Origin of the sequence: Paenibacillus mendelii, from assembly GCF_024498075.1 — a bacterium.
Lineage (GTDB): Bacteria > Bacillota > Bacilli > Paenibacillales > Paenibacillaceae > Paenibacillus_Z > Paenibacillus_Z mendelii.
Genome location: NZ_JANHOF010000002.1, coordinates 1 through 57,671 on the forward strand (window position 1 = coordinate 1; position 57,671 = coordinate 57,671).

Here is a 57,671-nt window from a genome sequence, read left to right on the forward strand (position 1 = left end):
ATGCGCCGCAGGTCCATCTACAAGTGGCAGATTGCTCCGCCTTTCCCAATTCCCTCATGCGAGGAAATTGCGTATCCGGTATTAGCATTCGTTTCCGAATGTTATCCCAGTCTTGTAGGCAGGTTACCTACGTGTTACTCACCCGTCCGCCGCTAACTCCATTGAAAGCAAGCTTTCAATGAAATTCGCTCGACTTGCATGTATTAGGCACGCCGCCAGCGTTCGTCCTGAGCCAGGATCAAACTCTCCATAAAAGTGTTTGAAATGCTCATTTAAAACAAATGGCTAATTCACTCGTTGTTCAGTTTTCAAAGAGCAATTAATTAATCAACAACGCCAATCATCATAACATATTTGAAATCATGATTGCAACTGTTTCTTTATTCCAACCTGCATGCTTGAATGGGTGAACCTACGATAAATTCATGTTCGTTTCAGACCATCTCTGCGACAGGAATTAGAATATACCATAGACTTCGACACGAATGCAACTACTTTCTTAATAAAACTTTTCATTTTTCACTTCTCACCTACCCATGAATTATCGCGCTTCTAATTAATATCATGATTAACTGCAGGTATAAACAACCAATAAGAGGACATCCACTAAAAAAACGTAATGTGTATATTCAAAGTCGCCATTCCAAAGATGAATAAATTGTGTTAAAATGAAAGCGCTAACAATTTCATCTTTCAAGGAGGCCTGTCAAATGATGAATGTTGCACCGGACAACCGGAACGTGTATGAAACCATGGAGATCGAGAAAGATATTCTCTATTTTAAAATCGGCAAACTGGGGCTGGTTAGTTTTCACGGCAGAAATTACAATATAAAAAAGAAGCTCTCCAAGGAGCAGCTGTATCATTATATCGCAGGTGGCCAATTCGCTAAAGTAAGCAGCAACTGCTACGTCAATGTGAGCAAGATCATCTCAGTGAAGGAAGGTCTGGTCCGCTTCGATTGCGGCCGGCCTGAAACCAAGTATGTGCACGTATCCAAATGGCGCCAATCTCATGTAAAACATCTTCTGTCCGGACGCAACCCCGCCGCCATGTAATTCAACGATACTCATTTAATTTAAAGAGCCTCGCTTAAAGCTTCTAGCGCGGCTCTTTTTTTGTTATGGACCTAGCAAGGGACCAAGACGAAGAATCTTGTTAATCATGTAGTCGTTCCAAATAAAAGCGTGTGAAAAACTTCCACTCTTCACGTTTCATAACCAGTCCCAATCGGAAGCACAATACCGTGCAGAACCTTATGAAAGGAGGTAACAGCGATGGCAAAGCAGCAAGGGCATGCCCGGCAAAATACGACCACCCGCACAAAGGATAAAAAAGGGAACGGCGGTAAGAGCTAGCTGTCAGGATTCAATTATGGGCCCCTCTGAATGCATGTCAAATCGAGGGGTCTTTTCGATATGAAGAGGACCATTCGATAAACTCGAGCCGGTTTCCGAATGGATCATCAATGTAGAAGCGCTCGGCACCATCTCTTGCATCATCATCCCGTACTTCAACCCCCCGCTGAAGCAGCATGGAGCGAAGCTCCGATATACGTTCAACCTGAAAAGCAGGATGTGCCTTCACCGCCGCCACAAAATTATCCTGCACACCGATATGCACCTGATGAATACCACATTGAAACCAAACGCCTCCACGGCTTATCAGCTTCTCTGGCTTCTTGATCTCGGGCATACCAAGAATGCCCGAATAGAAGCTACGCGCTTGCTCTTCTACCTGTGCCGGAGCAGCTAGCTGAACATGATCCAAACCTAGAAATTGATAAGTCATCCACCACACCTCTTGAGTTTCATTATACGAAACTTGGTTTCATTAATATTGTATCATACCCACAACTAATTACCATATTTTCAACAATAAATATCGGATTACCATCCTTCCCCTTTACTTCCTCCAAGGGTGCTTACCTGACACATAACCATTTCACTCCCCCATTGCCGCCCTGATCCGGGCATGCTATGCTCAGATTCATAAGCAGGAGTGATTGAAACTCCAATGGATAAATTGCGGCCCATCTAGGAGGATGACCGAATGCATCATATCAACGGCAGACCTTCGAGTCATTACGGGACATTGGACATAGATACCTATGTTGCCGGCCATTTTAACGAAGCGGACAGCTATTCCACACTTCGCCCAGAGGGCAGAGCAGACTGGCTGATTACATATACCTTGTCAGGCGAGGGTTACTTTAAGCCGGGAAATACAATCTATCGAACGCAAGCCGGTGATGTTGCCCTGTTGAAACCGGGAACTCCGCAGCACTATGGAACTAACCCCGGTCATAGGTGGAACTTCATTTGGACCCATTTTACACCGAGTCCTCAGGATGCTCATCTGTGGCAATTCCCTGATCAGGAGCCGGGTTTCTATCACGTGACGATAGAAAACTCACATAGCAGGGAACGTATTGCCGGCGCCCTGTCCCGGATTATTATGGATGTGCGGCAGCGTCGTCCTTTCTGGAAAATGCTCTGTGCGGGCGCTATCCAGGAATTGCTGCTATTATTATCCCAGACCGCTTCGCGCCGTATCGATCCTCGCGTCGAAGAAGCACATGATTTGCTGACGAAGCGTATGAAGGAACAGGTGCGAATTGAGGAAATCGCCAAAGCTGTCGGTATTTCCGAATCACGGCTGTCACACTTATTCAAATCGGAGACAGGCCAATCTGTCATCGATGCTCTTAACCGGATGCGCTTGAGAGAAGCGGCCGCTCTTCTGCTGCATACACACCGAAGTGCGGTTGAAATTAGCGAGGACGTCGGATTTAGTAATTACAATCATTTTTTAAATCAATTCAAGAGACGGTACGGAGAAAGTCCGAGGACGTATCGCAAGCGTAATTTGCCGAGTGGTTCACCTGATCTCCACGGGCAATAGCGTCAAGCAAGAATAAGCGGGTAGCCCGCAGTGTCTATGGTTGTGATGATCACATTCCTTAGACTTTCGATTAAAGTAAAAGAAGCCCGAGAGTGCTTGTCCAGAAGACAAGCGTTCTCGGGCTTCTTTATTACCGCTATCATTCTTCATGTTCTTGTGCGTTCGCCGCATCCATGTTTTGATTGATTTTGTCGAAGAGACGTGTCAATTCGCGGACATCCTCGGACGATAACCCCGAAAACATCTTCTCGGAAACAGCCCTTCGCTTCTCTCTTAGCTTCTGGGCCAGCTCCCCTCCCGCTTCCGTTGCAGACAGGATCACGACACGCCGGTCATCCTCCGCGCGGTCGCGTTCGATGAGCTCCATCTCTAATAATTTATCAGCAATTCCGGTCACCGCACCCGGTGTTATATAAAGCTGCTCCGCAAGTGCGGATGCTTTCTGCGGCCCATCCTCAAACAAGCGGAAAAGTATGCGGCCCTGCAGCGCGTTCAAGCCATAATTGCCTTTGGACCATTCCGAGTCCATTCTTCGTTTCATCTGGATAAACGACCGTTCGAGCTGCGCCAAATCATGCTGATCCATCTCCGACATGCGCCGTTCCACCCTCTCTATATCGGTAATGCATCTTTCATAAACTTAGAACAAACTGTTGGGGTTGTAAAGGGTTACAGCATACCTCGATGCAAAAAAGTCCTTATTCACTTATAATGAGCCGATCATTGCCTATTTATGATATCAAGCGCGCCGGTGCATGAAGTTCGACTAATGAGCCTAATCAGCGCTAGTAAAAAGAAGCGTCCAGCGGCTCCATTCCTATCATTGTATTCTAGCCATTCAGCGTCCATTGTGGTAGACTGTTCTGTATTGAATTAACCTTGGGAGGGACAAGTATGGCGGCAAAAAAGATGCGTTCAGACATGATCAAGAGAGGTTTCGACCGCGCTCCGCACCGCAGCTTGCTGCGCGCTGCCGGCGTAAAAGAAGAAGACTTCGACAAACCGTTTATCGCGGTTTGCAACTCGTATATTGATATTATTCCTGGTCACGTCCATCTGCAGGAATTCGGCAAGCTGGTTAAAGAAGCGATCCGCGAAGCTGGCGGCGTTCCCTTTGAATTTAACACGATCGGCGTAGACGACGGCATCGCAATGGGCCATATCGGCATGCGTTACTCGCTCGCTAGCCGTGAAATTATTGCTGACTCCGTCGAGACAGTCGTGAATGCGCACTGGTTCGATGGCATGGTCTGTATTCCGAACTGCGATAAGATCACCCCGGGCATGATGATGGGTGCGCTCCGCGTCAACATTCCGACGATTATGGTATCGGGCGGACCGATGAAAGCAGGCAAAACTTCCGATGGCCGATCCATCTCGCTCTCCAGCGTATTTGAAGGTGTCGGTGCTTATCAAGCAGGCAAGATCGACGATGCTGGACTGCAAGAGCTTGAGCAATACGGCTGCCCTACTTGCGGATCCTGTTCCGGCATGTTCACGGCCAACTCGATGAACTGCCTCGCTGAAGGACTTGGACTTGCATTGCCGGGCAACGGTACGATTCTAGCCGTATCGCCAGAGCGCAAAGAATTTGTCAAAAAATCGGCTCGCCAACTGATGAAAATCATCGAGCTGGGCATCAAACCTCGTGATATCGTGACTAAAGAAGCGATTGACAATGCGTTCGCGCTTGACATGGCTTTGGGCGGATCCACGAACACGGTTCTTCATACGCTTGCTCTTGCACATGAAGCCGAAATCGACTACCCAATCGAAAGAATCAACGAAATTGCGACGCGCGTGCCGCATTTGGCTAAGATCGCACCCGCTTCCGACTGGCACATTGAGGACGTTCATGAGGCCGGCGGCGTAAGTGCCGTTCTTAATGAGCTGTTCAAGAAGGAAGGCGCACTGAACGGGGAAGTCATCACGGTAACCGGCAAGACGCTTCGCGAGAACGTTGCAGGCTGTGAAATTCAGAATACCGATGTGCTTCGCACGATTGACAACCCGCATAGCGAGCAAGGAGGCCTGGCAGTTCTGTTCGGCAATCTTGCCCCAGGCGGAGCCATCATTAAAGTAGGCGCAGTGGACAAGTCCGTGGGCGGCTACCTGAAAGGTCCTGCTATCTGCTACGATTCTCAGGATGCCGTTCTTGCAGGCATCGCAGCCGGTCAGATCAAAGAAGGACATGTCGTTGTTATCCGTTACGAAGGACCTAAGGGCGGACCTGGTATGCCTGAGATGCTCGCTCCAACCTCCCAGATCGTTGGGATGGGTCTTGGCGCCAAAGTCGGCCTGGTTACCGACGGACGCTTCTCCGGCGCTTCCCGCGGAATCAGCATCGGACATGTTTCACCTGAAGCAGCAGAAGGCGGTCCACTCGCTTTCGTTAATGATGGTGACCTGATCGAGCTTGATTTGAATAACCGCACGATGAACCTGCTCATCAGCGATGAAGAATTCGACCGTCGCAGAGCGAACTGGACAGGCTTCGAACTGAAGGTGAAGAAGGGCTATCTTGCCCGTTATGCTCACCTCGTTACGAATGCAAGCACAGGCGGCGTAATGAAAATATAATCGGCAGCAACAAACAAAACCGTCAGGATTATAATCCTGACGGTTTTGTTTGTGTAGTCGTTGTACGCAGCAGGAATCCTAGATGCTCAGGCTGCCAATGAAAAATGCCGTTAGGGCGTAAACTCCCTCGCGGCATTGGCGTTATCGTACGTAGACTGTGATATCGTCGTCCGACTGGATGACGTAAGATTGTCTTCATATCCGGCTACCGAATTCCACAGCGGCTTTAATGAATCAGCCGTCCCATAGCGGCGGTGGAATTCTTCCATTGACATGGCAATAATTCGAGGCGATAACCGTCCGCCCTGATCCTTCACCCGCTTCTTACCGGATGGATGAAGCACACGAAGCAGGAATTTTAAATACAGACGCGTCATTTTGTCGAATAGACCTTTGGGGAGCTCCAGCACACTGAAGCCAAACTGCTCCGCGCCTTTGTTAATCATACTGATGCCATACAGCCCCCGGACACGTTCATAATCTTTCCGCCCCGCTATTGTGGCTGCAAGCTTCGGAAGGGCCTGCTCCACTTCACGTATAAGGCGAATCGCCACATGCATGAGTGAACGTGATTCCGTCATCAGATGATATAACTTGTTGTTGTCAAAGTGAAGCTCGATGACTTCATCCTTGTCTTCGATTGTTTGCCCATCCGAGAGATGCAGCGTTTTGCCGTGATACGGAACCACCCGAATATGAAACACGGAATCCGTCCCGCCTGATTCGATACGAAACAGAACGTGAAACAGACGCTCCCATGCCATCCAGCCTGCTACGATTGTTCGTTTATACCAGCTGATTGACGGCTTTATGGATTTATTCCGGTCTGTAATACCAATCATCTCTGGGACGGTTATAAACTCGTATCCACGTTGCTTACCTGCATCTAGAAAAGGCTCAAGCGCTGCCAACATGTTGGCGGGCGCGTCACGATCAGCACCTAAGGTTGCTCCGCAATCATGCAGCAGCAGCACCTCACCCGGGCGGAGCTTCTTCATCATACGCTTGTGCAATCGGTCAGATCCAACCCGACTGCGCCAGTCTCCGAACAGCGCCGACCATAAAATAATTTGCAAATAACCTAGATTGGAGAAGTCGAATAAATTGACGATCCCCCATGGCGGACGGTAATATACGGTGCGCTCGCCTGTCGCCTTCTTAATGATTTCTGAAGTGCGATGAATCTGTTTCTTGACTGTTCCTGGCCGCATGAACCAATTGCTCTTATGCACGTAGTTATGAATTCCGATGACATGTCCTTCCTCGTGCATGCGGCGCAACAGCTCAGGATTTCTCTCCGCATGAATACCGACTACAAAAAATGTCGCTTTTGCATTATATTTCTTTAATAAATCAAGCAATTGCGACGTATAGACCGGATCAGGACCATCATCAAACGTAAGCGCGATTTCGTTCTTCGCACGTCCCTTCTTGAAAACCCGAAAGCCGAACGTTCGGCTGACCAGTCCCGGGAGAAAAGCGTAAAACGTCAAGATGTAAAAACCCCAAAGCAGTAAATTCTCCATGTCCGTTTCCCCACCATCCTAGTTTCAATCCCCTGTCCAACCCTGGAAGGCGGTGCTACTTCAGATGCCTACCTTATTGTAACATACACCTGATAAAAACGGCTATGGTTGATGTCATATGAGTGGATGATGAATTGATGGAATCCACACCTTTTTTGAACAATATTAATTAGGCAACACTTGGAATATATAGTACAATCGTGATGATTACATCTATTCTACACTGAAAATAAGGAGTTATAATCATGCTTTCCTTTTACCGGAAATATTGGCGTACCGCTTTCGACATCGCACTCATCGCCTTAACCGTCTACCTAATTATGTTTGCCTTCAGTTACTTGTATCGAATCGCGACACCAATATTCCTATCCTTCCTGATCTTCATGTTCATTGACCCGCCTGCCCGCTGGCTCACTCGGATCGGATTGAAGAAGTCGATCGCTGCAGCCATTTCAATACTTATATTTACGCTCGTAATCGTCGGCGCATTCGTTGGGGCTGGCATCATTGTGGCGAACCAAGTGACTGGACTGGCTGAGAAGCTGCCGGTGTATCAGCAAATTCTCTCGGAACAGTTTGCTAAGAATGCCTCCGTCTGGGTGGATAAGTATCAGGCGCTGCCGCCGGGAGTCATTGAGAGAGCGCAGGATGCCATTGCATCTATAACGGAATGGGGACAGCGGATCGCCACAGGCTTTCTCATCTCGCTTGGGGGCTATTTATCCTCATTCTCGACCTTTATATTCAATTTCGCGATTGGGATTATTCTCGCTTACTTTCTCAGCCTTGAGATTAATGATTGGAAGAAAACAGCCCGCGATAAAACACCTAGAACATTCAAGACCGCTTTCTTCTTTCTTAAAGATAATGTGTTCTCAGGCATCGGTATTTATTTAAAGGCACAGATGAAGCTTATTTCTATCACCTTCATCGTCATCTTTATCTCCCTGCTGCTTCTGGGGGTTGATAATGCGCTGTCGATTTCTTTACTCTCGGCTATATTCGATGTTCTCCCGCTCCTCGGTGTCGGAACCGTGTTCATGCCCTGGATTATCTATTTAGTCATTGTAGGTAAAACGACACTAGCGATCTGGCTGACAGTGCTGTTCCTCGTCGTCGTCTTGACTCGTCAAATTCTGGAGCCGAAGATTACAGGAGATACGCTCGGGGTATCCGCATTCACGATGCTTGCATTCATGATCATCTCCCTGTCGCTGTTTGGGATAGCCGGCGTCATTCTATCGCCAATCTTAATGATTCTTATCAAAGCCTTGTATGACCAGCGCTACTTCCATCGTTGGATCAGACCGCCCAAAGGCGAGTTCGACAATACTCCAGAACCTCCGGCGGCATCTAACTAATACACCCTTCATTTACATTCCGGAAATTCAAACCCTTGATTCTGCTCATTGGAGGATCAAGGGTTTTTATTATGGAAAGGCTCGAGAAATGCATGGAATTGATACGAAACAATATCTCTAAACCTGGAATGTTGATTCTTGTGTTTTTATCTTGTTTCTCATTGTTTCTGATTGACAATTTCCGATTTATACGATTATGATGAGGATAGAATCCTGCATTTATTGCCTTCATTTTGAAAGGGGAGCTTCACTATGTCCAATGATAAACAGCTGCGGTTTCGCCCGGATGGTACGTTTAAAATCGTTCAATTTACCGATGTGCATCATAACAGCGATGGAAACAACAGCATCCCGACATTCGAATTAATGGAAGAAGTATTGGCGAAGGAAACACCCGATCTTGTGGTATTTACCGGTGATTTGATTTCAAGTCATGGAGACCCAAGACCGAAGGATGCCATTCGTGAAGTGACGGCAGTAGCCGAGAGGGCCGGCATTCCATTCGCAGTCGTGCTCGGCAATCACGATGCAGAGGGGATCGTGCCGCGTGAGGAGATGATTTCAGTCTTTGACGGAAATCCATATAGCTTAACCGAATCGGGTCCTGCCGATATCAGCGGATTCGGCAACTATGTGCTGACCCTGCAAGGATCGGGTTCTGAGCAGCCCGGAGCAGCCCTATACTTCGTCGACTCGGGTGATTACGCGCCATCCCATATTGGCGGTTATGATTGGATTAAACGCGACCAAATCGAATGGTACGTTCAACAGTCGACCGCATTGACCGAGCAGAATGGCGGTAAGCCGCTGCCGTCTCTCGCGTTCTTTCATATTCCGGTTCCCGAATACGAGGAAGTGTGGAATTCCCATACCTGCTCCGGGGCAAGATACGAGGACGTTTGTTCTCCAAAAATCAACTCCGGTTTCTTCACTGCCTTAGTTGAAATGGGCGACGTGATGGGTACCTTCGTCGGACATGACCACGTGAATGATTATTACGGCGAATTGCACGGAATCCGTCTCTGCTACGGACGGGCTACCGGGTACAATACATACGGACGAGAAGGGTTCCCTCGCGGCGCACGCATTATACAGCTGCAAGAAGGACAACGGGCGTTCGACTCCTGGCTGCGTTTAGCCGACGGCACTGTAGTCAAGGAACAAACGCAGCACTTGCCTGCAGGCCGCGTGCTTAGCGAAGCTTAGTCATTCCTATTGACTATGGAGCATAACCTCCGATGCGTGTCCAACCCAAAAACCTGACGATTCGAAGAGAATCGTCAGGTTTTTCTACAAACTCCCAGCTTGTTAAGTTGACTTAACTATAAAGGAAACAGGGAATTCGCTGCCAGACCGATCAAGAGGAATAGATATGGACAAATGTAGTTTAGTGGGCTACTCTTAAAGGGACTTTTACAGCCACCTATCCCTTTCTTTTCCTGGAGGAATTCGCATGCATCTGCATCATTCTTTCTACACGCTGGGCGTCAATTCCCTGCCAAGTCACGGTGAGCTGTCGGTGCTCTTCAGCGGCCATGCCAAGCCCCGGCCTTCCCATCAAGTAGGACCGGCGGTACGTAATTATTACCTCCTGCACACCGTGATGTCGGGAAGAGGTACTTTTGAAATCGAAGGCAAGCAATATGATTGCGAGCGAGGGGATACCTTCATTATTTTCCCGGAGGTTCTCTTTACCTACACCTCGGATGCGGTGACACCATGGTATTATCGATGGGTAGCCTTCAAAGGCCCGCTCTCCCAGCCCTTGCTGGACAGCTTGGGCATGACACCTGCTCAGCCCATTGTACATCTTCATGATCTGCGCGATGTCATACGAATTTACCGAAGGTTAGAGTATACGCTCAAGCACTCCGCTTACCCGGAATTAGCTGATTTAGAGGCGAACGGACTGCTTCGGTTGATGTTGAAGGAATTCGGTGTTGAGAATGCCGGGAGGCTGGCCTTCCACACGCAGTCTGCCATACCGGATATCGACCGGCAAATTAAACAGGCGGTGCGATGGCTCTCCCTCCAGTACGCCCAACAGATTTCAATCGAGGATCTATCCCGTACACTCGGGTACCACAGAACGCATCTATCCAAGATGTTCAAACAAGCAACGGGTCTCTCGCCCATGAAGTTCCTTCTGAAGGTGCGTATGGAACGGGCGAGAGAGCTGCTTGACGGGCAGAAACACTTGACAATCGATCATGTGGCTTCTTCGGTAGGCTTTACCGATGCCCTATACTTCTCAAAACAGTTCCGCAAATGGTACGGCAGCTCGCCGACGGAATACCGTGCAGGCAGACGAACGAATGCTTAAGCCTGCTCATACGGGCTGTGGAAAGTTCTCAGCCTAGAGCCGTTTGTGTAATTTGCTGATCATAAACTCGTATTGTTCATCTTCCGTATTTCATGATCAGAAGCCTTCTCGTGTACAGCCAACACGTCCATAATGCCGCGGAATAGCTGCGTTGCCTTATTAGCCGTGTCCGGCCGGCGGTTCTCCACGAGGACGGCAACCGCATAACGGGGGGCGGAGACGGGACCATAACCAACAAACCATTGATTGTTGCGAGCCTTACCGCCCTTTAGCGTCTCGGCCGTCCCGGATTTGCCGGCTACGGTCCATATCCCATCTTGAATCGACCGCCCCGTCCCGCTTGTTACGACTGCTTGCATCCCGTGCAGAAGGGCATGCGCGGTTGCCGGTGCGATACGGCCATAGTCAGCTGCTGCATACTGCACAGGCAGCTTTGCCATGAGCTGTCCATTCGCATAACGAAGCTCGCTCACGAGCCTCGGCTCCAATACCCGCCCTTCATGCAGCAGCGTCACGACCAAATTGGCCGCCTGCAGAGGCGTTATCCTCACGTCCCGCTGTCCAATGCCGGTCTGCGCAAGCTGTCCTCCATCATAGGCAGCCGGAGCTTTCGCAAATAAGCCTCCCGCTTCCTCCTCCGGCAGCAGACGCAGCGGTTCTCCCAGCGGCTTGAACGGTTTAGGATCACTCCATCCGATGCGCCTTCCCATTCCTAATTGATTCGCCGTTACCAGGAACTGCTCGGCCGATAACCGTTCGGCTACGGTCGCAAATGCAATATTGCAGGACTGGGCTAACGCCTCCCTCAGCGTAATCCGTCCATGTCCCCCCCTCTTCCAGCAATGAAGACCATATCGTCCGTAATCCCCTGAGCATTCGAATACTTCCCGCTCCGTCGCCACATTTGCTTCTAAAGCAGCCGCTTCTGTAACAAGCTTAAATATCGATCCCGGCGTTACCGCGCGAATAGCATGGTTTGCTTCATCTGTGCCCGCTAGCCCGATCGATCCAGGCGCAAGCTGTGGACGGGATACCATCGTTACGATGTCGCCATTGTCTGCATCAAGCACGACGACAGCTCCTTCAGCTAAACCGCTGCGGTCGACATATTGCTCGACCGCCCGCTGAATATCCACATCGATCGTTGTCCCGACCTTGAGCGGATAATACGGATTATTGGATCCGGTGAACCGCATATCCAGGCCGTTCAACGGGTTGTTCGCTCCATCCGTGAAATACGACACGCTGGTCGGGCCGCTCCCACGCAGCAGACGATCCAATGCCCGCTCCAAGCCGGCGCCGCCGACCTGATCACTCAGCTTCATCTTCTTCCTCAACAATTCGGAAGCGTAGCTTTCATGAATAAACTCCGGATGCTGACTAGTATAGCCTATGGCATGTCTGGCCACGAAAGAGGCTGGATACCGATTGCGGTACGGCAGTACACGTACCCCGTTAACCCGCAGCCTCTGAATTACCTGCAGCTGAGCATCGGACAGATGAAGAGGCCTCATCTCCCCCTGCACTGTCCAGAAGGCTGGCTCCCTCAGCCCGTTCATCCATTCCGTTAATATCGCATGATTAACGCCCAGCACGCCTGCAAGGGCTTTCTGGTCACTAATAGTGCCTCTTGCATCCGCATGAAGCGGAAACACAGCCAACGCTTTGTAGGTCTCGCCCGTAATAGGCCGTCCGCTCCGGTCGAGGAAATCGCCTCGGCCCGAATCCAGTACTAGCGATCTCTCCCGCTGCAAAACCGACTCCCTCGTCAAGTTAGCACGGCTGCTCGTAACCGGTGCGGCCGGCATCGCCTGCAGCCATGCCAGCCGCAGCAGGAAGCCTCCCATCAAGGCGCTCATCGCCAGCAAGATGCCAAAGATGCGGCGGTTCATTCTTCGCCGCCGGCCATGTTCGATCATACACGCGTCCCTCCACGAAACATTCCGTTTCCTTCCATTATCGCCTTTCCTTCTTCATTTCATCCGAATGAAGTTAAATATCCGCAACAAAAAAACCAAGCGAAATCATTCGCTTGGCATGTGGAATTCTTGCTTGATGGCATTATTATGGTTGCGCATCTTTTCCTTCTTCAGCAGCATCTTGCTCTCGAAGAATTCCAACAAAAACCGTTGAAACACTCTTGCAACGAGCGGCAGCTTTTCATTCGAACGGTAGATGAGCCCGATGGTTCGCGTTACTTGCGGCGACCGCACCCGGACCTTCGCCGGCTGCAGCGGTCCGCTCGGATATAAGGCCATCTCCGGCAGCAGGCTCACGCCCATTCCAGCCGCCACCAAGCCGCGGATCGTCTCCGTTTCCTCTCCTTCAAAGCCGATGCTCGGTGTGAAGCCGGCCTTCTTGCATGCATCCCATACAATCGGCCGCAGCGAGTATCCTTCGCTGAATAGAACGAATGTCTCATCCTTTAACTGCGCCAGCTCAATCGACTGTTCGCCAGCAAGCGGATGATTCGGCGGCAGGATCGCAAACAGCTCCTCAGTGAGAATCGTTTGTCCGGTTACGTGCTCGTGCTCCTCCGGGCAAGGCGAAACGAACGAGAGATCCACTTCGCCTCTCATCACGTCCCGGATCAAAGAAGGATACATCCCCTGTTTGAATCGGAATCTAACATTCGGATGCTTCTTCCGGAATTCGGAGACGACCTCTGGTATGAGAGAAATCCCCAGACTATGCGGGAAACCGAGCCGGATTTCACCCTTCTCAGGATCAAGGAATTCATGGACCTCCATAACCGCCCGTTCCAGATCGGTTAGGATGACCTCCGCCCGTTTCATAAACAGCTGTCCGACCGGGGTCAGCTGAAGATTTCTTCCCTTCTGCAAAAACAGCTTGGCACCAAGCTCCTCCTCCAATTGGTGGATTTGCCGGCTAACCGCCGATTGCGCCACATGCAGCTCCTCCGCCGCTTGCGTCACATGCTCTTTCTTGGCCACCTTCACAAAATAATACAACTGTCGAAGCTCCATGACGTCCCCTCTTCTCTTCATACCAACCCAAGGCGCCGCATTCAGCACGCCATAAATCCAGCCGGCCGGACATGCGCCGGCTAATTACGTCTTGCGCTTAGTGACCGATCATAAATATAAGCAAACAGGAAGCCCGCGATCCCACCGCCAACATGAGCCCATAAATTAATGCCCTGCGCTACAACCGAGTAGATAATCCCGAACACCAGAATCGTGTAGACCGTTTTTCGTGATGCCTCATCCAATGTTTTCTTCATTGTGGCCAAGTACAGATAAGCGCCATAAACGCCGTATATGGCCCCTGAGGCTCCTACGCTGGCGAGATAGTCTGTATGGATGACCGCACTGAATGCATTAGCTGCAATGCCGCACAGAAGGTAGAACAACGCGTATCGTCCTGACTTCAGCATTCGCTCTAACGGAGGAGCGAATACGAGGATGGCGAACAGATTGAAGAACAGATGCTCGTAGCCGCCATGCAGAAAGATGGATGTCACATACCGCCAAGGCTCCTTCAAGCCATACGGGTCGTCCACCGGATTCTCAAAAAACGCCCCGCGCTCGATCAGCGCGCCGCCGCCGATCCATTTATCATAGAAGAAGACAACCAGGTTGATGGCGATGATGACCGATGTCACCGGGAACATGCGCAAGTAACCACGGAAGCTTTCGTACCTTAGAAAAATCATCATTTCGCCTCTTTCATTGAAGTTGGACAAGCGCAATTCATAACGATTATAATAAATATGGTAGTTAGTACACAATTTGAAGGAGGCTGTTCGTAAACAATGGCACAACAACGTACAGGCGTTGCAACGCTCAAAGGCAATCCAATCACGCTGGTCGGACCGGAACTCAAGCAAGGCGATCAAGCACCGGATTTTCAATTAAACAAATCGCTCGTCGAAACCGTCTCGCTTAAAGACTTCGCTGGTAAAGTAAAATTGATCAGCGTAGTTCCTTCCATCGATACCGGTGTATGCGATGCGCAAACTCGCCGTTTCAACGAAGAAGCTGGCAAGCTGGGCGACAATGTCGTCGTCTTGACGGTCAGCGTTGACCTTCCGTTCGCTCAAGCCCGTTGGTGCGGCGCTGCAGGCGTCGACAAAGTCGTTATGCTGTCCGACTACAAAGACAACAGCTTCGGCCAAGCCTACGGCGTTCTCATTCATGAGCTTAAACTGGATATGCGCTCCATCTTCGTCATCGATGCGAACGACACGATTCAATACGTTGAAGTTCTTGGCGAAATGACGGAACATCCGAACTACGAAGACGCTCTGGCTGCGGTTAAAGCACTCGTATAACAATACATACGTGCTAACCGCCGTTTGGTAGCAGACATAAAGAAAAAGCGAGTGGGGGCTTGCCCTCCTCGCTTTTCTTTTTAAGCGCCGCTTGTCTTGTAGGATGCCAGCTTCTTGTCCAGCGTCCGGTAAAGATCGATAATGACGCGGTAGTTCGAACCGAGATCGCCGAAGGATCCGCGTGAAGCAGAATAGATATCAACAGCCGAGGTAACAGGATTGACCGATATGACAGAAACGGTTATATCCATTGTCCGGCCGGTCATCGTCCGCTTCTCCAGCACGATCTCTCCAACCGACTGCACTTCGTGCAGCACTTTATAACCTTGAATCTTCTTTAGGGTAGAAACGACTTCCTCCCATGCCCTGTCCTTGGACAACTTATAATAATGGGATTTAAGTAACGGATCTTTCGCTTTATCGCCAGTCGATTCATGACTGCGCAGCAACCCAATTAGGGTTCGCTTCAAAGGTGATCTCCCCCTCCGACGTCTATGTAAGCTATATATCATGATAGCATAGATATGACCATAAAAAAAAGGGGGCTGCCCCCCTTGATCATTTCTAATAAAAACCCGCCATGCCGTCCGACTGCCTTGTTTCTGAACCCGCTCTCGCAGGTGGGTGTCCGCAGAAACGGTTTTGAGATCCCTGAGTTAGGGCGTGTCAGCCGCGTTCCGATGTTGGTCTCCCGTGAAACAGCCATTGGTTCAAAACACGTATGAGCCGTAACGCACATCGCAGGATGTATTGCTATTATAGACCGATTTGAAGGAAAAGTAAACGAAAGCGCATCATCAATTTATTTCCTGATGTTGCTTTCCTTGTCCGCTTCCAGCTTCTCGATTCCGACCGCATCATCGTTGGCCAGTTGTGCAGCCTCTTCAGCCTCTGCAGCAGCCGCAGCATTCTTCTCGGCCTGCATCTGCAGCTTCGTGTAAATCCCGTAGAAGTTCCAGAATGCAATTGCCGCTACGATACTGCCCGTAAAGAAAGGAATGAGGAACATTAATTTCGGGCTGCTTACACTTATGAAAATGACTAATCCGCACATGATCGCAGTCGACATGGAGCGGAACGGCCGGCCAATCGTAAGGAGAACCGAGTTTTTGAGCAATTGAAACGTCTTCATATGGTAATGTACAACCATCGAGAAGAAATTAAACAGCGATACGGCCAGAAGGACCATCAGCGCGATGAACAGATACGACACAAGCTTAAGCGTAGTTAATTCCTTCACATACACTTGAAAGTCCACGATCATGATCGCAAACAAGAGAACGTATATGATGCCGCCGATCATGCTTTGCAGATAGCTCTCTTTGTAGTTGCGGAAGAACGTACGCAGTAGCGGTGCATCCACCTCTCCCATCACCCATTTGCGAGCAACGGCGAACATGGCGGAAGTCGCAGGAAACAGCGTAAACGGCGCAATGATACTGGACAGGATGATACCGCTTAAAAACTGGTCCGTCGTCTGTGACATCAACGTTGGCAGAAGCAAAAAGATATACGGTATCGAGCAGACAATCCATAGTAAGTTCGTTACCGAGAGCCGCATAATCCATTCGGATATTTTGTACAGCCCGCCCATTAAACCTCTCATTTCCATAATGCCTGATCCTCCTAAGCTTTGACTCCATTCACCATGCCGCAAGCGATTACACAAAAATTGCTGTCGATCTTTATTGTTCTACTATAATATAGGTTGTCCCTTTATGCCAGCGAACATTTCTTATGATTTGAAATCCGCGGCATAAGGAACTTCCTTGCTTCAATTCAGAAAAAAACCGGGGCATCCATTCCGATCGCTCGGCAGCACGGATAACCCCGGTCCCCTAGTTACGAGTTAACAAAATCGTCGGAGGATGGACGTGGACGACGTGTGTCGCTGCGGCCTTCTCCTCTTCCTTTGTTCTGATTGTCACGGTCGCGGTTATACCCGCTGCTTCCGCTGCTCGAATTGCTGCGTCCGCCGCCATATCCGCCGCGGCTGTCTGAACGGCCGCGTGAAGAGCTGCTTCCGCCACTGCGGTTGCCGCCGCCGAACGAGCTGCCGGAGAACTTGCGTCCGCTGGTGCGGATATCCGGTCTGCGCTTCTTCGCACGAATTGGATCTTCCGGTGTCAATTCAACATTGACATCCTTCTTCTCGCCTGTGATCAGCTTAATCGCAGATGCAAGCAGGTTGACGGAATCGTACTGCTCCAGCATTTGAATGGCAATGCCTTTGTACTCGTTAATCGATTCATCCGATACCAATTCAAGAATCCGCTCGGCAGTCAAACGCTGTTTGCCTTCGATTGCTTCCGCCATGCTTGGCAGAGGCTTCTTCGGAATGCGATGACGCGTCACTTTTTCAATGAAATGAAGATGATCAAGTTCACGAGGGGTTACAAACGACCATGCCGTTCCTTCTTTTCCTGCGCGGCCCGTACGGCCGATACGGTGAACATAGCTCTCCGGATCCTGCGGGAGGTCGAAGTTAATAACATGCGATACGCCTGATACGTCAAGACCGCGTGCCGCAACGTCCGTTGCAACCAGCACGTCAATGCTGCCGTCACGGAACTTACGCATTACCGCGTCGCGCTGGTTCTGAGACAAGTCGCCATGCAGGCCGTCCGCAGAGTAACCACGCTTCTGAAGCGCTTCGCTCAGCTCGTCTACACGGCGTTTGGTACGTCCGAAGATAATGGCAAGGTCTGGCGATTCCATATCGATCAAACGGCTAAGCGCATCGAACTTCTGGCGTTCATGAACTTCGATGTACGCTTGGTCGATCAACGGTACACTAACTTGCTTCGGAATGACCGAGACATGCTCCGGATTCTTGAGGAACTGCTGCGCCAGCTTCTGGATGTTCGGAGGCATTGTAGCCGAGAACAACATCGTTTGGCGGTTTTCCGGAATAAGCGACAGGATGGAAGTAATATCTTCCATGAAGCCCATGTCCAGCATTTCGTCCGCTTCGTCAAGAACGACCGTTTGGACGTCGTCTAGGCGGATTGTCTTACGGTTGATATGGTCAAGCAGACGACCCGGCGTACCGATGATGATTTGGGGTCTTTTTTTCAGGGCCCGAATTTGACGGCCGATTTCTTGTCCGCCGTAAATTGGCAGCGAACGAAGACCTTTGAAACGAGTTAGCTTCCCGATTTCTTCCGATACCTGGATGGCAAGTTCACGGGTCGGTGTCATAATCAAAGCAACGATCCGGTCTTCACTAGTCGGGATTTTGTTAATCAACGGAATGCCGAAGGCAGCCGTTTTGCCCGTTCCCGTCTGAGCTTGACCGATCAAATCGCTACCGGTGAGCGCAATAGGAATGGACTTCGATTGGATTGGGGTCGATTCTTCGAACCCGAGTTCCGTGATGGCCTGCAACACTTTTGGTTCCAAGCCGAATTCAGCAAATGTTTTCAAACTTCTTCAAACTCCTTCTATCTGCATCCTACAGAAAATATACAGTTCATTATAGCACAGTTACCTTTGTGAATACCAGTGAACGGAAAGAACGCATAATAATAGGGTTCGATTCCGCTCGTTCTTCTATTCAACGGGGCGAGCGGCGAGTGACATTACATTTCATTTCCAGAGGTGACGATTTCTGTTGAAAACGACCCGGAACGCATTCGTGATCACGATTAGCGCAGTACTTATCGCCTTTGGTTTTAATCAGCTCATTATCCCCCATCAGATGATCAGCGGAGGAATATCCGGCATCACTATGATTGCCTCTTATGCCACCGGATTAAACATCGCATGGTTATTTTTCGTGCTGAATGTTCCGATTCTGGTTTGGGGATGGATGGTGCTCGGCACCCGGTTCATCGGCTTGAGCGTGTTATCCGTCGTTGCGACTTCGCTGGCTTTGAACCTCATTCCGGTAAACCCCGTTGTTACGGACCCTATTCTGGGAGCTGTATTTGGAGGCGTCATTGTTGGTCTCGGCAGCGGTCTGTCGCTTCGCGAGGGCGGTTCAACCGGCGGGTTCGACATTATTGCCTCGATCTTGTCACGCAAGCGGGACGTATCCGTCGGCATGCTGCTGTTCTTCCTGAATGCCAGTATTATTGCTGCGCTCGGCTTGATGAACCAGAATTGGGACATTGCCCTGTTCTCTCTGCTCTCCATCTTTACGACGGCCAAGGTCATCGATGTGGTATATATCAGACATGTCAAAATAACGGCTTTCATCGTATCGAACGATACCGAAGCTCTTCTCTCGGCCCTGCTGACCCTGCATCGGGGTGTAACGGTGATTCGAACGCGCGGAGGATATACCCAGACCGAACGGGACATGCTGATGACCGTAACGACACGCTACGAGCTCGCAGAGCTTCGTAATCGGATCGCTAAAGCCGACCCGCGCGCATTCGTGAATTTCGTGGAAACCGTCGGCATAATGGGCGACTTCCGCAGATCCGATCCATAACCAAGGAAAGCGCAGTGCCGGCTGTTCTACATATTAGGCCAACCCTGGCATTCATGGAATTTACGGCCTGACACTAGGTTTTTCAATTTTCTACTGTTATAATGGAGCTATCCCGTAGTTCAAAGTTTCATGCCATACGTTTTTGCCCTCCATCATGATGAAAGGGTGATGCTCCATGGATATGGAAACGGTAAAACTGTCGCGGATCGTCGAGAAGCTAGTCCCGGAACTGGTACCCTTTCTCACGGAAAGAGAGCTCAATTTAAACATTGTGCTGCGTGACGGAATGGCACTGCTGGAACCGGAAGACGCGATGGAGATTGTTCATCACAGTATTTGTGAGTACCAAAGAGAAGTGCTGTTGCAATAAGCGATTTTTAAGCAGAGTGGGAGCGGATAACGTTTCCGCTCTTTTTTGTTATTTCCGGTTCGAAAGCTATCCTAGAGGTTTAATTATCCTACAAAATACCTCTGTGCCTCCTTCACAAAGTGATTTATAATTTGGTTGAACAGAGCTTGCGAGGAGAGAACAGAATGGATGTCGTATTTTCCGTCATTATGTTGTTGTACCAATTAGTATCAGGGGGCGGTACGGGAGATGAGACCGCTTCAAAGAGCCATCTGCTCACATCCCTTCTAACATCCGCTACCGCGCAGCAGCCTTCAACCGGTACTACCGGCGAGGCAGTTCCCGGGCAGAACGCATCTGCCCAGAAGAAGGACCCTCAGCCGGATGCTCCGAAAGTTAAGGGCATCTACCTGACCGCGCATAGCGCAGGCGGTTCAAGGCTGGACACGCTGCTTAAGCTGCTGGATGACACTGATTTAAACAGCATGGTTATCGATGTTAAGGACGATGTCGGTTATATTACATACCCGACCACCAATCCCGAGCTATTGAAGTATGGGACGCCCAAGAAGTATATCCGCGACATCGGCGCGTTGATGACCAAGTTAAAGGAGCATGACGTCTACCCCATCGCTCGAGTCGTTGTTTTCAAGGATACGGTACTTGCCCGCAGCCATCCGAACCTTTCCTTCCGTCACAAAGACGGATCCGTCTGGCAGAACGGCAAGAAAGACAGCTTCGTTAACCCCTATATCAAGGAAGTATGGGATTATAACATTGCGGTCGCTAAGGAATCGGTGAAGCTCGGCTTCAAAGAAATCCAATTCGATTATGTGCGCTTTCCCGAAGGGTTCGAGAACAAGGCGGATTCGCTTGTGTTCGACAAGACGAAGGAAAGCCGGGTCGATGCTGTTGCGGGGTTCGTCAAGTATGCGAAGCAGCAGCTGGAGCCCCTCGGAGTAAGAGTCTCGGTCGATATTTTCGGATACGCGGCTTCGGTACCGGCGGCGGAAGGGATTGGACAGGATTTCGTGAAGATTTCCAAGTATGTGGATGTCATCAGTCCCATGGTTTATCCCAGCCATTACAGCACCGGTTGGTATAATGTGAAGGATCCGGATAAAGATCCGTACACGATCATCAAGGGCTCCATGATTGACACCCATAAGAAGCTCGATCCCATCGGATCGTTCAAGCCCATCATCCGGCCATGGATCCAAGACTTTACGGCTAGCTGGCTGGGCAAAGGCCATTATATCAAATACGGCAAAGCTGAGTTGGATGCACAGATCAAGGCATTGAAGGATACAGGCGTTGATGAGTACTTACTATGGAATGCAGGCAATAAGTATACACCGGGCGTTATCTATTAATCTTATATGAGCATGTGAAAAGCGCCCTGCTTCGGGAACGGTCGATATCGTTATCCGAGCAGGGCGCTTTTCATTGCATTTACAGAGCAATCACATATCCGGAACCAGCCTCTGTCCGCTTCTTCTCGACAATCGCAGCGGATATGATTTCGGGCGACTTTATGAAATGACGCGCCACGTGGCTGTCGACATGATCGAATGCCTTCTCGTCCGTAGGCGCGAGTATAATGAGGTATGCGGTTTGGTCCTTTAACTCAATTTCAATCTTATATAGAAACATGATGGCCTCTCTTTCCCTATCGATCACGATAAGCGAATCCGCAGCCCTAGAGCCAAGTCTTACGCCTTATTGGGATAAGCGGCTTGCCAAGTTGTACATTTCCATGTTGAATGGCTTCTTTGTGTTGACCACCAGATCGATATCTGTGACAACAAGCTCTCCATTTATGATGCCGCAGCCTTTGCCGGAATCGCCTTCCATGAGCCTGCGAACAGCAAAATCGCCTAGTCTGCTTGCAAGGATACGGTCATTGTGGGTCGGGCATCCCCCCCGCTGAATATGGCCAAGCACCGTAACCCGCGCCTCGATTCCGTTGCGCTGCGTAATGCCTGCGGCAATATCTTCGCCGCTTCCAGCGCCTTCAGCGACGATAATAATACTATGACGTTTGCCGGACTGGAAATTCTCCTTCATTCTTCTTGAGACAACATCGAGATCGAATGCCACTTCCGGCACCAGAATCGTCTCCGCACCGCTAGCCAATCCAGCGTACAAAGCGATATCGCCGCAATACCGGCCCATGACTTCCACGACCGATGAACGTTCATGGGAAGTCATCGTATCGCGCAATTTATTGATTGCATCCACGACAATGCTTACCGCCGTATCAAACCCGATCGTATAGTCTGTAAACGGAATATCGTTATCGATCGTGCCGGGCAGACCCATCGTCTTAATCCCAAGCTTGCTCAGTTTGTTCGCGCCTTGATAAGAACCGTCTCCACCGATAACGACAAGTCCATCGATGCCGCGCTCACGCAGCACATCGGCCCCTTTCTGCTGGCCTTCCGGGGTCACGAATTCCTTGCAGCGGGCGGTCTGCAGGATCGTTCCTCCGCGCTGAATAATATCGCCCACACTGCGCAAATCCATCGGACGCAGGTCGTTATTCAACAGACCTTGATATCCGCGCTGCACGCCATATACTTCAATCCCATGAAACAAAGCGCTTCTTACAACCGAACGAACGGCAGCATTCATCCCTTGCGAGTCTCCGCCGCTCGTTAGAACAGCGATTGATTTTACAGCTGTCATTACACTCCACTCCTCGACTAACTTTATGTTTGAGCTTCTATGTTTGTTGCTTGCGAATCCAAACGCTGTTTCCCCAGAAAAACAACCGGGTCAACGGACTATTGCGCATCAGCCGTTTGGAGATGCGTCGGACATCGGCCTGCTGCCGGACTTTCGGATCCGACAAATACAAGGCAAGCAGTCCTTCGATAATCATGCGGTGAAAACGCCATGCGGGCAACCGTCGGACATCCTCCCGGGCATGTTGGACAATTTCTCCAATGCGCTCGATAAGGGTAACTTGATCATTGTAATAATTACAGAAATTCAAATCGCCGCCAATCCGGTCTTCCTCCTGATCGATCAAATAATCGAGCAAGATATGAAGACTGCATACATGCGGGAAGTAAGCATCTCGAATGAATCGCGCCTCGCCCTCCGACAGATTCTCGTCGGCGGCCGCCAGGAACAGCATGAACATGCCCAGAGTCGAGCCCGTCGCTGCAGCAAATTCATTCCACTGCAGGTGTGCGTAGCTGCTCCGGTGCTCGTTCCACCACGCCAGGAGCCGAGGCTCCCTCAGATCCTTACGAATATGCTTGTACACCTGCAGGTCGCTGTATAAGGTTACCAGCTCCGTCACGAATGGCCGGGCATGCCGGTAACCCGGCAGTCGGCTGACGCAGCCTTGACAGGTACGAACCAATTCATGCAGGTAGCCTTCATCCAGACGTTCCTCCCGGTGCGCATAGTAATCACGCAGAGGGGCGTCCGGATTAACCGCGTCCAGCATGGACTGATGCAGCAGACGGAAGTCATCCGGATCGAGGGAGGTGCTTCGATCACACAAGTTATCCAGATAGTCGCTAATGGTCTGCAAAGCGACGATAAGCGGGATAAGAATATGCCGCTGTTCTATATTCGCAGCAGCATAGACCGCACCTCCCTCGCAATGAAATTGCTTGCTCGCCATACTGGCCAGCGCCTGCGTGCGCAATTCCGGATCTGGAATGCTCTCTGCGAGGCTGCGAAGGCGATGAAGCTCCCTCCGCACCTCGGGCAGCACATATTTGTATACCCGGTACATTAGTTTGAACGGTGTCCGCGGCACACGGCCGCTTAGAACCAATAACTTCATGTTGGCGCCCTCCTTGACCATTCCGCCTAAGAATGGCGCCGCGGCTCAATCTCTTGATTGATGCGGTACCAAATATGCAAATCGTTGATCCGGCTTGCTAGATCGGCAATGTCCCAATTCAACGTGCAGGATGCCTCGAAGTCTTCTTCTTCGAACAGCATGGCCTGCTTCTCATTAATGATCCGCTCAAACCGAATAACCTGATCCGGTATCGTTCCCCGTATAATTTCCCATCGACCGACTATGGAAGCACGTTCATCTTCGGTGTAACACGCCCATTCCCGGGTAAGCTCCGGAATCGCGATACCAAGCCGTTCATTATAAACGAATAAAGAGTTCACGCGATAAACCTCCACCGAATTAATGTACCATTTCAGACCGTACAAATCTAGTTCGAAAACATGTTCGCGCCGCTCTAATAGCCTCGTAATGATTGGAAAAACTTTAGCCACTCACGAAAAGATCATCCGTACTCCGTGCTTTTCCATGCTATACTGATGTACATACCATTAAAGGAGTATCAGCAAATGATTCAACAGCCCAATACGGTGACGATGAGACGGCTGTGGTCGTTCTTTCTTCCGCTTGGCATATCGGCAACTCTCGTTACCATCTCCCATGTCATCATTAACAGCACCTTGTCCCGCGGGGAAGATCCGGAGCGAATCATTGCCAGCTATGCGATTGCGATGAGTCTTCTCGTAATTACGGAGAAGCCAGCCGTTCTGCTCCGGCAAACCTGCTCCGCCCTCGTTCGGGATAAACGTTCGTTTCGCGCGATGCTGCGAGTGGGACAACTCGTGTTCACCGCAATCATGGCGCTTGGCTTATTCATATGCTACACCCCGCTTGGCGAGTGGATCTTCTCCGGGCCATTCGGTGTAAGCCTGCCGCTCGTACCGGATGTGATCGACGTCTATCAAGTTCTGATGTTCGTCAGCTTCTTCTCCGGTATCCGCTGTCTATACCAAGGCGTCATCATCTATAATTTGCGCACAAAATGGCTCACCATCGGCATGGCCGTAAGGCTTATCGGGATGTATCTGCTCTCTCGATACTTCATACATACAGGAGTCGATAGCGGTACGGTTGGCGCGTACATCTTTCTCTTCGGTATGATCATCGAAGCGGCGATTAGCTTCACGGAGGGCCGGCTGCTTGTGAAGCGGATGCCCGATAAGGAACCTGCTCACCAGATCGAGACGGGTAAGCAGGTGTTCTCCTTCTACCGTCCCATGCTGCTGTCGACGCTCATTGCCGTCTGGATCGGGCCTTCCATTAATGCGCTGCTGGGCAAAACAACCGATGCCTCTCTATCGATCGCATCCTTCGCCCTCGCAGCCAGTCTCGTTGGTCTGGTCGTTAGTTTCTTCAGCTACTTCCACCAAATCGTGCTCAATTTCTATAAGATCGACCGCGCGGCCGTCAAGCGCTTCACGCTCGCATTCGGCTTCATACCGTCTATCCTTATTGGTCTTCTCGCATTCACGCCTGTCGGAGGCTTCATTCTCGAAGATATCATGGGAGTGCAAGGACGCCTGAAGAGCGAGAGCTTAAGCGCGCTGAGAGCGTTCTTCTTATTCGCTCTGGCAACGCCTTGGCTGGATGCGTTCAATGGCATTATTATGGTGCGGGGCCATACACGCGTTATGCTTGGTTCGCAGAGCGCCAATCTTTTCTTCACCGTTTCGACGATGCTGCTGCTCGTATTCCTCTCCCCCGGCTGGAACGGTACGATTGGTGCCTGGGCCCAATCCATTGGGGTTGCCGCGGAATGTGCTTTCGTGGCTTTTGCAATCAAGCGCGGCAGCCGAATCAACCGGGCAATCGCCGGAAAAGTAACAGATATGGAGTGATTCATCAGCATGGAAGCATCAACAGCGGCGAATTCTTCCGCTTCAACAACTGCCGGGAAAGAGACGACCGTTCTTCGAACGTTTACCTTCAGCTCTTATATGACGATGGCAATGGTCGTTTCCTATTTCCCGCTCTACTTTCTCGATCAAGGCTACACGGAATCGCAAATCGGCATTCTATACTCAACAGGACCCTTCATCTCAATCTTTGCCAATTTGATACTCGGTATAGCCAGTGACAGGTATCGCACCATCAAAAAAATAATGATCCTGCTGTTGTTCGGACAGCTCGTCATGGTATCGTTCCTATTTACGACGGATTCGTTTATTGCGGTATGCTTCATTATGACCGCGTTCTACTTCTTTCAACAGCCCATGAACCCGCTAACCGATAGTCTCATTCTGCTATCCAGCCAATACACGGGAACCCCATATGCGCTTGTTCGCATATTCGGCTCTCTCGGATTCGCCTCAGCCGCTTTCGTATTCGGACAGCTGCTTAGGCAAACCGGTTCATCGGCAACATTGATTATATGCGCATTCACTATTTTGGTTACGCTTTTGTTATCCTTCAAGCTCAGGGATTATCAAGGCTCCTTGCGCAAAATGGAATTCGGCGGGTTCTTCAAGCTGATCCGCAAGCCGGAAATCGTCACCTTCTTCGTATTCGTGCTGATTATCTCCATCGCACACCGGATGTACGAAGGCTTCCTTGCGGTAACTCTCCGTCAGATGGGCGCCAGCGATTCACTAGTCGGCATTGCATGGCTGATATCGGCAACAAGCGAAATCCCGATACTATTCCTGCTCGGCAAATACGGGCATAAATTTAAGGAACTGCCGCTGCTTGCGATCGCCAGTCTGATGTATGCCGTCCGCTTCTGGCTTATCGGCCATATTACATCGCCGATGTGGGTAATCCCTATCCAATTGATGCATAGCGTAACGTTCGCTATTTATTTCGCAACGGCCCTCCGGTATATTTCAACTGTCATTCCGGATGAATACCGTGCTTCCGGACAAGCCGTATATGCCGTCGTATGGTCCGGATTTGCCGGAATCGTAAGCGGAACGGTCGGCGGAAGCATCTACGAGCATTTTGGCAGGGGCGCATTCTTTCAGTTAGCCATGGTATTGGCTCTCGTCGCTTCGGCTGGATTTATGGCCAAGCATTTTCTCAGCCGTCCCCCCAAAGACACGCTGCTATAAACAGGTCCTGCCAGCGCCTTCCTGCTGCGGTCCTCATTCTACAAACAAAGACACCCGTTCGCATCCGGGTGTCTTTGTTGTTTCTGGCAGTATAGCTCGTCTATTCTTCGACAATCTCGAAATTAACATATACGTCTTGAACATCGTCATTATCGTCGAATGCGTCCATCATCTTGCTTAGCTTATCCGCATTCTCCCCTTCAGCCGTCACTGAAGTTTGCGGCAGCCACCGCACGCCTGCAGTCGTGAATGCGAACCCTTCCTTCTCCAGCGCATTCTTGACCTGCTCGAATTCATGCGGATGGGTAATAATCTCGAAGCTGTCTTCGTTGACAATGACATCTTCCGCTCCGGATTCCAATGCCTGCATGATCATCGTATCCTCGTCAGTCTCGTTATCCTCGCGGTCGATGACGAGCAGCCCCTTCTCATCGAACATATAGGATACACAGCCGCTCTCTCCCATATTGCCGCTACGTTTATTGAATATCGAACGTACGTCCGCAGCCGTCCGGTTACGGTTATCCGTCAGGCATTTCACCATAATGGCCACACCGCCCGGTCCGTAGCCCTCATACATGATCTCTTCATACTCCACATTATCCGCGTTTCCGACCGCCTTCTTAATGGCACGCTCGATATTGTCGACTGGCATCTGCTCTGCGCGCGCAGCTGTGATCGCCGTCTTCAGCGCAAAGTTGGCTTCCGGATTCGGGCCGCCTCTCTTCGCATGGACATAAATTTCGCGTGCAAGCTTCACGAATTTATTATTTTTAGCCTGGTCGGCTTTACCTTTGCGATCTTTAAATAACTTAAACTTCATCTTCGTATCGCTCCCCTGACATGTCATTTGCACCTTATATTTTAACATTATCGGCAAGGACGGGTCAAAGCATAAAAAGGATTGCCGCATATACGGCAACCCTTGTACGAATCATTCACTGCCCGATAACCTTGAAACGGGATCAATCGCTTGTCGGACCTGTATCCATCATTCTTATGCATGTAGAATCATTCCGTGCAGCACTCCTTTAATACGGGATTCAACATCGGATGCAAAGGGGGCCGGATACCCGAACACATAACCGGAGCTGACGCTTTCATAGCCGCCTTCCTCGATCTGCGCCGCTGTAGGAACATAACCAATCATTCCGTTGCTGTAGCCAAGCGGCAGTATCTTTCCGGCAGCCATACGCTTGACCCATAGTCCGTATTCCACCACCATCTCTCCATTCATTCCCAGGAAAGAGAGCCCGTCAGCAAGCTTGAGCAGCTGTACCTTCAGAGCGGCACTGTCCTTATGCGGGAGTGAATCGGCTAGAAGCATGGCTTTCCATGCATCCACGAGCTCGCCTTCCTCTGTACCGTATCCTCCGAAGGGCAGTGGCCGGAACGGCAGCTCCACTTGTGCAACCCATCCTTCAATGATGGCCGGTTCCAGCCGCGTCATCGGGCTGTTCAAGATGCTCTGGACCGCCTCAGCGAGTAAGGCTCCGGATCTGGCGATGTCTTCTTCGTCTCCGCGATAGAACGCTCCGTCCTTGCTCAAGGCAGGGCGAATATCCCCGCAGAAGCCCTGAAGAAAACAGCTCACCCCCTCGCCCCATTCACGGTCCAGCAGCTCCATAGTCGCTCCGCAGAATTCCGATGTGACCCGGTTAGCGCCTGTAGTGGTCGGGTGGCAGGTGAAGTGGAACAACAGACCTTTCATTCTGCCGTCCTCCGTCAAGCATCGGATTACCGTAACCTCGTCATCGCTCGCGCCCTCCGGGTTGGGCGCAAACTCAACAGTACCATGCGCAATCCTGCGGCGGTTAATCCCAATCCCTTCGCAAATACCGGTTCCCTTCTCCAGCGTTACAGCCTCCAGATTGGCATGCGCAGCTGCAATCGCCTGTTCTACCGCGCGTTCCAAGAAGGGGATATACTCAGCGGACATTACACCAACAAGCGGACTGAATTCATCCGTCGTTTGAGGCCCGCCATGCGTATGGGAAGCGTGAAAGAATACATGCTCCGGAGCAATTCCCCACTGCGCTTGAATGCTGCTTTTCAACACGTCTACATGCCTGGAGCCCCAAGTAATAAGATCGGCTTGAACAACCAGCGCTTGACGCTTCTGCCTTCCATCGCTTGCTTGCTGTTCAAATAGCCATACCCGTACATACAAGGGCCTTGCTACCTCCTCATATACATCCCTGCGATCCGAAAAGCCCGCAAGCGGAACAGAAAAAGGCGGTGTAATATCCAGTTTGGCGGTACCGAGCATCAACTTCATCAGATAAGATCCCTCCTGTCATCATTTAGTGGCGATTCGAAATGACAGCGGAGGATAAGTTCCATTTCCCCATCTGCTGCGGATTGCCTGGATCCATCTCCAGGAGCTCCTGATAGTGACCGATCACCTTGCGAAACGCCTGTACATATTCATCGATAATGCTCGCTTTGTCATGCTTGAACCAAGGAATCGCGAATACGCGGACATTCACATGCTCGGTTACATCCAGACTTCCCGCTTCGAATCTGACATCTCTGGCAGAATTCGCGATCCGCGTCGGTTTGCCGTGTCCGTATAGATCGGCATCATGGAATATAGGGTGCTGATGAAGAGGGAGATTGCATCCCGGATAGCAGCCGGCCGCCCCTTCTGCTTGAAGCGCTTCGCAGAAGCGTGTGATGGACAAGCCTCCTAATTCATCGCTGACGTAGAAACCATGCGGGCTGTACCAGCCTCCCATGCTGCTGCCCGAGCCGCTTGACGGCCGATGTGCGCGAATGCCCGGCAAGTCCTCCAGCTGATCCCAGAAATAATTCATCGCCTTATCAATCTGCGCAATACGCTGTTCATAATGCTTCAGCTGCACCCTTCCTACCGCGGAGCTCATCTGATGCATCCTGAACTTGTACCCCCCTAGCGGCAATCCCGCAAAGGGCTTCAGCTCCTCCGAAACGATATGGGCGCCATATCTTTCATAGTGGCCGAAGGCAATTGCCCGTTCATAGATCTCGCGATCATTGGTGACCAGAATCCCTCCTTCGCCAATCGCAAACGACTTGCCGGTCATGAGTGACATCGCGCCGACATCGCCGATTGTCCCAAGCTTGCGCCCCTTATACAATCCGCCCTGAGCATGAGAAACATCCTCGATAACTTTCAGGTTATGCCTCCGCGCTATTTCCATAATCCGATCCATATCGGCCGGATAGCCCATATAATGAACCACGACGATCGCTTTCGTTCGTTCCGTAATGCGATGCTCGATATCATCGGGATCCAAGCCCAGTGAATCCGCTTCCACATCGGCAAATACGGGTGTGCCTCCCAGGGAAAATACCTGCAGTGCGGTTGCCCAGTAGGTCAGGCTTGGACATATAATTTCATCCCCGACGCCGATCTTGCAGGCATACATGGCTGCATGGATCGAAGCCGTACCCGTATTGAAGGCCAGCGCAAAATCCATCTTGAGCCAATCTGCAAACTCTTGCTCAAACTGCAGCGTTACATCGGTACCCGACATGTTTCCGCTGCGGAGTACAGCGAGAACAGCGGCTTCATCCTCCTCGGTCACGATCGGCCATTTGAACATCTCATAATGGTCTGACCTGACGGCCGGATGGCCTCCGAATAGAGCTAATTTATCATGTGCACTCATGTCTACGTCTCCTCGCAATCCGATTTGATACGTAGATTGTAAGGGATAACCGGCTTCCGATCAGGTCAAATGTTATCGGTATCGTCTCAATATTTAGTCTGCTCCTGCTATAGTCCGGCCGTAGAATCAGACTCGTGTTGTTTGCTGCGATATTTGGACGGCGACATCCCCTTCTTCCGGAGAAATACACGGGAAAAGGTTTTAAAGGAGCTGTATCCGGCTTCCCCGGAAACCTCCAGAATGTTCATCCGGGTGGAAACCAGTAAGCTGCATGCCATTTCAATCCTTAGCTCATGCAAATAATCCGTAAACGTCATGCCGGTTATTTTTTTGATCATTTTGCTTAGGTAGGGAGTGCTGACATCGAACTGCTGCGATAATCCGCCCAAGGACATATCCATTAGAAAATGGCTGTTTATATAATGAAGCACCTGCGTTATCTTGCTTCCTAGCAATCCTATATTCGAGTAGTTTAGAGGCTCCGCCCTGGAGTCCTTCCCTCGATCGCGGCCTTGGCTTCTTGCCAGTTCGATAAGAATCTCAACCAGCTTCGAGCGGATATAAGCGTGTCTGAACAGCCGGTCCGATTCAAAGTCCTTGAGTATTTCATGAAACAACCGTTCCACCAGATCGGTCTCGGTCTTATTTAATTGAAAGCTGGTATGTTGCTCCCGGCCGGAACCAAAGTAAAAATAACGCTTCAGTTCATATTCCATCCCGGATTCCAATAAGATGTCCATATCAAACATCAGACTGAATTTGGTGTAGGGCTGCCTTTCTACGATCCTTGTTTCGTGAATCCGGTGAGGCAGCTTGCAGATGACCGTTCCCCGCGAAGCCTTAATTATCTGCCCATCGACCACATCTAACGCGCTGCCCTGAACATAGAAGGATATTTCATAAAATTGATGGTGATGCGGAAGAACGGCGGTTAACTGTCCCGTTGTCAAATGCATAACAATAGGAAAGGGGACCGTCTCCTGCGTAAGACTGATTTCATTCGTCGGATATTTGGTCAAAGGAGCCCACCTCCTTAGCGAATGCACGATTTGTCCATCATCTTATCACAACCCTGGGAATGCGAAAATATCGAGATATGGGCATAAAAAAAATCCCCGACATGTCGGGGATTTTATATGCGCTACTACACTTGTTTATAAGATTGATCGGTCTAACCGTGCTCTTACAACTTCGTGACGTTAGCTGCTTGTGCTCCGCGGTTACCTTGAGTAATATCAAATTCAACCGCTTGACCTTCATCCAAGGACTTGAAACCATCGCCTTGAATAGCAGAGTAATGAACGAATACGTCTTCTCCGTTCTCTACTTGGATAAAGCCGTAGCCTTTCTCTGCATTAAACCACTTAACTGTTCCTTTCAAATGAACAACCTCCTAAAATAACCGCCGTTGAACGACGAGTATCCCAATTATACAACTACTGGGTATTAATTGCAATTAAAGCTTTATTTTCAATCCGTGTATGGAACCTGGAATAAAGGGCAGCCGGCTTTGGAATAACTCCGGTCGGCCGCCATGCTTGCGGATCTCCTCCATTATATGTTCCATCTGCGGATATGGATCCAGCCTAAGTGAAATTAATGGGTAGATAAGGACGGTTCCGCGGCTCACCCGCATCATCTCGCGCACGGAATCCAAATGGAATTGTTCATTGAATTGATCGGCATATAGAAATAGAAAATGGCTGCAGAGCACAAGATCGAACCGGCCGTCTTCGAACGGAAGCTTGGGTAAACCGCCCGGGATATAACATTCACGCCCTCTTATGTCAGCAGCATGCGAGGCGAATCGCTGGAGCGAAGCCTCTCTGCCGGCGCGGTGCCGCTCTAAATCACCGTAATACGTCCAGTCGTAATGCTCTGTAAGACCGGCCAGCTTCCTAGTTGACGTCTCGATCTCCGCTTCAGCTTCTGCAATCCAGTGCTCGAAGTCCCCCTTGTATCTGGGGTCTACAGCATATGCCGCATATCCTCGCTCTCTGGCCTCCGCCGTAAACGACGAACCGCCGCCCGCGATATCCAGCGTCTCCCCCTGCGCTAGCTCATCCTCCAGAAGATTGAACATTCTTACATACTCTTCATAACTCCGGCATGTCATTGCCACACCAATTTGCTCGTACGCTCGTTTCATCGCACTCTCTCCTCCGCTCGTCTCAGCTCTTCTCCATTCCAGCCTTCTGCGAATCCGAATGGCTCCCCCGTAGCGCTAATATATGTATGCCTAACTGGGATTTCCACATTTTAACATAGGATCAAGTTGATTTCTACCCCCTCTTATCGCTATGATTGTAAGGATATGATGAACGATAAATGGAGGTCAAAATCAAATGTTCAAGAAGCATCAAATTTATAAAACCGACAAATACAATATGCTTACCGTCGAGGTACAAGGTAAAACGTTGATCGTACGGGAAATCTCCGATCAATGGGGCGAGGAATGCCATACGTTCGTAAGCCGACCGCAGATGCTCCACTGGGCAGAGAACCGCTTCCGTCCACAGGACTTTGTCGGCCGCGAAGAAGAACTGCAATCCATTATGGAAGGTTTCCGAGCTATATAAGCGCGCCTTAAAGCAGGAATAATCATCCAAACAGCGAACATAAGAAGTACAGGACCTGCATAGGTTTTGCGGAGGGAGCGTAAAAGTCCGTTGGATACAACTGCTACTATTATTTTTATCATCTCCTCGTTTGCCCTTGGCGTCATCGTCATCATGCAGCGAGACAGAGTTCCTGTGCATTTGCGCAGATGGATCGCGCTTTCTTCCATCGTGTTCATTGCATTCGCTTTTTTCCTTATTGTTTACAGTTTGGCAACTATGGGGTCATAATGAGGACGTAACCGGGTCAAACTAGGGGCAAATCTAAAATTGGAGCGTGATTCCATTTTGAAATGGCTTTCCCTTCTTTTGTCCCTGTCCCTGCTGCCAAGCGCTGCTCTGCTACCGAATCACAAGGCGACATCTGCCGCAGCGGCCTCATCCACTATATATCAACCGAGGAGGATACCGATGAATCAATTACCGAAACGATCCGAAACCGCTGCTGAGCACAGCTGGAAGCTGGAAGATTTGTTCGCCAGCCAGTCCGCTTGGGACAAAGAGTTTGCAGAAGCGAAGGAACAGATGAAGCAGGTTGCCGCATTCCAAGGTAAGCTGGCAGACCCGAATCAACTGAAGGCTTGCTTCGAGCTTGAAGACGACCTGTCCCTTCACGTTGAACGGCTGTATGTGTATGCCAATATGAAGCACCACGAGGATATGGCCGACCCTACCTATCAGGCCCTCTCCGATAAATCCAAGAAGCTGTCCGTCGAAACAGGTGAAGCCCTATCCTTTGTAACGCCTGAAGTGCTCAGCTTGTCCGATACAGATCTGGAATCGTTCATAACGAATCCGGAGCTGGCCAAGTACCGCCAAACCCTGGAAGAGATGCGCCGCCAGAAAGCCCACGTGCTGTCCAAAGCGGAAGAAGCCCTGCTCGCGCAGGTAGGCAATATTAGCCAATCCGCAAGCACGGTTTACAGCATGTTAAACAATGCCGATATGAAATTTCCGAAGGTGAAGGACGAGAACGGCGAGGAAGTCGAGCTGACTCACGGCCGCTACATACAGTTTCTGGAGAGCAAGGACCGCGATGTACGGAGCGCCGCATTCAAGGCCATGTATGAAACATACGGTAAGCTTAAGAATACGATCGCATCTACGTTAAACGCCAATGTGACGAAAAATATATTTTACTCCCGCGCACGCAAGTATCCGTCTGCCCTGGAGATGTCGTTATACGGCGACAATATCCCGAAGAGCGTGTATACCAATCTAATCGATACGATTCACAAATACCTGCCGCTTATGCACCGTTACATGGAGCTCCGCAAAAAGCTCATGAAGGTCGATGAGCTCCATATGTACGACCTGTTTGCGCCGCTTGTTGAAGAGTATAAGATGGACATCAGTTTCGAAGAGGCCAAACAGACAGTGAAGGAAAGCCTGAAGCCGCTTGGCGAGGACTACTTGAATGTACTGCAGCAGGGCTTCACCGACGGCTGGATCGATATTTATGAGAATGAAGGCAAGCGAAGCGGCGCTTACAGCTGGGGGGCATACGGCACCCATCCTTATGTGCTGCTGAACCATAAAGACAATCTGAACAGCATGTTTACGTTGACTCACGAGATGGGCCATGCGCTGCATTCCTACTACTCCGACAGTAATCAAGACTATCGTGACGCACAGTATACGATCTTCTTGGCCGAAGTAGCTTCCACGCTCAACGAGGCGCTGCTGATGGATTATATGCTGAACAAGTCCACAGATGCGAAGGAAAAAATGTATTTGCTGACGTACTATGCCGACCAATTCCGGACGACCGTTTTCCGTCAAACCATGTTTGCGGAGTTCGAGAAAATCATTCATGAGAAGGCCGAGAGCGGCGATTCGCTCACGCCGCAAGAGCTTAGCAAAATCTACTACGACCTTAACGTCCTCTACTATGGACCAGGCATGGCCATGGACAAAGATATCGAGATGGAATGGGCGCGTATTCCGCACTTCTATACAAGCTTCTACGTGTATAAATATGCGACGGGCTTCTCGGCAGCGACCAGCTTCTCGAAGCAAATCCTCGAGGAAGGCGCGCCGGCAGTGGAACGCTATCTGGGCTTCCTGAAGAGCGGCGGAAGCGACTTCTCCATCAATATCTTGAAGAAGGCCGGCGTCGATATGTCCACGCCGGAGCCGATCGAGCAGGCGATGAGCGTCTTCGAAGATCTGATCAGCCAGATGGAGCAATTAACCAAGTAATATTCAAGCTTCGTTATCAACGAAGCCCGCGGGTACTACGACAAGACCACTTTGCCATGGACATGGATGTCCGGACAAAGTGGTCTTATTTTTTCTTGCCCGTTCATTGCTCCTTCTCATAGCAAAAGCAGCTCTCTACGTGGTCGTTCACCATGCCGATCGCCTGCATGAAGGCATAGCAGATCGTGCTGCCGACGAATTTGAAGCCGCGCTTCTTGAGATCCTTGCTCATGGCATCCGAAATGCTGGTTTGCGCCGGTACATCCTTCAGCTCTTGCCAGCGATTGCGGATAGGCTTGCCTTCTACAAAGCTCCAAATATAACGGTCGAAGGTGCCGAACTCTTCTCTGACGCGTATGAATGCACGAGCGTTGCCAATGGTCGAGGCAATCTTCAGCCGATTGCGAATAATCCCTTCATTTAGCAGGAGCTCGTCCGCTTTCGCATCGTCATACGCCGCAACCTTCTCAAAGTCGAAGTCGTCGAACGCTTGCCGGTAGGTTTCCCGTTTCTTGAGCACGGTGTACCAGCTCAACCCGGCTTGTGCGCCTTCCAGCGTTATCATCTCGAACAGCTTCTGATCGTCGTGTACGGGCACGCCCCACTCCTTATCGTGGTAGGCAATATATAATGGATCCTCATTCACCCAGCCGCATCTTATGTTCATGTATCCCCCTCCAGCATTATGTATAAGAACATAAGTTCTTATCACTTCACTATACCACTACCGCTTCTATTGAACAAGACGAACAAGCAGCGCATCAGGAAACATTCGGATTCTATAAAAGATTAACAAAAACCGCGAACCCGATCCGGGCACGCGGCTTTGCTGTCTAGCTTTACTCCTCCGGCGGATAGAGGACAATTCGTCCTTCCTCCATTTCAACGCGGACTTTATTCTTTTCTTTAAACTCGTCTGCCTGCAAATAGGATGATGGGATCTGGAGTCTGCCCGCTTTGTCAATAACAGCATACTCGACATGGCTTTCTGTATCTTCCTCAATTCCAACGCCGCTCTCGAGAGCCGCGAGCTCCTCCGCATACGACTGACGGCGAATCATCTCTGCGGATGTCTTCCCATCGCGGATCGCCACGACGCGGTCCACCTTGCGCGCAAGCAAGGGATCATGGGTCACGATGACAATTGTGATGCCGATCTTGTGGTTCAGCTCGCGGAACAGATCGAGAATTTGATTGGACATCTTCGTATCGAGCGAGCCGGTAGGCTCATCTGCCAGCAGCAGCTTCGGTTCGTTGGCGAGCGCAATAGCGATCGCGACGCGCTGCTGCTCGCCGCCCGACAGCTCGCTGAGCCTGTTCTTGACGCGATGGCTTAGTCCCACCGCGTCGAGCAACTCGAGCGCGCGAAGCTTCTTCCGACGTCCCTTTAGCAGAATAGGCAGCTCTACGTTCTCCTGTGCCGTCAGGTAAGGGATCAGGTTACGTGAATTGCTCTGCCAGACGAAGCCGACGGATTCGCGCTTGTATTTCACCAGATCCCGTTCCGAAAACTTCAGGAGATCCTTCCCATCCACAGTCAATGTGCCTGCAGAAGGTTTATCCAGACCGCCAAGCATATTGAGCAGCGTCGACTTCCCGCTGCCGCTGTTGCCGATAATCGCCATCAGCTCGCCGGGCTCGACATGCAGGTCAAGCCCCTGGAGCGCAACAACTTCGAGATCGTCGGACTTGTATATCTTGACGAGACCGTCGCAGTGTATCATGGGCTATTCCTCCCCCAGCTTCAGCGCTTGCGATATTTTCATGCGGGATACCCGCATACCGAGAACGGCCAACCCGATGATGAGCATGGTGCCGATGACGCTGTACAGCTGTACATAGTCGCTCAGCTGGCGCACGATTTCGAACGGCGGAACCTGCTCCGATGCGTTAAACGACAGCTGGAAGAGCGGAACGAACATATCGCTCACCGCATTGCCGATGAAGACGCCGATCAGAACGGCAGCGGCCGACGTCAGCATCTGCTCGCTAAACAGCATCCCTAGAATCTGCATAAAGGAAATGCCCATCGCGCGCAATATCCCGTACTGCAGCGTCCTGCCCGATAACGTCAATACCCAGAATAGCAGAAAGCCGAAGAAGCTGATCGCCATCGATATGACGAAACCAAGCGTCATGACACCATTTATGGCAAGACGGAACGGATCGTTCTTGGAACGAATCAACTGCTCGTTCACGTCCGACAATTCGGTAACGGGTATTTTCTTGAGAGTCAGATCATCGTATACGACTTGACTGGAGGTGCCTTCCTTCAGCTTCACCCAAACCTCATAGGGCTCAAGCGCCAGGTGATTCTGGATGTAGGAGAGATGACCGACGACCAGATTGGGCCGTATAACATTCTCATCGCTCTCCTCCTTCGCCCCCCGCGCCTTAGGAAGCGGGCTCCAACCCGGCCAGTAATCAATAATGCCGTAGACGATAAAGCCAGCTTCATCCAAACCGCTCCACTTGGCACCGATGCGGTCGCCGGGCTTCACGCCCAAGCTGTTGGAGAGCGAACGGGAGATGAGAACGGCCTTCGGATCGGAGGCCATCAGGTTCAAATAATTGTTGATATGATAGTCAAGGAGTCCGGTCCGCATCCAAGCAACCTGACCGAAATCAAAGGTGTCAATCCCGTACAGCACCGTTGATCCGCTGCCTCCGTTCGTGCTCACGGAGACGTTGTCCTTAACGAATACCCGGGCCGCCGCTTCAACGCCTGCGAGCTCTGTCATCGTTATAAACGGAGGCTCCGTGTAAGAGACCCGCTTGGGGACGATCAGCTCTTCGGCAGCATCCGGAGCCGCGCTCGGTGCCGGACTCATTCCGCCTCCCATAGCAGGCGGAGGCGCATCGTTCTCCCATTGAACGGATATGGTCATATCCGCCCCGGTTGTATACAGGATCTTATCCTCCATATTTCCGTTAATCGTCCGGGCCGCATTCGCGCTGAACAGTCCCGTCGCGACCGTCATGATCAGAAATACCTTGATCGTCAAATATTGAGAGGATGATCGGCTGATTTGCAGCAGGGACGAATACAGCGCAGGAGACCACCATTTCCTGCCGATCCAATAGACCAGCCGGATTAACCAAGGATAAACACGAAGGGCGAATAGGCCGCAGCCCAACGAGAATAATGCTGGCAAGAAGAACAAAAGAGGGTCGACCTGAAGTGCATTCGGATCGAGCGCAAGCTCCTGAAGCTCATCCATTCGTTTGTTGAAACCATACAGCAGGTAAATCGAAACGCCCAATAATATGACGTCGATAAACATTTTATGCCAGAATGACATCTTATTCGCTCGCGCCATCTGCTGCTTATGTCCGACGATCGTCGTACGCGTCGCGAGGAAAGCAGGAATGAGGATAAGGATAATCGATCCGGTAACCGCCAATATAGCTGTTTTGTAGGAGGTACTGTTCAGTACGACCTCAAGTGAGGAACGTTGGACAAACTCCAAGAAGCCACTCGATGCGCCTAATACTTTGGTGAAGAAGACGCCTACAAACGGACCGACAGCCAAGGCAAGCAGTCCAAGCACGATGCTCTCCACCGCAAAAACCAGCATAATCTGCAGCCGGCTCGCTCCCCGGCTTCGGAGAACCGATATCTCATTCTTCTGCCGTTCGATAATTAAATTCGCCGCCATATATAAGTAAAATACGAGCATAAACATGACCGGCGAATAGAGCGACCAGAGCATTAAATCCAATTTTTCTTTCTTCTCGCCGTACTTCTCGATCGGCGATTTCGCAGGTACATCGACCGAAGCGATTCCCAGCCGCATATTGAAGTATCCGGACAGCGCATTCGAATTCGCGATGAACGATTCAATATCGTCGATCTTGAGCTCCTCGTAATTCAACGAATACTGCCATACGATAGAGGATAGCCGAAGAATGCCCATGTTCTGGACAAAATCCTGTTCGAACCGGGCCGATGGGATGAAGAAGGATGAATTAAAGGATTCCACTTTAAATTGATCGTACGGGTTCTCGGGATTGGACTCGATTAACCCCACCGGCAGCATGCGAAGCTGCTTGCCCGTATCTTTGTTCGTATAAACAAATTCATGGTTCAAGTCGCGCTTCATGTCGATTAGAAACTTCTGGGTTACGGCCGCTTCATACACGCCATCCATCCGATTGGGATCCGGGAATCTGCCATCCACAAGCCGCACGCGCTTCTCTAGATCCGAAACCGTACGAAAGCTTGCATTCAGCGTCATCTCTTTCTTTTCCCGCTCACTTGCATCCGCAGGCAGAATCCGGATGGATTGCGTGCCGCGGGTAAGAATGTAGGATTGCGAGCTAAGGCCGAACCGCTCCGGCAGCTGGTTCATATAGTTATCGGCTCGAAGGATCAGCTTCTGCGTTTCTTCGACCGTCCGCTCGCCGGAAATCGAAGTCGCTACGCGAACATACCCGGGATAGATCTGCTTATCCTGCTGCAGCAGCTGCAGCTCCTTGAACAGCGTGCGCTGCAGTATCGCGTGCGAGTAAAGCGGCATCGAGCTGAACAAAGCTACGCAAATGGTCAAACCGAGCCATAAATTAAGCTGCAGCCAGCGATTTTTTGCCATCTTCCGTAAAATCATCGTCCACAGGGCCATCGTTTCACCTCTTTATCCCTTCCATCACCCAATGACGAAATTAATTATTCAAGATAACCTTCTGGCCAGGCTCAAGACCCATTCGGATTTCGACCTCGGTTGACGTCATAATTCCAGGTTCCACGTCTACCTCTTTGCGGCGCTCTCCGTCAAGCACCTGCACATAATTGCGGCCCATATATGTACGCAGTCCGCTGCGCGGTATGACAATAACGTCCTCTTGCTTCTCAAGGACAATCCGGATATCCGCGGTTAGTCCCATGCCAACCTCTAGCTTGCCCGGATCAAAACTTACCAAGAGCCGCTTCGAATTGCGTTCGGCCTGCTCCGGATTTTCCGCGAGTGGGGCACCTGAAGGAGATTGAATCACTTTTCCCTTCAGCTTCTCTTTCTTGATCGTGATTTCGACATCCATATTAATTTGGACAGGCGAGATATCCTTCTTATCCTCCGACTCATATACGAGATGGAGCTGATTGGGATCGGCAATGTTAACGATCGGTCTGTAACCGGTTACACCATCGCCGGAGTGAATCTCGTCCAAGAACGTAATGACTCCCCCGATAGGCGCCACTAATCGCGCGGCATCATACTGCTGTTGGATGGAATTAAGTGAAATCGTTTCCCGCTCCAGGTCGATTTGCCGCAGACGAATTTCATTCTCGTCCGCTTGTGCGCGCCTTGCGCGGTTATACTCGATTTGCACGCGTTCTACGTTCAGCTTCTGCAGCTCGATTTGCATATTTAAATTGCCGGTTTCCAGCTCTGCAATCAGCTGGCCCGCTTTGACCTGCTCACCTTGCCTCACATATACATCTTTCAATCGACCGCCCGAATCTTTGTAGAACACGGGGACTACCTCGCTGGATGCAATGGTTGCGGTTCCAAAGAAGACACGTTCAATCTTCCCCTTCTTAACCTCCACGGCGTCAATCTTCTCTTGAGCCGGCTTGATGAGCGGCGGTTTCAAGGACTGCTCCCCTTGTGGAAGCAGCGAACATCCGCTAAGCATCGCAGAGATCGTGATTATCGTACTCACGAGCAGAGCACGATGGCCTTTACGAGTTTGGTTGTATGACAATATTCCCATCCTCCAATGCTATGACGTGATCGACAATTTCCATAATTCCCGGATCATGCGTTGTCATCACGACAGTCATACCAAGCCGTTCCACTAAGTCCCTGAACACTCTAATAACCTGAAGCCCCATTCGGCTGTCCAGCTCGGCTGTCGGCTCGTCTGCTAGAAGGAGAACCGGCTCATGGGCGATCGCCCTTGCGATGGCGACACGCTGCTGCTCTCCGCCTGAAAGCTCCGGCGGACGATGCTTCATACGCGGCTTCATCCCGACCCATTCGAGCGCCCGTTCAGCGCGTTCCTTATTCAACCTCTTATCGGATTCAGCTATTCGCAGGCCGAACTCTACATTCTCGTAAGCGGACATCAAGGGAACAAGACCGTAGGCCTGAAAGACCAGTCCAATTTGAGAGCGCCTCCATGCACTGCGCCGTTTTTCAGTCAATCGGGAAATTTCCAGTCCGTTAAAAAACACCTGGCCTTCCGTCGGTTGATCCAGCGCGGCCAACAAATTGAGCAGCGTCGTCTTTCCTGAACCGGAGCGTCCCTTAAGCGCTACCATCGATCCGCGGGCGATTTCAAGATTAATATCCTTTAGCGCGGTGACAGCCGCATCGCCCCGTCCGAATACTTTCTTCACGTTGACTGTGCGCAGAATCGGCTCGTTATTCGGGAACGAAGCTGCCGTTTGAATCGTCACGGGCGGTCAATCTCCTTTCTATCAACTTTTTACAAATCATCCAAATTAGAGTTCGCTATATCAGAGTTAGAATACTAGTCGATGAATACGCTGTCAACTATATGTTCATATAATTCATCCCTAATTCACACCGGATAAACATATCCCTGTATAGCAACAAGACTGCTTCCCTCCCCAGCCGGGAATTTCAGCAGTCTTATTGAAGGCGGGCGGCGCCTCAATCCAATCCTCAACCTCCCGCTATTATTCCGATTCCCCCACCCAACAGACCGGCTGCCGCAGACGAAAGCAGATTCACCGCATCGTTGGTCATCCATGCAAACCCGCGTATCGGCCTCGCTTTCTCGCCGCAATGATGCGACCGCTCCGTCTCGCTCCCGCAAACACGGCAGCGGAACATCGCTTGAACAGTCGCGCCAAGCAGGGAGTCGATGAACGCGCCGGCTGTGCCTGCGACCGCAGCGGCAGCGATAAGCCCGCCCATTGACAGCTGCCCAGGTGACTGCTCTGCACAAACGAGCAGTGCTGCGACCACGCCGATAAAAGCTGCCCCGGCTAGAGCCGCAGTGCTGCCAAGCAGGGTTACACCGCCGCTTGTCCCGGGGGCCACAGGTTTTCCGCTTAATAAGGCACGCGGCGCGCGCCGGCTGAGAGCTCCAATCTCAGTAGCCCATGTATCGGCATTCACAGCGCCCATGACGCCAACGAATGCATAGATCCAGCCCTCATTGGGCCACAGTGCGTGCATCGCGCAGAGCGCCAAGCCTAAGCCGCCGTTCGCCCATACTTGCCCGGCATCGCGGCGTCCGCTCTTCGCATAGTTGGTCTCTGCCTGCCGCTTCTGCCTGTTCCAGCGTTTCCACTTGGACCAGAGTGAGGATGAGACGAAGAAGGCAATTAACACGCCGAACCAGACCGGCTCCCCTAAAGTGACGAAGCCCGTCCCCATCAGAATCGCCGCAATCGCTCCCGTTAATGATAAGGAGCGCATCCGGTAAGCTCCCCAAGCGATGAGCCCGCTGCCAACAAGGCCGGCCAGAAGCCGCAGCCACCAATCCTCGATCCATCCAACCATAGCTGATCCTCCTTTCTGGTTCTCTTCAAAAAACAGCATCCGGTCCTTCCGCGAGGGAGGATTCCCGTTCATTCATGTCGAATTATGGAATATTATATATGTAGGGTCACAAGCTCATTCATGAATCAAGGAGTGTCCAATGGTGCAAAGCGAACAACATGGCCTTACTTCAACCTCCGGTAGCGCTTCAGGAGCGCGATCTCCCGAGCAGCTGCTTCGCATTATATTTGATTATACCGCCAAAATTGCCAATGAGCGAAGCCTGCACCGTGTTCTTCACTTAATGGCGAACATGGGACGCGAAATGATCATGGCCGACCGCTGCACCGTCTGGATGATAGACCACGTGAACAACGAGCTGTTCACCACCGTCGCACACGGCGTAGATGAAATTCGGATCCCTATGAATTCCGGTATCGTCGGCCACACCATTGCAATCGCCGAGCCGGTATTAATCCAGGACGCCTATAATGATCCCCGCCACAACGCTGATAACGACCGCCGCACCGGTTACCGCACCAAATCGATGATAACCGTCCCTTTCGTTGGTAATGACGGCAGCATGATCGGCGCTTACCAAGCGATTAATAAACAGCACCCCGATGAAACGTTTACACCGCTTGACCTCGATCACCTGACACTGGCTGCATCCTATGCCAGCAAATCACTCGAATCGGTTATGCTTCATGAGGAAATCATCGCCACCCAGCGTGAAATCATTCTTGCCATGGGAGAGATCGGTGAGAATCGCTCCAAGGAAACCGGCAATCATGTCAAGCGCCTTGCCGAATATTCCTACTTGCTCGCCATCGGTTACGGACTATCGGCTGCGGAAGCCGAGCAGCTCAAGCTAGCCTCCCCCATGCACGACATCGGCAAAGTCGCTATACCTGATGCGATTTTGCTCAAGCCCGGCAAGTTGACCGAGGATGAGTTTTCTTTCATGAAGCGCCATACCGAAATTGGCTATAATCTGCTGAGGAATTCCGGCCGGGCGTTGATGAAGACAGCGGCCTTCGTCGCCTATCAGCACCATGAGAAATGGGATGGATCCGGATATCCGAATGGCTTGATCGGTGAAGAAATCCATCTCTATGGACGGATTACAGCCGTAGCCGATGTATTCGATGCCCTCGGGAGCGATCGCATATACAAGAAAGCGTGGGAGCTCGATCGCATTCTGAGCTTGTTTGCCGAAGAGCGCGGCCGCCACTTCGATCCCCGCCTGGTCGACGTGCTCATGGAGCAATTGCCCAAGCTGCTGGAAATACGCGAACAGTACCAGGACGAAGGCAATACGAAAGAAACCGGTCTTCTCTAATAAGGAGGCCGGTTTCTTTCGTCTTATTACACGCTTGCCGAGAATGCCTGCTCGAAACGGTCCGGATAGTTCGTGCAGATCATCAGGGCAGGATCAATGGCACCAATCCGTTTCATCGTCGCGATGTCGTTAATGGTCCACGCCATAACCTCGACGTGAGCCGCACGCATGGCCGCCATCAAGGATGGCGTCACTTTCGAATAACCAAGCGACAGGAATGCAGCATCTAGCCGCTTAAGATCTTGAATTAGCGATGCTGGCGCAACATCGGTAATCAGTCCGGTGCGAAGGTCGCCCGATAGTTTCCTCACCTTGCGCAGCGCTTCGGGGTCGAAGGAAGTAATGACCGAATCATACTGCAGCCCTTTCGAATGAACAAGGTCAACCACACGTTTCTCCAGATCCGGATATCGGCCACCGTATGTCTTGAGCTCGATGTTCAGCCGGCAGCGGCCAATCGTTTCATCCAGCACCTTCTCGAGCGTCGGAATGCCTTCTCCGGCATAGGGTTTGCCGAATTTGGAGCCGGCGTCGATACGCTTCAGCTCATATGCGGTAAAATCAGCTACACGACCCGAGCCGTTCGTCGTTCTCTTCAATGTATCGTCATGAATAACAACAGGAACGCCGTCCTTAGAGAGCTGAACATCCAGCTCGATCCACTGCACGAACGGAAAGGCCATTGCCTTGTTGAACGCAGCCATTGTGTTCTCCGGTGCGAGCCCCGAGGCACCGCGATGGGCAACACATACATGAATCATCCGTATCTACTCCTTCGCCCGCACATTTCCTTCTGAATCGACGCTAGCGTTTAACGAGATCTTAGATAGATGCGCCAACAGCGTCTTCGCCTCATCGCCCACCAGCGGCGCAGGCTGCGAGCTAACCGCACGCATCGGGTTAAATTTCAGGGAACAGCTGCCTTCCTTCGTACATACGGCATCCAGAACGCCGGTGTCATCCGTCTTGGGTAATTTCGTCTTATTGAATATAAAATTGCCTAAGCTATATGAAATCCATTTGCCTTTATACTGTTCGAATCCCTGAAGAACATGAGGATGACTGCCGATGACGAGGTCCGCGCCTGCGTCGATGTAATCGCGGGCCAGCTGCTTCTGATTTTTATCCGGATTATCCGCTCTCTCGATTCCCCAATGAACCATGACGATGACGAGATCCGCCTGCTCCTTAGCACTGCGGATGGTTGCTTTGGCTTGGGTCGAATCGTACGATTCCGCTACGCCTGCCCGATTCTTCGTCGCTTTCCACTCCGTTACGGGCAGGACGCGGGACACGCCGACGTAAGCGACTTTAATGCCTTTGGCTTCCAGTATAACCGGCTGAAACGCCTCTTTGTCATCGCTCCCGCCGCCCATGTTCGGCAATCCGATTTCATCCAGATAGCCGATCGTATCCAGCAGCCCCTCTACGCCCTGATCCAGCGTATGGTTGTTGGCCAAGCTGATGACATCGAAGCCTGCCTCCTTCAACGCCGGCAGCGATTTAGGCGAGCCTTTGAAGACGAACTTCTTGTCAGCTGCCGGTATCCCCCGTTCTGTAATCGGCGTCTCCAGATTGCCCGCCGTTAAATCCGGCTCCTTCAAGAACGGCAGCGCCTTCACATAGGGAAAGTCATACCCCTTAGCCTGCATAAGCTTATCGACCGAAGCAGCCAATAGTATATCACCTACAAAGGAAAGCCGGATTGTCTCTCCCGTCACAGGAGGATCGGGAATGACGCCACCTGAACCGTTGTCGCCTTGATCGGAGCCTCCACTTGCCTTGTCGTCCTTGTCTTTGCCTGGAGTTCCCGGATCTACGCCGCTCGGCTTATCAGGATCGGGCTCCGGGCTTGGTCTTGAGTCCGGCGCTGGATCCGGGTCGGGCTTCTGTTCGGGCTTCTGTTCGGGCTCGTTCTGAGCGCTATTGCCGTCTTCTGTTCTGCTAGGCGGCTCGTGAGCCGTGTCGCCCTCCTCATCGCCGGGCGGACTCTTGCTCCCCTCTGCGTTGATTCCGTTATTGGCATGTCCAGGCGGAGCTGCAGGATTGTCGCCCATTACGAACCAGACGACCACCAGAACACCGATGATCGCTAGCATCGTCAGATTCAAGGCGAGAAGCCGCCTCATTCGCCGGCCTTTGCGTTTTTTTACTTGCTGATGTGTTTCTGAGCGGGATACGTACATCGCTTGCTGCTCCTTATATAATGATGTCGTTTGGAAGAACCTTCAATATTATACCAGCAACCGTTCCAGCATGATACGAGTCTTCCTCTTCCAAATTATTCGGCGTAATAGGTGATATAATCACCTCGAAGATCACTTTTGATCTGCCCTGCCCGCTCCAGATGGATCAGATGGGCCAGTGTCTCCGACATGGCAAATCGTAAATGATGGGTATTGCCGCTTATTCGTTCCCCGAACAGACGCATACACATATCGTAACCCGTACCGGGCGTTTCTCTCAGCAGTTCTACGATCGCATCCAGCCTTCGCTTGTGATGCGCGATCAATTCATCGATCCGGCCGCGAAAGTCGTTAAACGGGGCGCGATGACCGGGAAACGCCAGCTCCACCTCATAATGCCTCAGTTCGTTAAGGCTATCGATAAAGCACTGGAGCGGATCCTCGTCCTCTCCCGGAACGATGCTCACATTCGGGGTAATATCAGGGAGCACCTGATCCCCGCAAATCATCAAGCGGCGCTCGGGTGCATACAAGCAGAGCTGCCCCCGGGCATGACCCGGCGCATCGATCGTCTGCCAATCCAGTCCGCCAAACCGGATGGTCGAACCCGCTTCCAGATAGGTTACCTCAGGCTGCGGGGATACGCGAGCAACAAATTGTTCCAGATGGATTATGATGTCGTCAAGCAGCGGCTCCGGCATGCCATGCCGTGCATAGAGTTCCGTCAAATCGGCAGCAAACGACCTGTCGCTCCCCCACAATCGAAGCGCATACGCGTGTGACTGGGCAGATAAATATACCGGCGCGCCGCTGCGCTGCTGAAACCAGCCGGAGAGCCCATAGTGATCCGGGTGCTGGTGAGTCAGTATAATGGTATGTATAGCGCCGAATGGAATGTCCCGTTCCCTGAATAGGTATGTCCATAGCTCTACCGCTTCGGACGTGTGGAGACCGGGATCAAGCAGCGTATAGCCCTCGCGATCCGCGATCAAATAGCTGTTCACCCATTTCAATGAAAAGGGCAGAGGCACCTTCACCTGCAGAATACCTCCCGGCCATTCCTTCACTGCGGACAATCTATCGTCGTTCCCAATCAAAGAGATAGCCTCCCTATCATAATCATACGCTTCGATTCCGTCTCCAAATATGGACAGCCATCGTAATCGCCATATACGCGATCCAGTGTCAGACCGGCTTGTTTCAGCATTCTCTTAAACCATTCGAGAGAATAGAGCCGAACGCGCTCTTCATAACGGCGTTTGTCGCCACCAGGCAAACCAATTGCTATTTTTTTGATGACCATGCCATCTTCAATCATACGGAATTCATCTATATGTAAGCCTGTCTCCTCGTCCACCCGCTTCGAATGAGGCACAAGATGCCGCTCGATATAGACCGGATTCAGAAAGTCGATCAAATATTGCCCGTCATCTGTCAGTACACGCCGAATCTCTTTGAGAACGGCGAGGTTATCCTGCTCATCCTGAAAATAACCGAAGGACGTAAACAGATTCAATGTCGCGCGGAAGCGCCCTGCCCCGAACGGTAATCGGCGCATATCGCCCTGAATAAGCTCGATCTGCCCTTCACGGTTATGTTCACGCGCTTCGTGCAGCAGCGCTTCGGACAAATCGATGCCGGTGACTTTAAACCCCAGCTCGGCTAAAGCAAGCGCATGGCGTCCCATCCCGCATCCAATGTCCAGCACCTGAGCGTCCACAGGCAGACCCAGCCATCCCGCCATCCGCTGAACCTCGCAGGCCGCCTGCTCCCAATTTCGGTGTCGATACACGATCATATAATCAGAGCCAAAGCTCCGCTCAAACCAATCTGTCATGATGTACCTCCGGTAAGCGTAATAAACGATGAACCTTCTTGATTATTGTACTGCACGGCCGGCTGTAATGGCAAAGTCGGCTTTCCGCGGGATTTTTTCATGCGCGCGATCGGCATATTAGGCAAGACAAAAGGAGGAGCGCGCCGCATGCTGATCCGTATCCAAACGGTTTTTGCAGATTCGAAGGACTTTAATATGTAACGCATCCATAACAGCACGATGGCGATCGAATTTGACTTCATCAGCTCACTCTGCGGTGAAAGTAAGGTCAGTGGCGATTTCATCACCATACCGTTTGTTTATGAATGAAGAGCTCAGCTTCACCGGGGCCGTCCCACCTGTTGGCATCTATGATTACGATTCGACCAAGCTGGAGCAGCAGTGGAGCTGTTTCGTAAAGTGCATTAGGCAGGCGTCGATCCATTCAGTTTCGGCCTGCGGTATCGAGCTACGCATAAGGGCAGTGAACAACCTGGAAAATTGGCAAACCATCAATCCCGAGCTTGAATTCAACGTTAAGATTCGTCGATATTGAAGGAATCGGCTTGATCCTCTAGCCCGGACATAACCATTCAATGGACCTATTTACACCTATAGAAAAACAGCGTATACTATCGCTATTGTGTTGAATCGAATATAGTGCGGTACTGGAGGAGCCTGTCATGCACAGGCTCCTTCTTGCCATGTCCTTCCGTTACCTGCCTTTATTGGTCAATACTGTCTATGCTTCCTCAGCGAGTTTAGTCAATTCGGGCTTCAAGGAACCGTAGCTCCACAAAAACTATCGGAGGTCTTTATGGAACAACAAGCGATTTGGGCAATCGGTATTTTTCTATTTATCTATGGATTCATTATTGCGGAGAAAATCCATCGCACCATTGTCGCTATGCTTGGCGGCATACTCATGATTGGATTCGGAATCGTCGATCAGGAAACAGCCATTCATCACATCGATTTCAATACGCTCGGTCTGCTGATCGGCATGATGATTATCGTTAGCATTACAGCCGACACGGGTCTCTTTAAATACATAGCTGTAAAAGCCGCCAAGCAGTCCAATGGCAGCCCGATCCGGATCCTCATTTCATTGGCGCTTATTACCGCGATCGGATCGGCCTTTCTGGACAATGTGACGACTGTCCTGCTTATGGTGCCGGTCACCTTCAGCATAACAAGAGCGCTTCAAATTAATCCGATTCCCTTCCTGCTGACGCAGATCATGGCAGCCAATATCGGCGGTACCGCAACACTGATCGGCGATCCGCCAAACATTATGATCGGGAGCGCAGTCAAAGAATTAAGCTTCATGGATTTCATTGTTAATCTGGCGCCTGTTGCCGCAATTATTATGATCGTCTATATTCCTTTGTTCATCCTTCTGTTCCGCAAAGGCATTCAAACCAGGGACGAGCTCAAGCGCAGCATCATGGAAATCAATGAGAAAGAGCTGATTGCCGATCCGAAGCTCCTTCGCAAGAGCTTATCCGTGCTGGGCTTGACCCTCATCGGATTCTTCCTTCATCAGACGCTACACCTGGAATCCGCCACCGTTGCGCTTGCCGGTGCCTTTCTGCTGCTGCTGCTCACGGGCGAGCATGTGATGGAAGAGGTTATGACGCGGGTCGAATGGACGACAATCTTCTTCTTCGTCGGTCTCTTCGCACTCGTATCCGGTCTAATTGAGACCGGTGTCATCGCGGAGCTTGCGGAGAAAGCGATGGAATTAACCGGAGGCGAGCTCGTCGCGGCCTCCATGCTCATTCTTTGGCTCAGTGCCATTGCGTCCGCGTTCTTGGATAACATTCCTTTCGTCGCGACGATGATTCCGTTAATTCAAGAGATGGGTAATATGGGCATCTCCAATCTGGAGCCCCTCTGGTGGAGCTTAGCGCTCGGTGCGTGCCTCGGAGGCAACGGCTCCCTGATCGGTGCGAGCGCCAACCTGATTGTAGCAGGCATGGCCAGTAAAGAAGGCCATCCGATCCGATTCATCACGTATTTGAAGTATGGATTTCCGCTCATGCTGCTCTCTGTCGGGATTTCAAGCATCTATATCTATTTGAGATATCTGGTCTAGTGTTTGAACGCTTGCCGAACGCTGCTTAATGAGGAGACTTCGTCTCCTTATTGCCCAAAAAAAGCCCAATGCCACGTGAGCATTGGGCTTTTTTCTGTGTTAATTTGCATACCGTATATAAAAGTAACAGACACACTCAGATCTTCTACAGCTTCGTCAATCGCTTACTGCCGCGAAGCGCGGCAAGCGTCTCTGCTCCGACGCTGAACATCGCTGCTCGTAATTCCAGCTCGATCCTCTCCAGCGTCGTATACAGCGACTCGGGCTGTATCGACGCGCCGCTCCGAGCACCTGCAGCGCCAGCCAGCAGGCTTCGGCCGTAACCGGCAAGGTCGGCACCGAGCGCGACAGCCTTTGCGGCGTCGATACCGCTGCTCAGCCCTCCGCTTGCAATGACGCATGCTTCGGGCATAGTTTTGCGGACGTCTCTTACACATTCCGCTGTCGGCGTTCCCCAGCCGGCGAACGCTTCGGCCGCTGCTGCGAGAAGCGGATCGTTTGATCGGAATTTCTCCACCTGGCTCCACGACGTTCCGCCCGCACCAGCCACGTCGATGAAGGAGACCCCCGCATCCATCAAGACTGCTGCTGCTTCGCCATCAATGCCCCAGCCGACCTCCTTCACACCAACCGGTACGTCAAGATGTGTGCACACATCAGATATTCGTTCAAGCAATCCCCGGAAATTCGTATCCCCTTCCGGCTGGAACACCTCCTGGAGGCTGTTCAGGTGCAGGACGAGCGCATCCGCCTCGGCGAGCTCGACTGCGCGGCGGCATTGATCTACACCGTAGCCATAGTTTAACTGGACTGCACCCAGGTTGGCGATGACCGGTATCGTCGGCGCCGCGGCTCTAATCCGGAATGTAGCCGCCAGCTCCTCATGCTCGATTGCCGCCCGCATCGAGCCAAGCCCCATTGCCCAGCCTCGTGCTTCCGCCGCTTCGGCAAGCCGGAGATTGATGTTGAATGCTTCTTCCGTTCCGCCAGTCATCGAGCTGATCAGCAGCGGCGTTCGCATTCTTTTCCCAATGAAGCTCGTGCTCATATCAATATCACCAAATGCGATTTCCGGAAGCGCCAAATGACGAAAACGGTAGCCATCGAACCCGGTATCGATCCCGACTCCCCGTACCTCCTCCTCCAAGCAAATACGGATATGTTCCCCTTTTCGTCTTGCCGTCTGGCTGTGCTGCTCTAGCGTAACTTTGTCCGTCATTCGGTTTCCCCCAAGCTGTCATAAATACGTTTGCCTATCCATTTAACGGAATGAACCGAGATGCGCAGCGAGAACAGCCACCTTGCTCGTTCACGATCCATGTTCCGACGGCAGTCGTTTTTCCATTAAGAACGTGCCCAAATTGCCCAATAACGGTACCCGCTCATCTACATTTCTTCAATCATGACATAGTGATCCCCCCAGGGCAAGAGAGGAAACACTTGCAAGTTGAATTGTTTATGACAACAGTCCGAACCTTTATACGTGCGAATATAGCCCGTTCTTCCCGGGAACCTTATACAAATATTATACAATCATTATATGTATGTGAGAAACGTTCGTAAACTGCAGATCCAAGTATGACAAGCCGCCATTGATTTTCATTTTATTTTGACTTTAAAACTCATTTTTATGACTTTTGCAATCATTTTCATTGTTATATCACTGCGTTTCCTTTAAAATAATAGTAAAAGAAATTAAGCCGCACAAAACTAAAGCCTTTGCTTCCAAAGCCAGTTTTGCTGCGTTATTTTTTCAGGATGTTAAGCTTCTCAAAACCAAGCCTATGCTTCCGAAGACAGTTTTGCTGCGTTGTTTTTTCAGGATGTTAAGCTTCTCAAAACTTTTAGGAGGTGGCCTCATTGATTATCCGCAAGTTCGATAGCCGGGCGGAACTCGACTTCTACGCGGCCCAATATTTTGTTGATACGATTACTACGAAGCCGACGGCAACACTTGGTCTGGCTACAGGCTCGACACCGATCGGAATTTATGAAAAAATGGTAGAGAGATATCGAAGCGGAGAAGTATCATTCGCACAAATCACGACGTTCAATTTAGACGAGTATGTCGGCCTTCAACCCGAGAACGAGCAGAGCTATGCCTACTTTATGAAACACCACCTGTTCGGGCATATTGACCTTCCTGCTGACCGCGCATTTCTACCTAATGGAATGGCTACCGATCTAGCGGCAGAATGCAGCCGATACGATGCCATGCTCGCTGCGCAGCCAATTGACGTACAGCTGCTCGGAATCGGGCATAACGGCCATATCGGTTTTAACGAGCCGGACCGGACCCTTCATGGCGGAACCCATGTCGTCGGATTGAAACGAGAGACGCTTGAAGCAAACGCCCGTTTCTTTGCATCCATGGATGAAGTGCCTAAGCAGGCCATAACAATGGGCGTTGGCTCGATTCTAAAGGCGAAGACGATTATGCTCGTCGGCAAAGGCGCCGATAAAGCGGAAATCATGAAGCAAGCGTTAACGGGACCCATTACGACTGATTGCCCCGCTTCGCTGCTGCAAACGCATGCGAATGTACTCGTACTGCTCGATCAAGAAGCAGGGAGGTATTTATAATGGCAGACTCACGTAGTTGGCGTATTGGGAACGTCCGTATTGTCGCTGAAGATCAATGGTTCTGGGGTGAAGTGGACATCGAGAACGGCACTATTGCCGCTATCCGTCCCACTGACAGTCATGCAGGTAAGCAAGCTGCTGAGAACAGCGATGTTTCATTCGTGGACGGAGAGGGCGGCTGGCTTCTTCCAGGCTTCATCGATATCCATGTGCACGGCGGATACGGCAGCGATTTTATGGATGCAACGAGTGAAGCATTCGACGTCATTACAAAGTACCACGCCGCGAACGGCACGACATCCATGCTCGCTACGACCGTAACCGCTTCGCATGATGATATTCAAGCCGTTCTAGAAGCGACCGCTGCATACCGCACCCAAAACATGCCGTATGCCGAGCTGGTCGGTGTTCATCTAGAAGGACCTTTCATTAGCGCCAAATGGTCAGGAGCGCAGAATCCTGCGTTCATTAGCCCACCGCAAACGGATTGGCTAAAGCCTTGGGCCGCACAATGGCCAGACCTCATCAAGATGATGACCCTTGCACCTGAACGGGACGGAGCATTGGATGTCATTAAGTGGCTTTCTGATAATGGCATTGTTGCTGCGCTAGGTCATACAGATGCCTCCTATGACGACGTAGTAAACGCCGTCCAGTACGGCCTTCGTCACGCGGTTCATACGTACAACGCCATGACCGGGCTGCATCACCGCAAACCAGGCACGCTAGGGGCAGTCATGACTGAAGATACCATCAGCGCGGAAATCATTGCAGACGGCCATCATGCCCATCCTGCTGCAGTTAAGCTGCTCTCGCGTACAAAACCAGCGGACAAGCTGATCATGATCACGGATGCCATGTCGGCAGCAGGGCTCGGTGATGGACAATATGATCTCGGCGGTCTCGATGTCATCGTCAAAGACGGTGTTGCCCGCCTCCGCGAAGGTGACTCGCTTGCAGGCAGCACGTTAACGATGATCGAAGCCTTCCGTTTTATGCTCAAGCATACCGACCTGTCTGTGACCGAGGTTAGCCGCTGCGCGAGTGGCAATCCTGCGAAGCTGCTAGGTTTGGAGGAACAGATCGGAAGCATTGCCGTAGGCAAGCAAGCGGATCTCGTTTTGACGGATGATTCTCACCACATTCGTACGACTTTTGTTAAGGGGCGCGCTATTTCCCAATAAACTGTATACACAAAAGACCGACCACCAGGCATTCCCGATGGTCGGTCTTTTGTTGTGTACAGCGCTTTGTACGGCCAGCCTTGCAGAAGCGGTGGTATAATGAGTGTGCTGCGCACCAACCGCTGTTTCATTGTTCGCAGCCCTGCGTGGCCTGCGCTGCTCTTATGCCGAAAAATGGTCTTACAGACCGCTCTTCGCTCCTGGCGGTCGCTGTAAGACCAAGTAATGGTCTTACAGCCGTCTGAACTCCTGACTGCTGCGCTATTCCGCTGCTGTAACGCCGAAAAACGGTCTTACAGACCGCTCTTCGCTCCTGACGCTCGACGTAAGACCAATTAATGGTCTTACAGCCGTCCGATCTCCTGACTGCTGCGCTATTCCGCTGCTGTAACGCCGAAAAACGGTCTTACGGACTGCTTTTCGCTCCTAGCGCTCGCCGTAAGACCAATTAATGGTCTTACAGCCGTCCGATCTCCTAACTGCTGCGCTATCTCGCTGCTGTAACGCCGAAAAACGGTCTTACAGACCGCTCTTCGATCCTGGCGCTCGCCGTAAGACCAATTAGTGGTCTTACAGCCGTCCGATCTCCTAACTGCTGCGCTATCTCGCTGCTGTAACGCCGAAAAACGGTCTTATAGACCACTTTTCGATCCTGACGCTCGACGTAAGACCAATTAATGGTCTTACAGCCGTCCGATCTCCTGACTGCTGCGCTATTCCGCTGCTGTAACGCCGAAAAACGGTCTTACAGACCGCTCTTCGCTCCTGACGCTCGACGTAAGACCAATTAATGGTCTTACAGCCGTCCGATCTCCTGACTGCTGCGCTATTCCGCTGCTGTAACGCCGAAAAACGGACTTACGGACCGCTTTTCGCTCCTAGCGCTCGCCGTAAGACCAATTAATGGTCTTACAGCCGTCCAATCTCCTAACTGCTGCGCTATCTCGCTGCTGTAACGCCGAAAAGGTCTTATAGACCGCTTTTCGCTCCTGGCGCTCGCCGTAAGACCAATTAATAGTCTTACAGCCGTCCGATCTCCTGACTGCTGCGCTTCTTCGCTGCTATAACGCCGAAAAACGGTCTTATAGACCGCTTTTCGCTCCTAGCGCTCGCTGTAAGACCAATTAATGGTCTTATAGCCGTCTGATCTCCTAACTGGTGCGCTATCTCGCTGCTGTAACGCCGAAAAACGGTCTTATAGACCGCTTTTCGCTCCTAGCGCTCGCCGTAAGACCAATTAATGGTCTTACAGTTGTTCAATCTCCTAACTGCTGCGCTATTCCGCTGCTCGCAGGTTTCATAGGTTCACGGGGTTTCGCCGGTCCCGCGGGTTTCACTGGCTTCACTGGCTTCACGGGGTTCGCCGTATCTCGCCGATTTCACGGGATTCAAGGACTTCATGAGTTTTGCCAGTTTCGCCGAGTCTCACTGAGTCTCGCCGGTCTCGCAGATTTCACGGCTCTCCCGAATTTAACTGGTTTCGCCGTTTCCAGCGGCAACGTAAACGCGAATACCAAATCCACTTGCAACCGCCCCCAGATGCTGGGGCAGCGGAGCATCTGTGATGAAGCCCTGCAGCGCCGTCAGCGGTGCAATGGTGAACAGCGAGGTACGGCCGATTTTTGTGTGATCGAACATGGCGTAGGTAGCCTGCGATCGACCGATCATCGCTTTGGCAATTTGTGCCTCCTGCTCCGAATACGTGGTAATGCCTCCCGTGGAGGAAACGCCGTCCACGCCGAGAAACATTTTGCCTATATTGAGCTGTGCGATCATTGCTTCTCCAAGAGGACCGCATAGCTCGAAGCTGTTATGGCGCATCATGCCGCCTGCGAGAACCACCTGGATATCACTTCCTGCCAGCTCCATGGCTACGTTCACCGCGTTCGTCACAACGGTAATCCCACGACGCGTCTTCAGCAGCTTCGCCAGCAAATAATTCGTCGTGCCCCCTGAGAGGCCGACTACATCACCTTCCACGATAAGTTCTGCAGCAGCTCCTGCAATCCGCTCCTTCTCAAGGAACGACAGTCCTTCCTTCTCCGCAAATGGAAGCTCTCGCACCGCGTTCATACCATCATACATCGCGCCGCCGATCGTCCGGATCACTGGCTCTTCCTTCTCCATCAGCTCCAGATCGCGCCGCGCGGTAGCTTCCGATACTGAGAAACGCTCCACCACTTCTTGGATGGTGATTCTTCCCTGACGTTTCAGGACGTTCATGATCTGCTCCCGCCGCCGTCTGCCTTTGGAGGTCTGCATATCCGTCATCTTAACGCTCCACCCAGCCATCGCCCTGCAAGCGGCGTTCCACGGTCTGCCAATCTGGCAGCGCTTCCCAATCCCCTCGCATCTGTACGACGAGCGATCCGTTAATGCTGCCGATACGCACCGCTTCTACAGCACTTTTGCCTTGCAGAAGACCGGTCAAGAAGCCCGCGCAAAACCCATCACCGGCCCCAACCGTATCGATCACTTGATCGGCTTTGTAGAAGGGTACAGACGCCGCTTCACCCTGATCAAGTACAACCGTGGTATCGCCAACACCTTTAATGATGCTGACCGCATTCAGCTTGGCCAGCTTCTCTTTCACCGCATCAAAATCATCCGTCTCGTACAAGAGGCGCAGCTCGTCCCATCCCGGCAAGAAGTAATCAGCCTGTTCCGCAAGCTGGAACACGACCTCACGCGCTTCTTCGATGGTCCACAGCTTCAGCCGCAAGTTCGGATCAAAGCTGACCATCACGCCGGCTTCCTTGGCCGCTGCTACAGCAGCAAACACGGTTTCGCGGCAGCTGTCGCTCAGCGCCGGCGTGATTCCGGTAACGTGTAACAGCTTGCAGCCTCTTATATAATCAAGATCTAAATCCGCCGGCGTCATGCGGCTTGCTGCCGAATGCTTGCGGTAATAATGAACCGCAAGCTTGCCTGCAACGGTTTCACGGAACATGAGGCCTGTCGAGCTGTCGTTACTAAGCTTAGCCCTCGAGACATCCACGCCTTCGCCGCGGATCCGTTTTAGAATCATCCTTCCGAATGGATCATCACCGAGCGCCCCAAACCAGCCGACCGAGCTGCCTAATCGGGCGGCTCCGATCGCTACATTGCTCTCCGCACCGCCGAAGCTCTGCTCCAGCTGGGCGGCCGCTTCCAAGCCCCGGTATTCCGGCGACATGAATAGCGCCATCGTTTCCCCAAAGGTGATCAAATCCGGAGACTGCTTCGTCATGCTCTCTCCCCATTTAACTGCGAATTAGTTTACTCATAGATCGGATATTTCATGAAATATAAAATCACGATATAAATAATTAGCACGATAATGCTCAGCATACGAGCTTTGGCGATGTGCGACGACGCGCTTTGACCGGTTTGAATTTCGGTCACGATCCGTTTAAGAGGCTTGCTGATAATACCGCCCAAGGCTGCGATGGCAAGAAACAGCACCGTTACGATGATCATCCACAGCACGGCATACTTACTCTGCGACATTAAATAGCCGCCTGTAAGCAGCTGCAAGATGAGGAAGTACTGTGCGATCCGGTTTGCGGAGACGAGCCCATCGGCAAGACCGGCTTGTCCTTCGCCTGCAAGCTTAGAGGTCCGTCCGACCAATACCGGCATCACGATATAGAACCCCATGCCCGTCGCTCCTAATACATGCAGAAATAGCATAAAATTATTCATTTCGCTTCCTCCTGAAATTTCTATTACAATCCTCACCAGTATACTAAAACAATGAACAAATTCAAAGTAGAATACGGAAGCTAGCCGCTGTTGGCTCCTCCGAGTCGGTGCTTGGCAATGACCGCTTTAATAGCAAAATAATCAATATCGTCTGGAAGCTCCTCTTTAATCGGCTTCAATCGTTCGGCTCCGATCCGGGTGACGGC

The 57,671-nt window shown here is 51.3% G+C and carries 52 protein-coding genes, 1 rRNA gene and 1 other RNA gene (1 of these 54 running past the window's edge); 18 read left to right on the forward strand and 36 right to left on the reverse strand.

The genetic code is table 11. The features are described from left to right. Positions 1-254: ribosomal RNA gene (locus NNL21_RS07185) — 16S ribosomal RNA — on the reverse strand; the annotation flags it as partial. 456 nt (positions 255-710) lie between these two features. Between NNL21_RS07185 and NNL21_RS07190 the strand changes: the two genes are divergently transcribed. Next, entirely contained in the window at positions 711-1,058 is a 348-nt protein-coding gene (locus NNL21_RS07190; protein WP_204822679.1) for a hypothetical protein, read from the forward strand. A gap of 337 nt (positions 1,059-1,395) precedes the next feature. Here the strand turns inward: NNL21_RS07190 and NNL21_RS07195 are convergent, their stop codons facing one another. After that, entirely contained in the window at positions 1,396-1,791 is a 396-nt protein-coding gene (locus NNL21_RS07195; RefSeq protein WP_204822678.1) for a VOC family protein, read from the reverse strand. 261 nt (positions 1,792-2,052) lie between these two features. On the opposite strand from NNL21_RS07195, the gene NNL21_RS07200 reads away from it, so the two are divergent. Next, a complete protein-coding gene (locus tag NNL21_RS07200; RefSeq protein ID WP_204822677.1) occupies positions 2,053-2,904 on the forward strand; it encodes a helix-turn-helix domain-containing protein in 852 nt (283 codons plus the stop codon). A 139-nt stretch (positions 2,905-3,043) separates the two neighbouring features. Here the strand turns inward: NNL21_RS07200 and NNL21_RS07205 are convergent, their stop codons facing one another. Further along, on the reverse strand, positions 3,044-3,499 hold the full coding sequence (locus NNL21_RS07205) for a MarR family winged helix-turn-helix transcriptional regulator (RefSeq protein WP_204822676.1): 456 nt from the start codon (positions 3,497-3,499) through the stop codon (positions 3,044-3,046). A 299-nt stretch (positions 3,500-3,798) separates the two neighbouring features. Here NNL21_RS07205 and ilvD point away from each other — a divergent pair, with 299 nt between their 5' ends. After that, the gene (gene ilvD, locus NNL21_RS07210; RefSeq protein WP_204822675.1) at positions 3,799-5,484 is read left to right on the forward strand and encodes a dihydroxy-acid dehydratase; all 1,686 of its coding nucleotides are present in this window, start codon (positions 3,799-3,801) and stop codon (positions 5,482-5,484) included. A gap of 110 nt (positions 5,485-5,594) precedes the next feature. On the opposite strand, the gene NNL21_RS07215 is transcribed toward ilvD, so the two are convergent. Further along, positions 5,595-7,010: a polysaccharide deacetylase family protein gene (locus tag NNL21_RS07215; protein WP_204822674.1), complete on the reverse strand. Its 1,416-nt coding sequence runs from the start codon at positions 7,008-7,010 to the stop codon at positions 5,595-5,597. Positions 7,011-7,255: 245 nt separating this feature from the next. Between NNL21_RS07215 and NNL21_RS07220 the strand changes: the two genes are divergently transcribed. The 3 genes from NNL21_RS07220 to NNL21_RS07230 all read left to right on the forward strand — a co-directional run bounded on the left by NNL21_RS07220 (position 7,256) and on the right by NNL21_RS07230 (position 10,694). Next, a complete protein-coding gene (locus NNL21_RS07220; RefSeq protein ID WP_204822673.1) occupies positions 7,256-8,371 on the forward strand; it encodes an AI-2E family transporter in 1,116 nt (371 codons plus the stop codon). 252 nt (positions 8,372-8,623) lie between these two features. Next, a complete protein-coding gene (locus NNL21_RS07225; protein ID WP_204822672.1) occupies positions 8,624-9,577 on the forward strand; it encodes a metallophosphoesterase family protein in 954 nt (317 codons plus the stop codon). A 247-nt stretch (positions 9,578-9,824) separates the two neighbouring features. After that, positions 9,825-10,694: an AraC family transcriptional regulator gene (locus NNL21_RS07230; RefSeq protein ID WP_204822671.1), complete on the forward strand. Its 870-nt coding sequence runs from the start codon at positions 9,825-9,827 to the stop codon at positions 10,692-10,694. A 59-nt stretch (positions 10,695-10,753) separates the two neighbouring features. Here NNL21_RS07230 and NNL21_RS07235 read toward each other — a convergent pair whose 3' ends face one another. The 3 genes from NNL21_RS07235 to NNL21_RS07245 form a co-directional block, all read right to left on the reverse strand. Beyond that, positions 10,754-12,613, reverse strand: coding sequence for a peptidoglycan D,D-transpeptidase FtsI family protein (locus tag NNL21_RS07235; protein WP_256555101.1), 1,860 nt, complete (start codon positions 12,611-12,613; stop codon positions 10,754-10,756). A 105-nt stretch (positions 12,614-12,718) separates the two neighbouring features. Continuing rightward, positions 12,719-13,681: a glutamate biosynthesis transcriptional regulator GltC gene (gene gltC, locus NNL21_RS07240; RefSeq protein WP_204822670.1), complete on the reverse strand. Its 963-nt coding sequence runs from the start codon at positions 13,679-13,681 to the stop codon at positions 12,719-12,721. A gap of 80 nt (positions 13,682-13,761) precedes the next feature. Then, the gene (locus NNL21_RS07245; protein ID WP_204822682.1) at positions 13,762-14,370 is read right to left on the reverse strand and encodes a rhomboid family intramembrane serine protease; all 609 of its coding nucleotides are present in this window, start codon (positions 14,368-14,370) and stop codon (positions 13,762-13,764) included. Between the two features lie 99 nt (positions 14,371-14,469). Here NNL21_RS07245 and tpx point away from each other — a divergent pair, with 99 nt between their 5' ends. Next, positions 14,470-14,988: a thiol peroxidase gene (tpx, locus tag NNL21_RS07250; protein ID WP_204822669.1), complete on the forward strand. Its 519-nt coding sequence runs from the start codon at positions 14,470-14,472 to the stop codon at positions 14,986-14,988. Between the two features lie 80 nt (positions 14,989-15,068). Here the strand turns inward: tpx and NNL21_RS07255 are convergent, their stop codons facing one another. The 4 genes from NNL21_RS07255 to cshA form a co-directional block, all read right to left on the reverse strand. Continuing rightward, positions 15,069-15,500, reverse strand: a complete 432-nt coding sequence (locus tag NNL21_RS07255; RefSeq protein WP_204822668.1) for a DUF1499 domain-containing protein — start codon at positions 15,498-15,500, stop codon at positions 15,069-15,071. A 56-nt stretch (positions 15,501-15,556) separates the two neighbouring features. Continuing rightward, positions 15,557-15,738, reverse strand: a non-coding RNA gene (ssrS, locus tag NNL21_RS07260) — 6S RNA. 52 nt (positions 15,739-15,790) lie between these two features. Then, entirely contained in the window at positions 15,791-16,600 is an 810-nt protein-coding gene (locus NNL21_RS07265; protein ID WP_204822667.1) for a YesL family protein, read from the reverse strand. 230 nt (positions 16,601-16,830) lie between these two features. Next, the gene (cshA, locus tag NNL21_RS07270) at positions 16,831-18,414 is read right to left on the reverse strand and encodes a degradosome RNA helicase CshA (protein ID WP_204822666.1); all 1,584 of its coding nucleotides are present in this window, start codon (positions 18,412-18,414) and stop codon (positions 16,831-16,833) included. A gap of 187 nt (positions 18,415-18,601) precedes the next feature. Here cshA and NNL21_RS07275 point away from each other — a divergent pair, with 187 nt between their 5' ends. The 3 genes from NNL21_RS07275 to NNL21_RS07285 all read left to right on the forward strand — a co-directional run bounded on the left by NNL21_RS07275 (position 18,602) and on the right by NNL21_RS07285 (position 21,148). Beyond that, complete coding sequence (locus NNL21_RS07275; protein WP_256555103.1) at positions 18,602-19,426, forward strand: YitT family protein; 825 nt, start codon at positions 18,602-18,604, stop codon at positions 19,424-19,426. Between the two features lie 175 nt (positions 19,427-19,601). Further along, positions 19,602-19,796 carry a hypothetical protein gene (locus NNL21_RS07280; RefSeq protein ID WP_204822665.1) on the forward strand — a complete coding sequence of 65 codons (195 nt, stop codon included), beginning with the start codon at positions 19,602-19,604 and terminating at the stop codon, positions 19,794-19,796. A gap of 164 nt (positions 19,797-19,960) precedes the next feature. Continuing rightward, the gene (locus NNL21_RS07285) at positions 19,961-21,148 is read left to right on the forward strand and encodes a putative glycoside hydrolase (RefSeq protein ID WP_204822664.1); all 1,188 of its coding nucleotides are present in this window, start codon (positions 19,961-19,963) and stop codon (positions 21,146-21,148) included. Positions 21,149-21,227: 79 nt separating this feature from the next. Here the strand turns inward: NNL21_RS07285 and NNL21_RS07290 are convergent, their stop codons facing one another. From NNL21_RS07290 to NNL21_RS07305, 4 genes are all read right to left on the reverse strand, one after another. Further along, entirely contained in the window at positions 21,228-21,428 is a 201-nt protein-coding gene (locus NNL21_RS07290; RefSeq protein ID WP_204822663.1) for a DUF3906 family protein, read from the reverse strand. Positions 21,429-21,494: 66 nt separating this feature from the next. Further along, positions 21,495-22,463, reverse strand: coding sequence for a 6-phosphofructokinase (gene pfkA / locus NNL21_RS07295; RefSeq protein ID WP_204822662.1), 969 nt, complete (start codon positions 22,461-22,463; stop codon positions 21,495-21,497). A gap of 37 nt (positions 22,464-22,500) precedes the next feature. After that, entirely contained in the window at positions 22,501-23,580 is a 1,080-nt protein-coding gene (locus NNL21_RS07300; protein ID WP_204822661.1) for a tetraprenyl-beta-curcumene synthase family protein, read from the reverse strand. 26 nt (positions 23,581-23,606) lie between these two features. Continuing rightward, positions 23,607-23,921 (reverse strand): hypothetical protein, encoded by a 315-nt coding sequence (locus NNL21_RS07305; RefSeq protein ID WP_204822660.1) that lies wholly within the window; start codon positions 23,919-23,921, stop codon positions 23,607-23,609. Between the two features lie 186 nt (positions 23,922-24,107). On the opposite strand from NNL21_RS07305, the gene NNL21_RS07310 reads away from it, so the two are divergent. Both NNL21_RS07310 and NNL21_RS07315 read left to right on the forward strand, forming a co-directional pair. Beyond that, positions 24,108-25,436 (forward strand): multi antimicrobial extrusion protein MatE, encoded by a 1,329-nt coding sequence (locus NNL21_RS07310; protein WP_204822659.1) that lies wholly within the window; start codon positions 24,108-24,110, stop codon positions 25,434-25,436. A 9-nt stretch (positions 25,437-25,445) separates the two neighbouring features. Further along, a complete protein-coding gene (locus NNL21_RS07315) occupies positions 25,446-26,645 on the forward strand; it encodes an MFS transporter (RefSeq protein ID WP_204822658.1) in 1,200 nt (399 codons plus the stop codon). Between the two features lie 100 nt (positions 26,646-26,745). Here NNL21_RS07315 and NNL21_RS07320 read toward each other — a convergent pair whose 3' ends face one another. The 6 genes from NNL21_RS07320 to NNL21_RS07345 form a co-directional block, all read right to left on the reverse strand. Further along, positions 26,746-27,468, reverse strand: a complete 723-nt coding sequence (locus NNL21_RS07320) for a YebC/PmpR family DNA-binding transcriptional regulator (protein ID WP_204822657.1) — start codon at positions 27,466-27,468, stop codon at positions 26,746-26,748. A gap of 174 nt (positions 27,469-27,642) precedes the next feature. Beyond that, positions 27,643-28,923: a neutral/alkaline non-lysosomal ceramidase N-terminal domain-containing protein gene (locus NNL21_RS07325; RefSeq protein WP_204822656.1), complete on the reverse strand. Its 1,281-nt coding sequence runs from the start codon at positions 28,921-28,923 to the stop codon at positions 27,643-27,645. Positions 28,924-28,948: 25 nt separating this feature from the next. Continuing rightward, on the reverse strand, positions 28,949-30,298 hold the full coding sequence (locus tag NNL21_RS07330; protein ID WP_204822655.1) for a DegT/DnrJ/EryC1/StrS family aminotransferase: 1,350 nt from the start codon (positions 30,296-30,298) through the stop codon (positions 28,949-28,951). A gap of 107 nt (positions 30,299-30,405) precedes the next feature. Continuing rightward, positions 30,406-31,317, reverse strand: coding sequence for an AraC family transcriptional regulator (locus NNL21_RS07335; protein ID WP_204822654.1), 912 nt, complete (start codon positions 31,315-31,317; stop codon positions 30,406-30,408). Positions 31,318-31,481: 164 nt separating this feature from the next. Further along, positions 31,482-31,679, reverse strand: coding sequence for a cold shock domain-containing protein (locus tag NNL21_RS07340; RefSeq protein WP_204822653.1), 198 nt, complete (start codon positions 31,677-31,679; stop codon positions 31,482-31,484). A 75-nt stretch (positions 31,680-31,754) separates the two neighbouring features. Next, positions 31,755-32,447 carry a class I SAM-dependent methyltransferase gene (locus tag NNL21_RS07345; RefSeq protein WP_204822652.1) on the reverse strand — a complete coding sequence of 231 codons (693 nt, stop codon included), beginning with the start codon at positions 32,445-32,447 and terminating at the stop codon, positions 31,755-31,757. Positions 32,448-32,643: 196 nt separating this feature from the next. Here NNL21_RS07345 and NNL21_RS07350 point away from each other — a divergent pair, with 196 nt between their 5' ends. Continuing rightward, the gene (locus NNL21_RS07350) at positions 32,644-32,877 is read left to right on the forward strand and encodes a hypothetical protein (protein WP_204822651.1); all 234 of its coding nucleotides are present in this window, start codon (positions 32,644-32,646) and stop codon (positions 32,875-32,877) included. Between the two features lie 450 nt (positions 32,878-33,327). Beyond that, positions 33,328-35,118, forward strand: a complete 1,791-nt coding sequence (gene pepF / locus NNL21_RS07355) for an oligoendopeptidase F (protein ID WP_204822650.1) — start codon at positions 33,328-33,330, stop codon at positions 35,116-35,118. A 103-nt stretch (positions 35,119-35,221) separates the two neighbouring features. Here the strand turns inward: pepF and NNL21_RS07360 are convergent, their stop codons facing one another. The 6 genes from NNL21_RS07360 to NNL21_RS07385 form a co-directional block, all read right to left on the reverse strand. After that, entirely contained in the window at positions 35,222-35,785 is a 564-nt protein-coding gene (locus NNL21_RS07360; RefSeq protein ID WP_204822649.1) for a DNA-3-methyladenine glycosylase I, read from the reverse strand. Between the two features lie 172 nt (positions 35,786-35,957). Next, on the reverse strand, positions 35,958-36,842 hold the full coding sequence (locus tag NNL21_RS07365; RefSeq protein ID WP_204822648.1) for an ABC transporter ATP-binding protein: 885 nt from the start codon (positions 36,840-36,842) through the stop codon (positions 35,958-35,960). A gap of 3 nt (positions 36,843-36,845) precedes the next feature. Then, positions 36,846-39,740: an ABC transporter permease gene (locus NNL21_RS07370; RefSeq protein ID WP_204822647.1), complete on the reverse strand. Its 2,895-nt coding sequence runs from the start codon at positions 39,738-39,740 to the stop codon at positions 36,846-36,848. Between the two features lie 40 nt (positions 39,741-39,780). After that, positions 39,781-40,821, reverse strand: a complete 1,041-nt coding sequence (locus NNL21_RS07375) for an efflux RND transporter periplasmic adaptor subunit (protein ID WP_204822646.1) — start codon at positions 40,819-40,821, stop codon at positions 39,781-39,783. Beyond that, complete coding sequence (locus tag NNL21_RS07380; protein WP_204822681.1) at positions 40,799-41,512, reverse strand: ABC transporter ATP-binding protein; 714 nt, start codon at positions 41,510-41,512, stop codon at positions 40,799-40,801. Before NNL21_RS07380 ends, NNL21_RS07375 begins: the two co-directional genes overlap by 23 nt. A 235-nt stretch (positions 41,513-41,747) precedes the next feature. Further along, on the reverse strand, positions 41,748-42,593 hold the full coding sequence (locus NNL21_RS07385) for a DUF92 domain-containing protein (RefSeq protein ID WP_204822645.1): 846 nt from the start codon (positions 42,591-42,593) through the stop codon (positions 41,748-41,750). A 139-nt stretch (positions 42,594-42,732) separates the two neighbouring features. On the opposite strand from NNL21_RS07385, the gene NNL21_RS07390 reads away from it, so the two are divergent. After that, a complete protein-coding gene (locus tag NNL21_RS07390) occupies positions 42,733-43,914 on the forward strand; it encodes an HD domain-containing phosphohydrolase (RefSeq protein ID WP_204822644.1) in 1,182 nt (393 codons plus the stop codon). Between the two features lie 26 nt (positions 43,915-43,940). Here NNL21_RS07390 and NNL21_RS07395 read toward each other — a convergent pair whose 3' ends face one another. The 4 genes from NNL21_RS07395 to NNL21_RS07410 form a co-directional block, all read right to left on the reverse strand. Further along, on the reverse strand, positions 43,941-44,675 hold the full coding sequence (locus NNL21_RS07395; RefSeq protein ID WP_204822643.1) for a glycerophosphodiester phosphodiesterase: 735 nt from the start codon (positions 44,673-44,675) through the stop codon (positions 43,941-43,943). 6 nt (positions 44,676-44,681) lie between these two features. Then, a complete protein-coding gene (locus tag NNL21_RS07400; RefSeq protein WP_204822642.1) occupies positions 44,682-46,100 on the reverse strand; it encodes a CapA family protein in 1,419 nt (472 codons plus the stop codon). 95 nt (positions 46,101-46,195) lie between these two features. Further along, positions 46,196-47,197 (reverse strand): MBL fold metallo-hydrolase, encoded by a 1,002-nt coding sequence (locus NNL21_RS07405; RefSeq protein ID WP_256555106.1) that lies wholly within the window; start codon positions 47,195-47,197, stop codon positions 46,196-46,198. Next, entirely contained in the window at positions 47,194-47,937 is a 744-nt protein-coding gene (locus tag NNL21_RS07410; protein ID WP_204822641.1) for a class I SAM-dependent methyltransferase, read from the reverse strand. Before NNL21_RS07410 ends, NNL21_RS07405 begins: the two co-directional genes overlap by 4 nt. Before the next feature lie 796 nt (positions 47,938-48,733). On the opposite strand from NNL21_RS07410, the gene NNL21_RS07415 reads away from it, so the two are divergent. Then, the gene (locus NNL21_RS07415) at positions 48,734-50,014 is read left to right on the forward strand and encodes an ArsB/NhaD family transporter (protein WP_204822640.1); all 1,281 of its coding nucleotides are present in this window, start codon (positions 48,734-48,736) and stop codon (positions 50,012-50,014) included. A 145-nt stretch (positions 50,015-50,159) separates the two neighbouring features. Here the strand turns inward: NNL21_RS07415 and fni are convergent, their stop codons facing one another. After that, positions 50,160-51,233, reverse strand: coding sequence for a type 2 isopentenyl-diphosphate Delta-isomerase (gene fni, locus NNL21_RS07420; protein WP_204822639.1), 1,074 nt, complete (start codon positions 51,231-51,233; stop codon positions 50,160-50,162). Positions 51,234-51,874: 641 nt separating this feature from the next. Here fni and nagB point away from each other — a divergent pair. Both nagB and nagA read left to right on the forward strand, forming a co-directional pair. Further along, positions 51,875-52,597 carry a glucosamine-6-phosphate deaminase gene (gene nagB, locus NNL21_RS07425; RefSeq protein WP_204822638.1) on the forward strand — a complete coding sequence of 241 codons (723 nt, stop codon included), beginning with the start codon at positions 51,875-51,877 and terminating at the stop codon, positions 52,595-52,597. Continuing rightward, complete coding sequence (gene nagA / locus NNL21_RS07430; RefSeq protein ID WP_204822637.1) at positions 52,597-53,781, forward strand: N-acetylglucosamine-6-phosphate deacetylase; 1,185 nt, start codon at positions 52,597-52,599, stop codon at positions 53,779-53,781. The genes nagB and nagA overlap by 1 nt, the downstream gene beginning before the upstream one ends. A 1,470-nt stretch (positions 53,782-55,251) precedes the next feature. On the opposite strand, the gene NNL21_RS07435 is transcribed toward nagA, so the two are convergent. The 4 genes from NNL21_RS07435 to recQ form a co-directional block, all read right to left on the reverse strand. After that, positions 55,252-56,052 (reverse strand): DeoR/GlpR family DNA-binding transcription regulator, encoded by an 801-nt coding sequence (locus tag NNL21_RS07435; RefSeq protein ID WP_204817909.1) that lies wholly within the window; start codon positions 56,050-56,052, stop codon positions 55,252-55,254. A 1-nt stretch (position 56,053) separates the two neighbouring features. Next, positions 56,054-57,010: a sugar kinase gene (locus NNL21_RS07440; protein ID WP_204817908.1), complete on the reverse strand. Its 957-nt coding sequence runs from the start codon at positions 57,008-57,010 to the stop codon at positions 56,054-56,056. 29 nt (positions 57,011-57,039) lie between these two features. Beyond that, entirely contained in the window at positions 57,040-57,465 is a 426-nt protein-coding gene (locus NNL21_RS07445; protein ID WP_204817907.1) for a hypothetical protein, read from the reverse strand. A gap of 80 nt (positions 57,466-57,545) precedes the next feature. Next, positions 57,546-57,671, reverse strand: partial view of a DNA helicase RecQ gene (gene recQ, locus NNL21_RS07450; RefSeq protein WP_204817906.1) — the 3' portion only. The gene runs 2,121 nt beyond the window's last position; the window shows 126 of its 2,247 coding nt (coding positions 2,122-2,247); its start codon lies beyond the right edge, outside the window; it ends in the stop codon at positions 57,546-57,548.

What these genes read in the sequence shown, in the direction of transcription:
- NNL21_RS07190 (WP_204822679.1), top strand. Translation starts at nt 711, where the DNA reads ATGATGAATGTTGCACCGGACAACCGGAACGTGTATGAAACCATGGAG.
- NNL21_RS07195 (WP_204822678.1), bottom strand. Translation starts at nt 1,791, where the DNA reads ATGACTTATCAATTTCTAGGTTTGGATCATGTTCAGCTAGCTGCTCCG.
- NNL21_RS07200 (WP_204822677.1), top strand. Translation starts at nt 2,053, where the DNA reads ATGCATCATATCAACGGCAGACCTTCGAGTCATTACGGGACATTGGAC.
- NNL21_RS07205 (WP_204822676.1), bottom strand. Translation starts at nt 3,499, where the DNA reads ATGTCGGAGATGGATCAGCATGATTTGGCGCAGCTCGAACGGTCGTTT.
- ilvD (WP_204822675.1), top strand. Translation starts at nt 3,799, where the DNA reads ATGGCGGCAAAAAAGATGCGTTCAGACATGATCAAGAGAGGTTTCGAC.
- NNL21_RS07215 (WP_204822674.1), bottom strand. Translation starts at nt 7,010, where the DNA reads ATGGAGAATTTACTGCTTTGGGGTTTTTACATCTTGACGTTTTACGCT.
- NNL21_RS07220 (WP_204822673.1), top strand. Translation starts at nt 7,256, where the DNA reads ATGCTTTCCTTTTACCGGAAATATTGGCGTACCGCTTTCGACATCGCA.
- NNL21_RS07225 (WP_204822672.1), top strand. Translation starts at nt 8,624, where the DNA reads ATGTCCAATGATAAACAGCTGCGGTTTCGCCCGGATGGTACGTTTAAA.
- NNL21_RS07230 (WP_204822671.1), top strand. Translation starts at nt 9,825, where the DNA reads ATGCATCTGCATCATTCTTTCTACACGCTGGGCGTCAATTCCCTGCCA.
- NNL21_RS07235 (WP_256555101.1), bottom strand. Translation starts at nt 12,613, where the DNA reads ATGATCGAACATGGCCGGCGGCGAAGAATGAACCGCCGCATCTTTGGC.
- gltC (WP_204822670.1), bottom strand. Translation starts at nt 13,681, where the DNA reads ATGGAGCTTCGACAGTTGTATTATTTTGTGAAGGTGGCCAAGAAAGAG.
- NNL21_RS07245 (WP_204822682.1), bottom strand. Translation starts at nt 14,370, where the DNA reads ATGATTTTTCTAAGGTACGAAAGCTTCCGTGGTTACTTGCGCATGTTC.
- tpx (WP_204822669.1), top strand. Translation starts at nt 14,470, where the DNA reads ATGGCACAACAACGTACAGGCGTTGCAACGCTCAAAGGCAATCCAATC.
- NNL21_RS07255 (WP_204822668.1), bottom strand. Translation starts at nt 15,500, where the DNA reads ATGATATATAGCTTACATAGACGTCGGAGGGGGAGATCACCTTTGAAG.
- NNL21_RS07265 (WP_204822667.1), bottom strand. Translation starts at nt 16,600, where the DNA reads ATGGAAATGAGAGGTTTAATGGGCGGGCTGTACAAAATATCCGAATGG.
- NNL21_RS07280 (WP_204822665.1), top strand. Translation starts at nt 19,602, where the DNA reads ATGGATATGGAAACGGTAAAACTGTCGCGGATCGTCGAGAAGCTAGTC.
- NNL21_RS07285 (WP_204822664.1), top strand. Translation starts at nt 19,961, where the DNA reads ATGGATGTCGTATTTTCCGTCATTATGTTGTTGTACCAATTAGTATCA.
- NNL21_RS07290 (WP_204822663.1), bottom strand. Translation starts at nt 21,428, where the DNA reads ATGTTTCTATATAAGATTGAAATTGAGTTAAAGGACCAAACCGCATAC.
- pfkA (WP_204822662.1), bottom strand. Translation starts at nt 22,463, where the DNA reads ATGACAGCTGTAAAATCAATCGCTGTTCTAACGAGCGGCGGAGACTCG.
- NNL21_RS07300 (WP_204822661.1), bottom strand. Translation starts at nt 23,580, where the DNA reads ATGAAGTTATTGGTTCTAAGCGGCCGTGTGCCGCGGACACCGTTCAAA.
- NNL21_RS07310 (WP_204822659.1), top strand. Translation starts at nt 24,108, where the DNA reads ATGATTCAACAGCCCAATACGGTGACGATGAGACGGCTGTGGTCGTTC.
- NNL21_RS07315 (WP_204822658.1), top strand. Translation starts at nt 25,446, where the DNA reads ATGGAAGCATCAACAGCGGCGAATTCTTCCGCTTCAACAACTGCCGGG.
- NNL21_RS07320 (WP_204822657.1), bottom strand. Translation starts at nt 27,468, where the DNA reads ATGAAGTTTAAGTTATTTAAAGATCGCAAAGGTAAAGCCGACCAGGCT.
- NNL21_RS07325 (WP_204822656.1), bottom strand. Translation starts at nt 28,923, where the DNA reads ATGAAGTTGATGCTCGGTACCGCCAAACTGGATATTACACCGCCTTTT.
- NNL21_RS07330 (WP_204822655.1), bottom strand. Translation starts at nt 30,298, where the DNA reads ATGAGTGCACATGATAAATTAGCTCTATTCGGAGGCCATCCGGCCGTC.
- NNL21_RS07345 (WP_204822652.1), bottom strand. Translation starts at nt 32,447, where the DNA reads ATGAAACGAGCGTACGAGCAAATTGGTGTGGCAATGACATGCCGGAGT.
- NNL21_RS07350 (WP_204822651.1), top strand. Translation starts at nt 32,644, where the DNA reads ATGTTCAAGAAGCATCAAATTTATAAAACCGACAAATACAATATGCTT.
- pepF (WP_204822650.1), top strand. Translation starts at nt 33,328, where the DNA reads ATGAATCAATTACCGAAACGATCCGAAACCGCTGCTGAGCACAGCTGG.
- NNL21_RS07360 (WP_204822649.1), bottom strand. Translation starts at nt 35,785, where the DNA reads ATGAACATAAGATGCGGCTGGGTGAATGAGGATCCATTATATATTGCC.
- NNL21_RS07365 (WP_204822648.1), bottom strand. Translation starts at nt 36,842, where the DNA reads ATGATACACTGCGACGGTCTCGTCAAGATATACAAGTCCGACGATCTC.
- NNL21_RS07370 (WP_204822647.1), bottom strand. Translation starts at nt 39,740, where the DNA reads ATGGCCCTGTGGACGATGATTTTACGGAAGATGGCAAAAAATCGCTGG.
- NNL21_RS07385 (WP_204822645.1), bottom strand. Translation starts at nt 42,593, where the DNA reads ATGGTTGGATGGATCGAGGATTGGTGGCTGCGGCTTCTGGCCGGCCTT.
- NNL21_RS07390 (WP_204822644.1), top strand. Translation starts at nt 42,733, where the DNA reads ATGGTGCAAAGCGAACAACATGGCCTTACTTCAACCTCCGGTAGCGCT.
- NNL21_RS07395 (WP_204822643.1), bottom strand. Translation starts at nt 44,675, where the DNA reads ATGATTCATGTATGTGTTGCCCATCGCGGTGCCTCGGGGCTCGCACCG.
- NNL21_RS07400 (WP_204822642.1), bottom strand. Translation starts at nt 46,100, where the DNA reads ATGTACGTATCCCGCTCAGAAACACATCAGCAAGTAAAAAAACGCAAA.
- NNL21_RS07410 (WP_204822641.1), bottom strand. Translation starts at nt 47,937, where the DNA reads ATGACAGATTGGTTTGAGCGGAGCTTTGGCTCTGATTATATGATCGTG.
- NNL21_RS07415 (WP_204822640.1), top strand. Translation starts at nt 48,734, where the DNA reads ATGGAACAACAAGCGATTTGGGCAATCGGTATTTTTCTATTTATCTAT.
- fni (WP_204822639.1), bottom strand. Translation starts at nt 51,233, where the DNA reads ATGACGGACAAAGTTACGCTAGAGCAGCACAGCCAGACGGCAAGACGA.
- nagA (WP_204822637.1), top strand. Translation starts at nt 52,597, where the DNA reads ATGGCAGACTCACGTAGTTGGCGTATTGGGAACGTCCGTATTGTCGCT.
- NNL21_RS07435 (WP_204817909.1), bottom strand. Translation starts at nt 56,052, where the DNA reads ATGACGGATATGCAGACCTCCAAAGGCAGACGGCGGCGGGAGCAGATC.
- NNL21_RS07440 (WP_204817908.1), bottom strand. Translation starts at nt 57,010, where the DNA reads ATGACGAAGCAGTCTCCGGATTTGATCACCTTTGGGGAAACGATGGCG.
- NNL21_RS07445 (WP_204817907.1), bottom strand. Translation starts at nt 57,465, where the DNA reads ATGAATAATTTTATGCTATTTCTGCATGTATTAGGAGCGACGGGCATG.